The following is a 56,313-nucleotide window of genomic DNA, read 5'->3' on the forward strand; positions in this document are numbered from 1 at the left end:
AGCGAAACTCGCTGCGGAATACACCTTTTTCTTCCGTTTTGGTTTCACTCTGGCGTTCGCCGCTGATCGATACAGCATCAGCTGTAACCTCGACATTTAGATCTTTGGCTTCTAATCCAGGTACTTCTAGCTTCAGATGAATTGCGTCTTCCGTTTCCTTCATTTCTGCCGCAGGCATAAAGGCCATTCCGTTCTCGCGGCGACTGCTAGGAGCAAGCACATCGTCAAACAAACGGTTCATTTCGCGTTGTAGAGCATCGATTTCTTGAAATGGTTGCCAACGAATCAGAGCCATAGTTGTAACCTCCTAAATCCGATTCTGTGTTGGGTCTTGAGGTTCTTCCCTCCACATCCATTAGAATAGTTGGAATTCTAATTTAGGAGAGTTCGGTTTTGGGTACCTTGAGGTTGGCAGTTTCCGTACCTTTAACAGCAAAATCAAATCCGAATCAAGATGCCTTCAAAGTCATCTTCAGGCGTTTGCGATTCGGCTTGGTTTTTATCTCCAGTGTCGTTCAAGCTGATTTCAGAGCGATTGGAGCGATTGGCGGAATCAGAACTAGCAGTTTGAGATAGGGAATCCCGGTCTTCTGAGTGAGTTGAACGTGCGTCAGAGCGAGAAATGATTTCAATCGAAACATCAGCTGCTGCGGGCTTAACAGCAACTAACAGTGAGATGATACTCAGAGCTAAAGCGATGGTTAAAGAGGGCTTTTTCATAGTCGCAGTCGAGGGATAGGTGAGGACTGATTTTATGTAGGTCGGAAGGTTCCTCTCCTATGCACCTGCCCCTGATGCGCCCTGCTATTCTGTGAAACTTTCGTGAAGCAAATTTATAGAATTAAATCTATGTAATTGGGGCAGGTTTGAGAGAGTCCTCTACATAACTCAACACCGTGGCGATGCGATTTTCCCAAGAAAACCTTTGGCGGCGTTATCGCGATTGGTTTTATGTCGAGAACATGCACGGATTTGACTGGGCCGCCATACGCCGCGACTATGAAAAATGGCTGCCGCACGTCGCACATCGTGCAGATCTGAATTACATCATCGCCGAGATGAGCTCAGAGCTTACGGTTCAACATGCATATATTGACGGCGGAGATATGAATCTGCCTCCGCGGGTGCAGGTTGCACTTTCCGGTGCGAGATTCGAGGCAGACAAAGCATCGGGCAGATATAGGATCTCACGAATCTTTGCCGGGCATAATGAGGAAGATATCTACCGTTCACCGCTGACCGAGGTAGGCGTTGATGCCCGCGTTGGCGACTATCTGCTTGCTGTAAATGGCGAAGAGGTCAAGACAGACCGGGACGTTTACGCTTATTTCAGAGGGAAAGCAAACGCAGAAGTAATTCTTACGGTCAATTCGACCCCGTCAATGCAAGGCTCACGAAAAATAGCATTCCGGCCAATAACTAACGAATCCGATCTGATCTACCTGAACTGGATCGAAGCTAACCGAAAACGGGTAAGCGATGCCACTAATGGCCGTGTTGGATACATTCACATTCCGGATATGGGAGCGGCTGGAATTCGCGAGTTTATCAAATGGTATTATCCGCAGCTTGATAAGGAAGGGCTTGTGGTCGATGTGCGTGCGAATGGCGGCGGAAACGTTTCACGGATGCTGATCGAAAGGCTGCGGCGGCGCGTTCTCGGAGTGAACTTCCGACGCGGCGACGAAGATGCCACGACCTATCCCGATGGTGTTTTCCGAGGACCGATGGTCGCCTTGCTCAATGAGAATTCGGCTTCAGACGGCGATATATTCCCGTATATGTTCCGCGAAGCCGGGCTTGGACCGCTGATCGGGAAACGAAGCTGGGGAGGCGTTGTAGGCATAACAAATCGTGGGAACTTGATAGATGGCGGCGTGGTAAATGTGCCCGAATTTGCTCTCGCGAACACAAAGGGAGAATACATCATCGAAGGCTATGGCGTCGATCCGGACATCGAGGTCGATAACGACCCGCGTTCCGTGATCGCTGGCCGCGACCCGCAGCTCGAACGCGGAATCGCCGAAGTTATGAAGAAACTAACATCGCCGGTGCGTCTGCCCGGACGCCCGGCCGATCCTAATAGGAATAAGAATTAGATGGGCAATTTATTGCTGGAAGTCAGCAATCTTCAGACACATTTTCCAACGCGGGCTGGTTTGGTGCGGGCGGTTAATGATGTGAGCTTTCATATATGCGAGGGCGAATTGTTGGCGCTTGTCGGGGAATCGGGGTGTGGAAAATCGATCACGGCATTGTCGATAATGCGTTTGATCTACCCACCGGGAAAGATAGCGGGCGGTTCCATCAAGTTCAAAGGTGAAGAGTTGACGACAGCGACCGACGACCGTCTGCGTGAGATCCGCGGCAACGATATCGCGATGATCTTTCAGGACCCGATGACGTCGCTCAATCCTGTTTACACTGTCGGTGAACAGATCGCTGAAGCGTTGCGATTGCATCGAAAGCTTGATAAGAAAGCAGCGAAACAAGCGGCGATCGAAGCTATGCGGGAAGTTGCGATCCCCTCGCCCGAACGCCGAGTGGATGATTATCCGCATCAGCTTTCGGGCGGAATGCGTCAGCGTGTGATGATCGCAATGGCACTCGCCTGCGACCCGGAATTGCTTATAGCAGACGAGCCGACGACCGCACTCGATGTCACGATCCAGGCACAAATACTTGAATTGCTCGATGAGCTTAGGAAAACGCGAAAGCTTGCGGTTTTGTTGATCACACATGACCTGGGGGTGGTTGCCGATGTCGCTGACCGTGTTTGCGTAATGTACACCGGAAAGATCGTCGAGGAATCCGGCGTTGATGAATTATTTGATAAACCAAAGCACCCATATACGCAAGGGCTGCTGCGTTCAGTTCCGAAATTGACTGCCGCAAACATCGAACGCGACTTACGTTTGCAGACCATTGAGGGGACGGTGCCGAGCCCAACAGATCTCCCGCCGGGATGCCACTTCGAACCGCGTTGTGAGTTTCGAATGCCGCAATGCTCGATTGCACCGATCCCCCTTTATGATATTTCAGCCGGCATAAAGGTTCGATGTGTGCTTCACGAACCAGGGCGTGAGAAGAGAATGACCGCATAGTTTTAATGAAAACTGCCGCTACGATTCAAAAAACAGAGCTTGTTGAGGTCCAAGACCTTGTGAAGCACTTTCCCGTCGAGAACAGCGATGACGTTGTTAGGGCGGTGGACGGCGTGTCGTTTGACATTGTTGCTGGCGAAACGCTAGGGCTTGTTGGTGAGTCGGGGTGCGGGAAATCTACGGTCGGGCGATGTTTGCTGCGTTTGCACGAACCGACGAGCGGAGATGTTTTATTTGAAGGAAAAAACATTGTCGGGCTGCCGAACCGCGAGATGCAGATCCTGCGGCGGGAAATGCAGATCATTTTCCAGGACCCGTATTCGAGCCTTAATCCAAGGCTTTCGATCCGGTCGATCATTTCGGAACCATTAAAGATCCACGGAATAGGAAATAAAGCTGAACAGAAAGAACGCGTTGCCGATCTACTTTCAAAGGTCGGTCTCGATCCGAGATATATGGATCGTTATGCTCATGAATTCTCCGGCGGGCAAAGGCAGCGGATTGGCATCGCCCGGGCACTTGCACTCAACCCAAAGCTGATCATTTGTGATGAACCAGTTTCGGCTCTCGATGTTTCGGTTCAGGCACAGGTCGTGAATCTGCTGCAGGATCTGCAGCAGGAATTCGGACTTACATATCTTTTTATATCTCACGGGCTTGCAGTAGTAGAGCATATATCGAACCGCGTTGCCGTGATGTATCTCGGGAAGATCGTCGAAATAGCGAATTCAGCTGATCTTTACAGGAATCCGCTCCATCCATACACTCAGGCGCTCCTTTCTGCTATCCCGGTGCCCGATCCTAGAGCAAAACGCGAACGCATCGTTTTGAAAGGCGACGTGCCGACACCCATCGCCCCTCCGTCAGGCTGCAGATTTCGTACCCGCTGCCCGATCGCCATCGATGCGTGTTCGAAGATAGAACCAGAGCTGCGCGAATTGGCACCAGGTCACTTCGCGGCGTGCATCAGGGCTGAAGGTTACGACGGATCCGTCGAAAAGAAAAAGGAAACACCGAGCGCATGATCGGCGTATTGTAGGTCAGGAAAGCTCTATATATCCACATTTTTGGGAGATTGAAGGGAAATGAATCTGATCGCGGGAATTATAACTGCTGTCGTCGGACTATTGTTGGCGATCTTAAGCATTGTTGGCGTAATACCCGGTTTCACGCCTGCCGGCGTTGTGCTGATACTTTTAGGCGGACTTTTTATCGGGCTAAGTTTTATCGATAAACCATCGACGGAAGGTGTAGAGCGGATGTCAACGCCATCAACACTTTTGAACATCTTCGTATCTCCGACCGAGGTATTTCAGAATCTGCGGCGACATCCCAGATGGTTGGTTGCTGTGATAATAATGTCCGCGCTTTCGGCCACATATTCGAATCTATTCTTTTATCGCTTAACTCCGGAGAGGATCGCGAATTTTACCATTGATAAAACTCTTGAAATGCCGATGGTAACTGGCGATGCACGTGTTCAGGTAGAGGGCGGCCGACAGAAGGCGATCGAAGATGCGAAGAACCCCGTGCTTCGTGTCGCGCAGGCGATCAGCGGATTTGCGATGTCGATACTCGGCTACGCTTTTCTTGCAGCCCTGTTTTTGCTTATTGCTCTGGCTTTTGGCGGCACTATCAACTATTGGCAAGCCTTTTCAGCCGTGGTCTATGCGATGTTCCCGGTCGCCGTTCTCCGATTCATTCTCAACAGCATTGTGCTGTTCATAAAGGACCCTACGGATATTCATCCGATACTCGGTCAACAGTCGCTTATACAGGATAATCTAGGATTTTTGGTGCTGCCGGCCGAACACCCTGTTATCTATACCATACTGGCTAGCTTAAGTTTGCTGACATTCTATTGGATATGGTTACAGGCAACCGGATTAAAAAATGCGGGAGAAAGAATATCAGGTTCAACCGCTTGGACATCGGCATTGATCGTATTCGGAGGGATGCTTTTGCTGGGTATAGTCGCTGCGTTTCTTTTCCCAAGCTTTTTAAGTTAAGCGATCATTCGTATCGCAGGGCCTCGATCGGATCTAGCCGGGCCGCCTTCCATGCTGGGAAGAGCCCAAATATCAACCCGATGCCGACACTGGCAAAGAAACCGGCGATCGGGGCCCAATATGGAACGTAAGACGGAAAGACTAGGGCGATCAGAAGCGTCAGTGCCCATCCGATGGCGAGTCCCAACACCCCACCGAAGCCGGTCAATGTTCCTGCCTCAATCAGAAATTGGAGCATGATATCGCTTTGTTTTGCTCCGATCGCTTTTCTAATACCGATCTCGCGCGTGCGTTCCGTCACCGAAACAAGCATTATGTTCATAACGCCAATTCCGCCGATCAAAAGTCCGATAGATGAGATAACGACCATCGCCAATGCGACGCCGGCCGTGATCGATTGAAACTGATCGATGATGCTGTCAGCGGTAGCGGTCGAAAAATTGTTCTTCTTTCCAAACTCTACTTTGCGGCGAACGCGGAGCAGATCTTCGACCTGATCTCTTGCCTGCTGAAGGCGGCCCGGTTTCGCGACAGCAACGATGAAAATGTCATCAGCATTCGGCTTTATTCTCTGCGCTGATTCAAACGGCATATAGATCGTATTGCTTTCATCATTATTTCCGCCGCCGCCGCCCAGAAGCTGGGCCTTTTTCTCCAACGTACCTACGACAGTAAACTGCCGACCATTGATCTCCAGCGTTTGTCCGATAATGGGGAGATGACTACCACGATGTGGTCAAAGAAAGGCTTCGGTCATTGTTATCCCTGATCAAAGAAGAATTTCCCGAGGCAGATGGGAAGATCTGTGTTGATACGGCTCCGATGATGGAAAAGGCATGGGGGGTCAGGTCCGGTTTGGGTTGGATCGGCAAACACACGAACCTGATCACTCGCGAAATGGGATCGTGGGTATTTCTAGGTGAGATCCTATTGAACAAAGAAGTTTCGGGCTCACTTCCTCCAGTTGCAGACCACTGCGGAACGTGCACGGCGTGTCTCGATGCGTGTCCTACTGCCGCGATAGTCTCGCCGTATGTGGTCGATTCACGCAAATGTATCTCCTATGCGACCATCGAACTAAGGAGTGAGACATTGCCCAATGAGATCGCCAAAGATCTGAATGGTTGGCTTTACGGTTGCGACATATGTCAGGACGTTTGTCCGTGGAATAGGTTCGAAACGCCGTCCAATGAAACACGTTTTGAACCGCGGCATGGCGAAACCTCACTTGACCCCGAATCGGTACTTGAGATGGACCACCAGCAATATGTCGAACGATTTCGTCACAGCTCTATGAAACGGACCAAGTTGAGCGGGCTCAAGCGAAATGCGAAGCATTTAAAGGACAATTATTCGCGAGACGAGGCGAAGACTTATGAAACATAATTATCGCTGGCTTAAAAAGGTATGTCTTATTGTCTTTGTAATTTTTGCGGCAACCGATATGATGGCCCAGAGCAACGCGCAGAAACGCTCTGCACAGGCCCGGGCAGAGCTGCAAAGGCTGCTGAATTTGCAGCGGCAACTAGATAAATTGCCCATCGATGGACTGGATAAAGAGCCACAAAAGAGTTTTCTGATCGCGAATGAAAAGGATATCGTGTACAACGAACCTGGTGGCAACTATTATGTACGTTCCGCACGCTTCTGGGATCTTGAGACGAAGTATCGGGGACTGATGATCGCCGATCGAATAGCCTGGGAGGCGGCTAACAACCCTCTACCCGGTGAATGCGAAGGTTTTGTGAACTGTTACATTTATGCGATCCGCACAACGACAGGCAAATATTTGGAAAAGTATCCCCGTGGCGAGTACGCAGCGAAAGCAATGAATAGTATTGCTAAGTTTTTAGAGGCGCTGGCAGAGGATAAGAAAAGCGGAGGAGGATATGAATGGCCTAATGACAGAACAGACAAGGCTGAATTAGGTAAAATTTTGGATGACCTGCGCGGCATCGTTACCAAAACTTCCAACTCATCTACGCGGCCATTACTTTTGAAGATCAGAAAGATAAAACTGCTTGCAAGGTAGCAGTTACTCGAGGATTTACCACTCTAAATGCGAAGATTATCGCTGTAATTTTCGATAGAATCTGTTTTTTCTGATAGGGATCACTGTAAATGCGGCTGCGAAGTAATGCACACAGCATCGGATGATGCGAAGTTGCCGAATTGAATGTCTTTGATGTCAAACCTGTTCTTACCTAGGTTCTCTTTGAATTTCTCTGCAAATTCCTCTGCCTTGTGGCCTGGGGGAGGTTGGTGAAAAAGATAAAAAATGCCTCCTGGCTCGAGCAGCCTTCGGATAGCATTCAGTTCAGCGACCGGGTCCATCCAAAAGACATTGATATTGAACAGAAACACTTTATCAAAAGCGGCCTCGGGCAAGTCAGACGAGAGCAGATCTGCATGAAGGATCTCGGCCCGCCCTGCAATAATGTTTTGCACGTTCGCGTCTTTTGCAGCATTCGCCATTTTCGATGACCGATCAATGGCCGTGATCATTCCGGTAATAAGTTTTTCGCAAACGAGTGACACCGCTCGGCCGTATCCGCAGCCGATCTCAAGAATTCGATCATTGGGTTTAACGTTAATCAGCCCAACGGCCCACTCCAACCTATCCAACTTAGAACCATTCATTTCTGAAGAACCATGCCACAATTAGTGCCCGCCTGTGATCGATGAGCTTAACCCAGAATAATGAATAACATATAATCCAGATATGTCCGAAACTGTTGCCATTGAATCCGTTTTGACCGAAGATCGTGTCTTTTCTCCGCCTTCAGAGTTCGCTGCAAATGCACATATAAAGAGCTTCGCCGAGTACGAGAAACTCTATTCCGACGCGGCCGCCGATCCACAGACATTCTGGGCAAAACAGGCGGAAGAACTTCATTGGTTCAGGAAATGGGAGTCCGTGCTCGAATGGCACGAGCCTTTCGCAAAATGGTTCGTAGGCGGGAAACTTAATATCTCATACAACTGCATCGATCGTCATCTTTCCTCATGGCGCAAGAACAAAGCGGCATTTATCTGGGAAGGGGAACCCGGCGAACAGAGAACGCTGACCTACCTGCAGCTGCATAGCGAGGTTTGCAAGTTTGCCAATGTCTTGAAAAAGCTTGGAATCAAGACAGGCGATCGCGTTGCACTTTATATGCCGCTGGTACCGGAGTTGGCAATAGCGATGCTGGCTTGTGCTAGGATCGGTGCAACACACACCGTGATCTTTGGCGGCTTTTCGGCAGATGCGATCCGCGACCGCGTCAATGATGGACAATGTAAACTGATCGTAACAGCAGACGGCGGCTACAGACGCGGTGCAGAGATCCGATTAAAAGATACGGTCGATGAAGCCGCAGCACAAACGCCCAGTATCGAGAACGTTATAGTGTACAAACGCACCGGATCTCCTGTTTCGATAAAGGCAGGTCGTGACCATTGGTGGCACGAACTAATGCAAACCGTCGGCACGCAATGTCCGGCAGAAGAACTCGATTCGGAGCACCCGCTTTACATACTTTACACATCGGGGACGACCGGCAAGCCGAAAGGCATATTGCACACGACAGGCGGTTATCTTACTCAAGCCGCTTACACCACAAAGATGGTCTTCGATCTAAAGGATGAAGACGTCTATTGGTGTACTGCGGATATAGGGTGGGTGACGGGACATAGTTATGTTGTTTATGGCCCGCTCGCAAACGGTGCGACGGTTTTTATGTACGAGGGAGCTCCGAATTTCCCCGATCTCGATAGGTTTTGGGACATTATAGAACGCAATCGGATAACCATCTTTTACACTGCCCCGACTGCGATCCGTGCGTTCATAAAATGGGGTGAACAGTATCCTTTAAAACACGATCTTTCATCTTTGAGATTGCTCGGAACGGTTGGAGAACCGATAAACCCGGAGGCATGGATGTGGTATCACGAAGTGATCGGCAAAGGCCGCTGCCCGATCGTTGATACGTGGTGGCAGACCGAAACAGGTGCGATAATGATCGCACCGCTTCCAGGTGCCACCCCGCTTGTGCCCGGAACTGCAACACGCCCTTTACCCGGCATTCTGGTTGACGTGGTCACAAAATCGGGCAAACCGGTCGGACCCAATGAAGGCGGCTATTTGGTTGCAAAACATCCTTGGCCGTCAATGCTTAGGACGCTTTGGGGTGACGACGAACGTTACAAACAGGCCTATTGGTCGGAAATTCCCGGACATTATTTTGCCGGCGACGGCGCTCGACGTGATGATCGGGGTTATTTTTGGATAATGGGCCGCGTTGACGACGTAATAAACGTAAGCGGACACAGGCTTGGAACCGCGGAGATCGAATCTGCACTTGTTTCGCACGAGGCCGTCGCCGAAGCTGCCGTTGTCGGCAGACCTGATGAGTTAAAGGGCCAGGCGATCGCAGCCTTTGTTACACTTGAAGGCGGGCGAACCGGAGGAGACGAACTCAAAGAAACCCTGCGGGCACACGTTGCTAAAGAAATAGGTGCATTAGCAAAACCGGATGACATTCGCTTTACCGACGCACTTCCGAAAACACGTTCCGGTAAGATAATGCGAAGGCTTTTGCGCGAGATCGCTTCTGGTTCATCGGTTGCCGGAGATGTTACAACCTTGGAAGATCTATCAGTACTTGAAAAGCTTCGAGAGGATGAGGAATAGTTCCGATGTCAAAAACTGATAAACAATACAAACATCTCTCGATGGAGCTAGCATCTGCCGGGCGAGAGTTTTATCGTCGTGGCTGGGTCTTAGGCACCAGTGGCAACTTTAGTATGCTTCTAGCAAGGAAGCCGCTAAGGATGTGTGTAACAGCGAGCGGCGTTGAAAAAGGTGAACTCGATGAGACAAATTTCCTAGAGCTTGATGACAACGCAGATATCATTGACGGTTTTGGCAAGCCGTCTGCTGAAACGCTTTTGCATCTATGTATATATCGCCACGTTGCGCGGGCACGCTCGATACTTCACACCCATTCGGTCTGGGGAACGATCCTTTCCGATCGTTATTACGAACAAGGCGCGATCGAGATCGAAGGATATGAAATGCTGAAAGGGCTTTCAGGAGTTTCAACCCATGAGCATCTTGAACGTGTTCCGGTAGTTGACAATTCGCAGGATTACGTTGCGCTCTCACACGTGATCGAGAACGTGCTCCGGGAGAACCCGACATGCCATGGTATTTATTTGCGCAGGCATGGGCTTTACACTTGGGGTGAAACCGTCGCGGATGCCCGCAGGCATATCGAGATATTTGAGTTTTTGTTTGAAGTGCTGGGGAGGCAGATAAAATAGAGAAATATCATTTATTGCTCAAGAAGAGCTGAAGATCAAAATATGGCAATTGTGGATGTACCGAAAAAAGATCTGAGATTGACGGGAACTGATGAGGTCAAGGCGTTTCTGGGCGCAATAGGCATCGATTACGAACGCTGGAGCAACATTAATGAGATCGGGCCGGATGCCTCGGATGAGGAGATACTCGCGTTCTATTCTGATGAGATCGAAATGTTGAAAGCAAAGGGCGGCTATGTTACGGCGGACGTTATTAAATCCGGTCGTCTTGAAATCGGTCATCGGCTGCCCAGGTTTGCAATTGAGTGGCTCCGGGCGCTAAGTAGTGAATGCGAGCTAGGGTACTATCAGTGATGTAAACACCCCCCTCTGGATCAACAGCAAGATCATTGCTAAACCCCCCTTCTGGCATGGCAACCAAACGCAGCACTTCGCCGGTGCGAATGTCAATCGCAAAAACACGCGGGGGGCGACGCACCGTTTCACCATTGGGGGCACGAGTTCCCAGAAAATCAGGAGAACTGCCCCAGAGAATGCCGCGCGGCTCATCTAGTCGTAAACTGGTAGCAGCAAATACCTCATCATTGCCAGGGAATAAGGTTTCAATGTGACCGTTGGGAGAAATTCGTAGGATGCGACCACTGGTGATCGAACCAACATAGACTGTGCCATCGCTGGCATGAGCAATGCCGTTGGGGTATTGAAAGTTTGCAGGTAACTCAATGGGAGCGAGAGTGTTTGCAAGAGTGGTAGCTGCGAGTATATTTCCATTCTGAGATACGTTTAACATCTTAGGTGAGAATGACTGAGGAGATGTTGAAACTGATTGAGATACGCTGGCGATTGATAAGATTGGCAATACTGAGAGTAACAACACAGACACGGAAGAAGATAGTTTTCTCATGAGTTCATATCCCGTTATTTTCGATCGAGTACCAATCGGGAGACAGGATGCAGGCTCAAATCCAACGTTTTATGTGCCGCACCTAAAAACAAGTTTTGTAACCGACGCAGGAACGTCAAGGCAAAGCCTGGATCAACTTCGCTAGCAGCATTGAGACGAATGAATTGTTCCTCACTCAACCCGACCTGTAAACAACCCAAATTGTCTTTAAGATGCTCCAAAGTTCTCGCTCCGATGATGGGGATATGTCGAGGGGACTGCTGCCGAATCCAGGCGAGGGCAACTTGCGCAGCACTACAGCCGATCTCATTTGCGATCTCAACCACCGTTTGAGCAATTTGCATCGCTCGTTCGACTTTGTAGTGCTGAAAGTATTCTGCTTTGTTGAGCCGATCGTGTTCAGAATCCTGATTCAAATATTTTCCCGTTAGCACACCTCCCCCTAATGGCGACCAATCCAAAATGCTCAAATTCAAGTCTTCTGCCATTGGCAGCAAATCTCGCTCGACCGTGCGCTCTACCAGATTATATTCAAGCTGAATTGCGGCAAAGGGGGTCATGTCTTTCAATTCAGCGATCGTCTGAGCACGGCTGACAATCCAGGCAGGAGCATCGGAAATGCCGACATACATCACCTTGCCAGCCCGCACGACATCATCGAGTGCCCGCATTATCTCTTCCACAGGCGTGACCGTATCCCACATGTGAACCCAATAGAGATCGATGTAATCGGTGTTTAACCGCTTCAGGCTAGCATCCAGCGATCGCATTAGATTTTTGCGTTGATTACCGCTAGAGTTAGGATCAGTGGGATTCATCATCACCGTGTATTTGGTGGCAATGACGAAGCGATCGCGTTCTGCACTGACAAAATCACCGAGGAGTTTCTCACTGGTTCCATTGGTGTAAACATTAGCAGTATCGATGAAATTACCCCCCGCTTCTGCAAACGCGTCAAAGATAGCTTGGCTGGTTTCCCGACTTGCGCCCCAATCCCAATCGTCGCCAAAGGTCATTGCGCCCAGACACAGTTCAGATACTCTTAATCCAGTGTTGCCCAACAGTTTGTATTGCATAGTTTCCTTGTTTATTGCATAACTTAACTGATCGCATTCGCATCCCGTTCGGCAAAAACTTCTTTTGCTGCAAAAATCCCATTCAAAGTTGATGCCGATCGCTATTCATTGGCTGTAAGTGAGCTTGTATCATGATGTTTTCCTGTTATCAATCAGTTGTCGATTAACTGCGAAAACCCGGAATGGCAAAGCCACCATCGATTAAGATAGTTTGTCCGGTGATATACCTGGCGGCATCAGAGCAAAGCCAGACGACCGCTTCTGCAACTTCTTCGGAACTGCCTAATCGCTTCAGTGGAATATGATGCGTGAATACTGGAACGATTGCATCGTTTGGATCATCAGGATTACCAAAGCGACGAAACATTTCCGTGTCGATGATGCCAGGATTGACATTGTTGACCCGAATCCCATACTGGGCACATTCCAATGCTGCTGCCCGCACCATGCCGTCTAAGCCAGCTTTACTAGCAGAGTAGATCGTGGAACCGATCAGTGCGCCTTTTGCTAACCAGGACGAGGTATTGACGATCGCCCCTCCCGTTCCCTGTTTGATCATGTGCTCGATCTCGTACTTGAGGCAGAGCCAAACAGCTTTCAAGTTAGTATTCATTGTATGATCCCAATTTGCTTCAGTTAGTTGCGTTATCGGTGCAAACACCCCTTCGGTTCCGGCATTGTTGAAGGCATAATCGAGTTGACCGTAAAGCGCGATCGTGGTTTGAATCAGTGCCTCAATGGCTGCGGGTTGCGATACGTCTGTTTGGACAAAGCTGGCTTCTCCGCCCAACTGCCGAATCTGCTCAACGGTTTCATTGCCTGCGGCTTCGCGCCGTGCCGCTACCACGACTTTTGCCCCCTGCTTGGCAAATTGTAGGGCAGCGGCTCGACCCATGCCAGAACTTCCCCCAGTGACAAGGGCAACTGTATCGCGTTGCAAATTCATCATGTTTTCTCCCTTCAAGTTGTTGAAACAGCGCGATCGTTTGGACTGCTCCAATGTTGGACAGCCTTTGATCAAACTTGTATTCGGTGAAGTCGTGGTTATTTCACCTGATGAGGAATTTCATCAATTTCAGGCTCAGTGATCTCTGCTTGTTTTAGCGCTCGTTCTAGTAAAAATGCCTGCCCTGCCGCAATGCAGCTCTGCCGCTGCTGGTGTTGAGTGCCTGCTGTTGCGCCCATTTGCTGCTGTGCTTCTAGCTGCTTGTAGTAGCCAATCTTCCACTGAATCGCTTCCAGATTGTGCTGGAGTTCTTGGATGTGTGCCTGAACTTCGCGTTCATGGCGCTCCAGAATGGCACGGCGATCGGCAATGGCTTCTGGTCGCTCCCGAAACAAGCGAGCAAACTCCTGCATCTGGCGAATTGGCATCCCGGTTAAGCGGAGCCGAGTCAGAAATTCAATGCGGGCAATATCTTCCTCAGAGTAGCGCCGATGCCCACTGCTGGCGCGATCGACAGGTTCCAATAGCCCATTGCGCTCGTAGTATCGCAGGGTATGGACACTTAATCCCGTTTGTTGAGCCACTTGTTGAATCGTTAGAGTAGGCATCAGACTCACCTCCAGACGCTTGTTTCTACCATAAAACTTAGAGCGCACTCTAAGTCAAGCCTGCCTGGGCATTTTTAGAGCGATCGCGTCGCTGATGGCTAGAACAGGCATGGACAGGTGCATCTGATGGCTTTGTCAGCCACCATCTATTCAAATTCCATTCCCGGCTTCTGCTGAGCCGATTTCCCATCAGGAACGCTGCGTGAACGCCCCTGAGTCTTCTGCGTTCCCTGAGCTTTCTCTAATCTTTGCACCGCTTTCATCACGGTCGATCGCACGTACTGGCTCATCGGGGCTAGCGGCACTTTATTGACATGCACCTGATGCTGTAAATAGGGACTCTGATGCAGGATACCTACCACTTCCTTCGGTGAGTATCCGGCTTTCAGTGCTGCCAGCGCGACAGTGTCATCCAGCTTAATGGCAGCCCAATCATTCTGAGCAAAGCGTTGGTAGAGGGCAGAGTAATCAAGATTGGCTTCGCCAATGACACGCCTCGCCTGCTCCAGGTATTGCTGGCGCGCCTGTTTGCCTGCTTCGTTTTCCGGTTCTTTCGGTTTTGCTGCCATAGGAAGTTCATTTGACAGGAATAACAAGAGGAATCAGTTGGAGAACGGAATTAAGCAGCGATCGTAGCATCATCCAACAGCGTTCCTAGCAGCGCATCCTCATCAAAATCCACCCCTTCGGGTTCCTCAAACCCATCGCTAGAAGGTCGTTGCGTACTTGACTTTTGTGGCGAGGGAGCGAGTGGAAGATTCCCAGTCACCATTGGTGTTCCTCCGGTGACAACCATCTGCCGAAACGCTTCTGCCACAGCCTGGCGAATCTCTTGCTTCAAATCCACCGTTGAGGTCGATGCAGTTGGAGGCTCTAAACCAAAGGTGTCACAGATCAGCGTCATTTGTCGGTTTAACTGTTCAATGCACTCACGGGCGATCGTCTTCAGTTCTTCTTCGCTCAGATTCTCCTGCTCCTGATAAGCAAAGGGTTTCCAAAAGGCACTCATGGCATCAATGCCTTTGTGCTTGCCCTCCCGACTGCGAGCGCGTTCGTTCTTGATCAAATATTGGAAGAGGACACCTGTGGGAGAATCGACATCAGCATTGTAGGCAAACTGGATGCGTTGACGATGGTGCTCCGCACCGTCCAAAGGACGACCGCCTTTCGGGGGTTCACTTTTACGAGGCATGGATCATTGCTCCAGTTAGAGTGTTACATCTCCCATCCTACAATTGCTATTCAAACTTAGTTAATTATGGTTAATTAATTTAATCAGTGGTTATTTGAGGTTGTTAGACCCTATCAGAAAGACGATCGTCCCTTTCCACAAACGATCGCCCTCATCGAAATCCCTGATCACGGCATTCGACCTGTTAAGGCAGCAACGATTTCTTTGGCTAAGGCTTGACCGAGTGAAGGGCTGAATTGTCGTTCAAAAGGGCACTGTAGCGTAGTGGCATAAGTGAGGAATTCAAGTGCCTGCTCGAACTCGCGGATGGAATAGTTCTCGCCTTGAATGACAGCATTCAGAAGTTTGATGAGGAGAGTAACTTGCTCGTCTAAAGAACTGCACAAAATTCCAGAAGATGTGCCGGTTGTCGGAACGCTCGGCGAATTAAAGGAATTAAAGGGTCAGCGTGAATTCGTGATTGCCGCAGCTGAGGTCATTAGAGCCGTGCCCGATTGCCGTTTCGTAATTGTTGGCGTCGATAACACGGTTGACAAGCGCTTCCGTCGCGAATTGAAACGACTCGCAGGCGTGTCAGGACTCGGTGAAAAGATCTTATGGCTCGATTGGCTTGACGACACAGCAGGTTTTTATTCCGCGATTGATGTGTTCGTTTCTCCTTCTCGGTCTGAAAGTTTCGGCCTCGCGATCCTTGAGGCAATGGCCCACGGTAAGGCAATCGTCGCCACCGAGACAGACGGAGCCAAAGAGCTTATCGCAGATTGCGGCGTGATGGTACCTGTCAATGAACCAGTGACTTTGGCGAATGAGGTCTCGCGTTTGCTAGACGATCGAGATGAGATGGTGCGGATTGGACTCCATGCGAAACAGATCGCATCTATAGAGTATTCACTCGACCGAATGATAGATGAGACCGAGGCGTTGTATGGAAGGATAATTGGCGGGGACCCGGTCTAAAATATCAGCCTGGCTTCTTTTCATGGAATATTCATTCGGACTAGAGCAATTCGATCACCGATGATCACTATCGAAGAACCAATTTGCAACAGCTTTGAGAATGCCTCTACGCTCGAGTGGCTGGAGACGAACGGCATTGGCGGCTTCGCAATGGGCACTGTTTCGGGAGCTCTTACACGCCGCTATCATGGGCTTTTGACGGCCGCAACCCGAGAGCCGCTCGGTCGGGCAACGATGCTGTCCAAGTTCGAAGAAACGCTTATTATTGGCGACCAGCGTTTTGAGCTTTCTACGAACAGATTCCCCGATACTATATATCCAAAGGGTTTCGAGCACCTCGCCGGATTCCGTCTCGATCCGTTTCCGACTTGGATATATGAGGTCGGCGGGATATGTCTTCAGAAGTCTCTGTTTATGCCATCTGGAGAAAATGCGGTCGTTTGCCGATGGACTTTGCTCGATAAAGATCCGTGTCCTGAGAAGATAATGCTTGAGCTGCGACCGCTTGTTTCGTTCACGGACTATCATCATCTTCAGCATGAGGACGCAAGGTTCGACACAGGATACGTGGTTGGGCGGGGGCTTGTTTCACTTCGGCCGTACCCGGAATTGCCCGAAATATTCTTCACGCACAACGCTTTCGCGATTGAAGATAGCGGATATTGGTATCGCAATTTCGACTTAGCGATCGAGGCCGAGCGTGGGTTCGATCACTTTGAAGATCTCTTTCAACCATTCGTAATGCGATTCGATCTTGCAGAAACGGCAAATGTCATATGCTCGTCTGGCAAGCGGATAAGAAGGCTTGCCAATGTTCTTGAAAAAGCAGAGCGAAAGCGAAGGAGTGTGCTGATAACGGCAGCGAACGCGAAAGCAGAATTCAATAAGCAACTTGTCCTTGCCGCCGATCAGTTCATCGTAAAACGCGGTGATGGATATTCGATCATCGCTGGCTATCCGTGGTTCTCTGATTGGGGACGCGATGCGATGATCGCTTTGCCCGGATTAACTCTCGCAACAGGCAGACATCAGATAGCGAAAGAGATACTTCTCGAGTATTCCAAACACATCTCAGAGGGAATGCTGCCAAACCGATTCCCTGATGCCGGAGAAACTCCTGAGTACAACACTGTCGATGCAACGCTTTGGTATTTTGAGGCTATACGCGCATATACCGAAGCGACCGGCGATCACGCATTTGTTGACGCGGAGCTTTACGAAAAACTTGCCGATATAGTCGCCTGGCACCTTCGAGGAACACGATACAACATTCACGTTGATACCGACGGCTTGCTATACGCGGGTTCGCCCGATGTGCAGCTTACGTGGATGGATGCGAAGATCGGCGATCTTGTGATCACGCCGCGAACGGGCAAGCCGGTCGAGATACAAGCACTATGGTATAACGCTCTACGCATAATGGCAGACTTTGCCGAAAGATTCGGGCACGACGAAGATCGCCAACAGTTTGAAGCAATGGCTGATCTAGCAAAGCTCAGTTTTAACGGGTTGTTCTGGAACAGATCGGAACAATGCCTTTTTGACGTTGTAGAAAACGGCCACCGTGATGGCTCTGTGAGGCCAAATCAGATATTCGCGATCTCGCTAACTCATCCGATCCTTGTAGAAGATCGCTGGGTTGCGGTTGTCGAAAAGGTTCGTTCCGACCTGCTCACGCCCGTCGGCCTGCGTTCGTTGTCACCAAACGATCCTGCATACGTGGGGATATATACTGGTTCGCCCTTCGCTCGCGATTCGGCCTATCACCAGGGAACAGTATGGAGCTGGCTGCTCGGGCCGTTTGTCGATGCCTTCCGCAAAGTTTATCCGGATGACAAAACAGTCGTTGCTGAGATGATGTCCAGTTTCGAACGCCATCTTCTTGAAGCAGGTCTCGGCCAGATATCCGAGATCTTTGATGGTGATGCGCCGCACATTCCACGCGGCTGCCCAGCCCAAGCCTGGAGCGTCGGAGAGGTTCTACGAGCGTTCTCCCAACATTCCTGCTTGCCGTAAATTAATGACAAAGCCTATCTTAAAGCTATGAGATGCGAGTCCACGGCTGCCCTCGCGGTTATCATTCTGTTAATGCACACACATTCGCAAACACCCACGAAGATCAACAGCCTGTGAGAAAAGTACTGTTTATCAAATATATTTTCCTTGAAAAAGGAATAGCCAGACTGATGCAATATTGTTCACATCAAGTCTGGCTCTCCAGCTAGAGTGTTAAAAGGGAGACCTAAAGCCGTCTATTTTAAGGAAGTGCTCCTCTTGATTTAAAGCACTGCCTACGAAGAGGGTTGGCTAAATATTCAAACCCACTTTTCCGCCAAGTTGCCGACAAAAGGGAGTTTTACCATCTCACCCCCGTAGGATTTGATCGCACCGTAAACAAGCCCCCCGAAAAGTGCGAGAAATAGTCCAAGGTAAAGCAATGCTGTGATGCCCCAGACAATGGAACCTAGCGTTGAAGAAACCATAGAAACAATTATGCCCAAGATCATGCCGATTATTACAACGACAAAGAATCCGACACCGATGCCAACAGACCAAAGCACTGATTGTAGAGCATGAAAACGGACGAACTTGTTGTCCTTTTCAATGAAAATAAGTACCAAAGCTACAATGCCAACAATGTAGCCGATCAGTGCGGTAATGTTCCCATCCATACCGATGGCAGACTTTTGATTTTGCATTTTTCCGAATTCTCTCCTGTGAAGTAAGGGTTTGTGTATTCCTAGAGATTGCTGAGAAAAAACTTAACGTGAAACTTAACATAGGACGTTGAATAAAACAACGTTTTGCGTAACAATCTACAATTTATTTCAAAGGTTAATGTAGGTGTATTGATGAAAGCAAAGGTTTACGTAACACTGAAACCAAGTGTACTGGATCCGCAAGGAAAAGCCATACATCATTCGGTAGAACTTCTAGGGTTCGAGAATATTTCAGATATAAGGCAAGGAAAATTCTTTGAGATCGCACTGGCCGATTCAGTCTCTGAATCAGAAGCTAGGGCAGCAGTCGAAAAGATCGCGAAAGATGTATTGGCCAATCCAGTGATCGAAGATTATCGGGTGGAGTTCTAGAATCTATGAAATTCGGAGTGGTAGTATTTCCGGGCTCCAATTGTGATCACGATGCGTATCACGTGATCTCGAAACACGTTGGTCAACCGGTGGATTTTATTTGGCACAAGGAAACTAATCTTTCGGGATTTGATGCTCTGATCATACCCGGCGGTTTTTCTTACGGTGATTACTTGCGTGCTGGAGCCCTTGCAAGGTTTTCTCCGGTAATGCGTGCTGTAAAGGATTTTGCAGCGGCAGGGAAGTTCGTTTTTGGTATCTGCAATGGATTCCAGATACTTTGCGAAGCAGGTCTTTTGCCCGGTGCTTTGATGCGAAACTCGGGACTCCATTTTGTGTGCAGGCATGTAAATATACGGGTTGAAAATTCAAATACGCCATATACCACCGAAATGGAAAGCGGACGGGTTCTATCAATACCTATCGCGCACGCGGATGGAAACTATGCCTGCGACGATGAGACGTTTAATTCATTGGAAGAGAACGGCCAGATAGTCTTTCGGTATTGCGAGGCAGACGGTGCGATCACCGATGATTCTAATCCTAATGGTGCAAGATCCAACATTGCCGGTATCTGCAATCTTGATAGAAACGTCCTGGGAATGATGCCGCATCCTGAACGTGCGTGTGAGGAGGTTCTCGGATCGACCGATGGACGAGATATCTTTCGTTCTCTTACTGCGGCTATACAGAGATATTAAGAGCTCTCTGCGGCTCGTTTAGTTTTATCGAAACGCTCCCAAGTTAAATATCTTATGGCAATGATCGAAATAAGAATAGAGATCGTAGTAACTATGCCTCCCTCTAAGCCATAGCTACCGCCGCCGATCCATGCCGGCCCGGTTTCTATCTCTTTAAAGACAGGATGCGGTGAAATATCGGTAAGGCCGCTCACCTCTATCCCGTAAAGCGAACCCTGCAGCCAGTTCCAGGCGAAGTGGATGCCGCTGACAAACCAAAGCTCTTTTGTCTTTAAGTAGGCAATGCCGAACCAGATCCCGGCCAGAAAAGTATTTGCCCAGCCTATTATGTTTGCGCCCGGATTTCCCTGATGAACCATTGCAAAAAGCGTTGAGGTCAGAAGGAATGCCACGACCGTATGATTTGAACGGATAAGCGTCTGAAAGATGTAGCCGCGGAAAACAAGCTCTTCAGCGGCGGCCGCGAAGGACAACCGATAGCAGCAGAAATTGACGAAAGCTTTTCACATTCCTCCTTGATCGCGGCATAATCTTCATCCGAACGCCAGGTAATATGTTCAAGGGTATTGATAGAAAGCACGCCAACCCCTGTTTCCGCGAGCAACGCTTTCAGATCATCGATCGTCTTCTTTTCCAAATGATCGTAAAGCTTATTTGACCGCAATTCGACCAATTCAAAGCCCGCAGCCGCGGCCGCACGGATGTCGGTCTCAAGATCGGCAGTCATCGTAGTCGCACCGTTTATGGCAAGTTTCATCGAATTCACCTCAATCTATTGAACTTGTGATTTTAACACGCCAGATCACCGCTTAAAAACAGATGGATAAAGATCGATTGCTAAGCAAACCCTCTCCGCATTTTCTAGCTCTTGCTCGACTTAAACTGCTTGCAACGAAAAAGATTTCCGTTTCGTCATAGAATCGAGTAATCTTAAAATGTTACTCGCCCTCCTGAAGTATCAATATGAGAGCTTTTTTTGCTGCAATTCTTTTCATAACGATAGCTGTTTCAACCTTGTTGGCACAAACTTCGGATGTCGCACTACGTCGAGCTATAGAGGCCGATACTGCCGCCCGGGCATCTAATTCCGGTAAGCTGCCGATAATGCCGGTGGCCGAACATCTCTTACGTGCTGATGCGTATATGGCGAACCGTATGTTCCCGCAGGCCCGTGAACATTGGGCGATCGTTATAACCGAATATCCCAACGATGCGGGTATTCCAAAGGCTCTCTTTGGCACTGCTCGTTCCTATATGTGGGAACGTGAATACCTAACTGCCGTGGAATGGTTCGACAGGTTGATAAAAGATCATCTTTTCACGAAAGATGGTCGAGAGGGTCTCGCATTCAAAGGTGCAAGCTTTGTTCGTGCAGGTCGCAACATCGAGGCAGCAAAAACCTACGAGCAATATGTAGCAATGTTTCCCGCCGGGGAGCGGATTGAATCCGCACATCTTAATATAATTGACGCCTATCGCGAGGCCGGCGAATACAACAAGGTGGATGAATGGGTATTGCGAACGGTTGAAACGTTTAAGGGTAAGCCGGCCGAAGCGAATGCCCTTCAAGGTAAGCTGCGCATGGAGATCGCTCGCGGCCGGTGGGCAGAGGCAGCCGCGTCCGCTGACGTCCTTCTCGCCGCAAACGCATTCCGCGGATCAATGACTTCCTCAGATGAAGCACTATATTTGAAAGGTCTTTCGCTTGAAAAGGCGGGTAAGATAACAGAGGCCAAGACTGTTTATAAAAGCATTCCGAATACTCTCACGTCGTATTACGGAGGTTTGGCAGCCGACAAACTTGCGGGATCCAGGGTTCAGAGGATCGGCCAGGCAACGCCGCGCCTCTACACTGAATATCCTATTATGTTCAGTACACAGGTGTTACGCCACGCGAAAAAGAACAAGATCGATCCGCGTTTTGTCCTAGCAATAATGAAGCAAGAAAGCTCCTTCAAACCAAACGCAAAATCCCCTGCTGGGGCTCGAGGCCTTGTTCAGCTTGTTTTTGATACCGCGATCAAGTACAAGGACGAAGCCGGATACCGAAACCTTCATCCTGACGATCTATACCAGCCTGAGACCAATATCGCGATCGGGTCGATATACATACGAAAAATAAAAGACGAATTTGGCGGTCTTTACGAAGCCGTAGCTGCCAGTTACAATGCCGGCGAGGACAATGCAGCTCGCTGGTTAAAACGCACGTCACCAAAAGACCCGGGCCTATTCGCCGCGGAGGTTGGTTTCGCAGAGACCAAAAATTATGTCTTCAAGGTAATGAACAACTATCGTATCTACCGCGAACTCTACGATGAAAATCTAAACCGCTTATAGAAATATCGACCCAAACTGCGGTTTTAATTTTGCAATAGATCTAAAACAGCCGGCTCATAAAGTATAGATAGGCAGCATCCACTTTACGATCAACGTTTTGTTATGTAGTTAAGGGCCATTGAGGCGATGTCGTCCATTGCTGAACCGTCACGGTCACTATCGAGCATTGATGACGCCATGTCCATCATCATATTTCCTGACGACTGCGGAGCGGCGGCAGACTGCCCACTGAGCAAACCGCCGAGCAAACCGCCCAGGCCGTCCGCTCCGACATTCTGTTGCCGCTTCTGTTGTCCAAGATATCCCATTACCAGCGGTGCGATCATCATCAATATTTGAGCAACCTGGCCCATGTTAAGCCCGGTGTTCTGGCTGACCTGTTCGACGACCGGCCCTTGATTGGTGCCCAAGATATGTCCAAGGATCCCTCCGGCATTCAGTTGTGGAGGTGTCGGCTCCGGCGATTGAAGCTGTCCAAAGATCAGGCTGCCGAGGCCACCCAAATTGTCAAAAATACTTCCGTCATGGTCGCGTGCTAATGCCTGATCCAGGCTCTGGGCCCCCTGCGGGTCGGCAGCATTATTTGCCAACCCACCTATTATTGCCGGCAAAGCCATTTGAATGGCCGAACTAACGAGTGAAGGTTCGGCACCAACGGTATTGCTGATCTCGCTAAGAGCAGTATCGCCGCGATCCGGTCCTAAAAGGTCTTGAAGTGATAGCATGATCTAAAATCCTCCCATGGGTTCTTTGTGTAATGCCGAAAGCTGTATGATGATGTTAACAAACTTTTCTCAGCTGCGAAAAGATTTTTCTGCGGCAGATCCTAATTTGATATTTCTTCGTATATTTTTCGTCGTTTCGTTCCTACTCTTCGCGGGCTTTTTGGTCAGTTGCGAAAATGCTGAAAATTCTTACCGATTTAATAGCGTTTCTACTTACTACACGCTAGATAGCAGACTTTCTGAACCGTTTGGAATTGCGGTCCACGACGGTCATATCTATTTCACTGACGGCCATACTGGCGAACTGGTCCATTTTCGGCCAGGTGACGCGAACACTCGAGGAGTGAACGGACTCGACACACCTTCGGGAATCGTCGTCAGAAAAGATGGAGCGATACTCATATCGGAAACGGGAACGAACACGATCAAAATGATCTCCGATGATGGCCGCGAGATGTTTACCTTCGCAGGAATTCACAACGAACGCGGTTTTGCAGATGGCGATTCGAGATCTGCATTGTTCAACGGCCCGACCGGTTTAGCCCTTGCGGATGATGGAAAGCTTTTTGTTGCAGACACTTATAACGACAGGATTCGCGTCATCGAAAATGGCATGGTGCGAACTCTGGCAGGCAGCACAAAAGGATTTGCCGACGGGTTCGGTTCGGCGGCGATGTTCGATACGCCGCTGGGTATTGCGACCTGGGGTGACAAAGTGCTTGTCGCAGATTCCGGAAACCGACGTATCCGCGTCGTCGAGCCGGATGGAACAGTATGGACACTCGCGGGCGACGGCAGTGAAGAACTTCGCGATGGTTATCCGGCGTTTGCGTCCCTGGTCAGCCCAACCGCGGTCGCGGCCGATAAACGCGGAGTGATCTTTATTGCTGACGGACACACTATCAGAGCTATAGGACTTCGGTCATTTCCCTATTTAGAAACATTAGCTGGCGGCGAACGCGGCTTTTCAGACAGTCAGACCTCGCAGTCAAAGTTCAATCGGCCGTCGGGGTTGGCGATCCTCGGAAGAACGCTTTTAATAGCTGATAGCGACAATGGTGTCATACGTTCATTGCACGATGGGAAGTCCGGAATGAAAATTTCTGGCATTAGCAAACCTGACCTAGGACCGATGAAAGCAGATGAATTCCGCGGTCTTCAGCCAGGCCGTTGGCCGTATGACCCGCCGAACAAAGTTCGCGAGATCGCGGGCACTCTCGGTGAGATCCGAGGCGAGATCAAGGATGACAATTCACAGGCGTGGTTTCACAATGGTTTGGACATACCAGGCTCTTATGGTGAGTCCGCAACATTCATTCGGGATGAAAAGGTACTTGATCCAAATGCCGTGGCCAATTTCGGGACGCTTCGCGAGCTGCTTCGGATGCCGACAATTGGTTATGTGCACATAAATCTCGGACGCGATATAGCAAATAACAAGTATGCTGATCCGCGATTTCAGTTCTTCAATGATGCAAACGGTAAGTTAGCGGGTGTCAGGATCGCACGAGGAGAAAAATTCAAGGCGGGCGAAAAGATCGGAACTCTGAATGCTATGAACCACGTCCATCTAATCGCCGGTCGGCCGGGAAATGAGATGAATGCTTTGGACGCTCTCGATCTTCCAGGAATTTCGGACAGTATTCCGCCAGTGATCGAAAGCGTTTCGCTCTTTGATGAGAATTGGAAACCCCTCGAAACAAAAAATGCCGAAGGGCGTATTATCATAAAGGAACGAGCCCGTGTTGTCGTAAGCGCATATGATCGCAAAGACGGAAATGCGGAACGCCGGAGACTCGCTCCCTATAGGATCGGTTACCATCTTGCCCGACCCGAAAATATTGGGGCTTCTGATGGTGTTTCCCCTAAATTCTGGGCGATATCTTTCGATATGATGCCGCCGCAGTTCGGCGTTAGATATGCATATGCCGTCGGCAGCAGGTCAGGAGCAACTGGAATAACCGTCTTCAATTTCATCGTGACCAACCGCATTAATGGAAATGATGTCCGTGAGGGGTTCCTTGAATCGGGGGAATACCCTGCTGGAAATTATATACTGCGGGCATTCGCTGCCGATAAATTCGGTAACATCGCATCTAAGGATATTCAGATAGAGGTAGTTAAATGAAAAAAGTCATTATTTGGATCATCATCATTGCTTTTGTTCTCTCGGGGCTAACTGCGGCTGTATTCTCAAACACGATCGCTGACCCAAATTCGTCTGTAAAGGCCGGCATAAAGGCGGTGCTAAACGTAGCTCCGGTCCCGCTAACGGCCGCGGAAGACGTAAAGGTAAAATCGGTCGATCTCACGATCTCACTCGAAAGCCTTTCCTTCCACCTCTCCTCAGAGCCCGGCGTCGAACGCGAAATGAAACCAATATCGCGTACCGGACGTAAACTTTAGTAGTTCTTTCACGAGGTGTCTATGCATTACATTGGTATCATCAAACGAGTAGTTCCTTTCCTTTTCACGTTTACGGTAGGTCTTTTTATTGCGAGTTTCTTCATAAGTATTGCTGTCCCTAGCTTTGATAGGGTAGGGAAGAGCAGGTCGGATAGGTGGATGAAAAATCGTGAGCTGAGAGCTGAGAATGAGCAGCTCCGATCCGAGAACGAGCGTTTGATAGATCGTATAGCCGAATTGGAGCAGACGGCGAATAGACACCAAAAGGACTGCAAACGCGGTAAACGGAACCGAGGTGACGCCTTTATATCAGATCTTGATCGGATGGTGCCGCCGCCGGCTCCTTTGAAGGAGATGAAGATGATGGCCGCTCCGGCAAACTAGTTATTGTTTCATTTTAGAACCACAGGTTAACGCGATCCACGAGTTGTGTTAATCTGTGGTTTCGCATTGTATGGACGAACTGCAAGCCAGAAAATTGATCGTTGAGATCGGCAAGCTTCTTTATGAGCGCAGCTATGTTGTCTCATCAGATGGCAACGTGAGTATTCGGCTTGATGAGAACACTGTTTTGGCGACGCCGACAATGACATGTAAGGGCAGAATGACCGAAGATTCACTTGCGCTCACTGATATGGACGGCAAGCCTCTCTCAGACAAACGAGCTTCATCAGAACTCGCGATGCATCTGCTGATATACAAGATGCGACCTGATGTAAAGGCGGTTTGCCACGCTCATCCGCCGCACGGCACAGCATTTGCAGTCGCGGGATTGGCGATCGATAAGCCGATTCTATCTGAAGTGATCTTAACGCTCGGCTGTGTACCGCTTACAAGCTATGGCACACCGTCAACAAATGAGCTCACAGAGGCGATGAAGCCTTACGTTGAACATCACAACGCTCTTTTGATGGCGAATCATGGAGCCGTTGCATACGGAGACGATCTTTGGCAGGCATTTGACCGTCTGGAAACGCTCGAACACACAGCAAAGATCGCAATACTCGCAAAGGCTCTAGGTGGAGCGAATGATCTGCCTCCGGATGCCATCGAGAAACTCATAAATATTAGAGAGAAGGCCGGTTACCTTAAAGAGAATGCCCGATGTCAAGCGTGCGGTTATCTTCACGATTCCCAGATCTCGTGTAATCTGGACGTTACCTACCCGAACTTGCTTCAGGCAAACGGTGGTAAAGTTTCTTTCACTCGTGAAGAATTGATCGAGCTTTTGAGCCAAGCGGCAAACTTAAGTTAAACTACACGGGTCATTTCAAATTTCCACAGGAGATCAGGAGCAAAACTAAATGCAGGAAGCATTGGGAATGGTTGAGACCAAGGGTCTTGTAGCGATGATCGAGGCCGCCGACGCGATGGTAAAGGCAGCTAACGTTCAGCTTGTCGGGTATGAAAAGATCGGGGCCGGATTTGTTACCGCCATCGTTCGTGGCGACGTTGCAGCCGTAAAGGCCGCGACCGATGCCGGGGCCGCCGCCGCACGGCGTGTAGGTGAACTGGTCAGTGTTCACGTTATTCCGCGCCCGCACAATGCGGTAGATGAAACGCTGCCGGTAGTGATGAAATAACTAAATGATCATCGGACGCATATTAGGCACCGTTGTCTCCACACAAAAGGACGAACGGCTCCACGGAAAAAAGCTGCTCATCGTCAAGCCAGTCAATCTAGACGGGACTGACCAGAGCGGCTATGTTGTTGCAGTCGATACGGTCGGTGCTGGATTTCACGAAAAGGTCATCGTTGTAGGTGGATCTTCTGCCCGAATGGCTGAAGGCAACAAGGACTGTCCGGTCGATTCGGCGATAATTGGTGTCATCGATACGATCGACTTCACATCGTAACTGGTCATCGTCCCACAATGTCGGGTTAATATGAGCTCGGGAGACAAGCATTCAAACGCACTGATCATAATTCGTGTGCTGCTTGCGGCAGTGATGTTCATTCATGGAGCGGCTCGCATCTCAAATGGAACGGTCGGCGGTTTCGGAGAATATCTAGGTTCTCAGGGATTTCCGCTGGGATATTATCTGGCTTGGGGTATCACGCTATTTGAATTGGTCGGAAGTGTATTGCTTGCAGCGGGATTCTACACATGGGTCATAGCGTTGATCTTTGTGCTGCAGCTTTCGGCAGGTATTTATCTTATACATTGGAAAGAAGGCTGGTTTGTTGTTGGTGCTGGCCGCAATGGAATGGAACTTAGTGTGGTGCTGATAGTTTCGTTCCTCGCTATCGCGTATGCGACATACAAAAAGCCGGAACGATCATTCAGATCACGATAACGAATATGCAGATAGCAAGAGTGATAGGCAATGTGGTCTCTACAGTGAAGAATGCCTCGCTTAATGGTCGTAAGTTTTTGCTTGTTCAGACTCTTGATGCTGACCTAAAAGAGCGTGGGAAACCGATGGTTGCATTGGATGCTGTTGGTGCCGGAGTTGGTGAACTTGTCTTTTGGTGCCGAGGTAAGGAAGCCGCTTTCCCATTCAAACGTGACGAAACGCCAACGGACTGCACAATTGTTGGAATAATTGATTCGGACGAACATGTTTTGAATAGGTCTGGACGGTCGTAGGTCAGAATGCTAATTGCTCGCGTCATTGGAAATGTAGTTGCAACGCAAAAGAATCAGCGTTACGAAGGCTCGCGAATCATGCTCTGCCGCCAGATAACGCCTGAAGGCGAAGATATGGAATACACTTGTCTTGCCTTAGACGCGGTCGATGCGGGCGAAGGAGATGTTGTTATCATTGCACAGGAAGGATGGTCGGCCTCGACTGCCGCGACCGGGCGTCCGGGAGCCGCGATCGATTCGGCGATCGTGGGAGTGGTTGACTACATTGATCTACTGAAATGAACGAAACGCAACGACTCGCAAATGGGATCGCTAAATTGCTTGAGAATGAACAGCGCTCAAATGATGTTGCAGCATTATTCGCGAGTCTCGAAAAGCTCAACCATCGTATAGACAAGATCGAGGCAAGGCTAGAAGGCCAGGAAAGATCAATTGAAGCTAGAATCGCACATCCGAGTCTCGACAAGCTTTCGATCGCAGAAGCGATAGCCGATCGGGTTTTCGGTACGGATAAGGATGAAAGGGCTTGCGCCTTTGAACCGAACGGCAAGCCCTGTGATCATTGTTCGATGTGCAACACCCGCGGTTTTTAGAACCTTAATTCGAGTTTCCTACCGGTGCCGGATTTGCCGGCTGCGTTCGACGAAGTGAATTGGCATCACCGACCTGTGGGGCACTGCGGGCTCCTTCATCTGCCTGATAAAAAGGCTCCTCCTTGAAACCGAGCAATCCTGCGGTCAATACAGTCGGGAAGGAGTTGCGCAATGTGTTGTAATCCGTAACAGCAGCGTTGAAGTCGATGCGGGCGGTGTTGATCCTGTTCTCGGTCCCCGAAAGCTCGTCCTGAACCTTCATAAACGCCTCGCTGGAGCGAAGTTGAGGATACTGTTCCTGCAGCATCAGCAAACGCCCGATCGTTCCGCCAAAACTATTATTGGCATCTATTACAGCCTGACGCTGTTCGGGCGTTTTGTCCCCTCCCTCGCCTTGGCCGGGAGCCGAGGCCGCATTCAAAAGCCTAGAACGTGCATCGGCGATCTGTCCAAATACCTCTTGCTCCTGAACACCTGACATCTTTGCCGTTTCGACCAGGTTCGGTATCAGGTCGGCACGTCGCTGCATAGCGCTTTCAACGTTGGCCCATTTACCTTTAACGTTCTGCTGCTTTGCCGTTAGTTCGTTGTAGCTGCAGCCGCTAAATGTTAGCGATGCCGCAAAAACCATCATCAATATGATCATCCGTTTCATCTGAGTTTCTCCTTCCCTGGTGTAAAATTGGCCGCTCCGGCCATCGATCAACTAGTTTCGTTGACCTCTTATGTCCCGTTTAATTTATTCACAGAATCTATCACAGCTTCTATCTGGCGCATATAGTCTGCAAAAAGCTGATTTGCTGAGACCTCATCCAAATGCTCGCCAAAGTTATCCTCACGAATGTTGAAGATCTTCTCAAAGGGTTTTCCGTCAATGCCAAGCGAATGAACTGTCAATGCGACTATCTCATGTTTAATGACAGGCGGACGTTTGCCGTGAAGTATCAGGACGGCCCGAAAGACTGCAGCAAAGCTGGCCAGGCTTTCAGCCATCAATCGCTTCAATCCCTCGACTGATGCAGAAGCCGGAATATACTGTCGCCGTAGATGCAGTAACTTACTTCGCAGTTCGTATTCTGCCTGATGCCGTAAAAATCGGTCTGATATCTGTAAATCGGCGAGTACGTCTTTGCCGTAGAGAACTTTGTGAGCTTCCTGCATCTGGTGAAACTCTATAGGAAAAACGTCGGCGGCATTGCTCAGTTCAGATTCCGTAAAATACACGGGCACCGGATGCCCGAGTTTATGCCATTCGCGAACGCAGGCGTGGGCTTCACGCAGTTCTCTTGGCGTGATCTCTTGTAAAGCTATCAACAGATTGTAATCGGAGTGGCTCGGAATGAAATCACCGGCCGCGGCCGATCCATAAAGTGTGACCGAGACCAGATTTCCCCCGTGTGTGGACTTTAGATCATCAACCAATCCTGAGAAGTGATTAACCATTTACCTGTTTGCTCAGCATTAGATTTTGCTGAGTCGAAGCCATATCCCAATGAGCTATCCAGGTCAAGCCCTTGCAGCAACGTATCCTTCGATTGGTGCATGATGTCACCTAGGTAGGGGTTTTTACCAGAGAGGCTGCTGGCATCGACTGCACTGAGTTCTCCGTTTTCTCCGTGATGAAATAGTGCCATGATAGATTCCTTAAAGTGTAGTGAAGAGCGAAAAGCGCACTATCGTCAGCCATTCAGTCAGGTAATGGCTGTTTACGCAAATGAATCAATTGCAGGTGAATATGGATAAAGTCTATAAGACTGAAAAGCAGAGGGTGAATGTAGGCTGCTCATCAAAGAGTCAGCGTCAGTAACGTTGAGAATCAAACAGTCTCACGTCACATCTATAAAACTCTTGAAGCGGTTGAATGATTTGAATCTTTGCGAAAACGAACGATAGTCGCCTTCCTTTTCCCTAGAGTATAGCAACTTAATTTGGCTGGCAACAACTGCAATACTCATAATTTGTTGCTTGAGGAACGTAAAATCGTTGTTTCGCTCGTTTATTTTTGCTTTTCTGATATGTCTACAAAAAGCAAAAGAAAGCAGTGATAGCCTGTCTGACTCGTTATTTGACCCGTTGAACTGCACAAATTTGGCTGATAGGTTTTCTGTTTAATAAATTTTTTATGAAGTAGAGAATCCTGAGGATTGTTGATTATCTTTTGAGTCAGAAGCGCGGCTGAAGTTGAAGGTTTAACTGTAATTCACACTATCGAGTAGCTAATCTCATCGATCCTATGTGATCGCAGTCAATGACATTAACTAACAGCTCTGTATTTACGGTGACATAGCTATCTTTCTTTCCACTACGCTAACTCAACCGGCAGGTTAGCAGAATCTAGAGCTAATCCTGTAATATTAAATAAAACAAAAATATTGTTGCTGTTGGTGTATCTGTTTCTATAGTTGTTTTGACTTTATCCGGTGGGTCGCATCGCCATTTCATTAGGCAATACGCTAGGAATAAATCTAATTCACCGCTTCAGTATTAGCCTAGTTGCTGAAATAGGGGGTTGCAACCCCCTTCTTTGAGTGTTGATAACTCACTTATTTTTTTATAAGCGTTCTATGCACTATCTCATTTTGGACGAGAGAAGTTGCAGTTGATAAGTGACTGAAATTTATGCTGAAAAACCAGAGCGTTGCCAATTTGGAGGCTGAACTGTACCGGATAGAACCGGGACGTTTGCGATAGAGTGGCAAAACTTTTAACTTCAGCAAATGCCCTGCTTTGAGATGCTTCGCAGGGTGCTATATAGCTCTGTTGGCGGTAGGACAAGCATTAGACTCATTTCTTCAACCATCGACGTTGATAGGGGCTGATCACTTCGATTGCTTAGCTCGTACCCAACCCAATTAATCTGGTGAATTAGTAAATTTGCTGTTACTGAATTTAGGAATGAACTAATGGTTGAAAAACTCAAAGATCTGTTCAAAGCTCGACAAAATCATTCTGCTGTTCAGCGATCTCAAGAGCCGTTTGATCAGGAGGGTGATGCCGGTAATTCTACTTCAAGCTCTCAAGACCCTACAGCAGCTTGTTCTTCGACTTCCTCAACCATTAAACATGCATTAATTAAGCATTTTGGTCCCAGTGCGCTGGATCAGATTATGCTACATCTTGCCTTCAGTGCCATGCACACCAGCGGACACCGGCATGGAGCCTTCCTAGATGCCGCCGCCACCGCTGCTAAATGCGCCATCTACACCACCTACATTGAAGAAGGGCAGAATCTGCGCTTGACCGGCCAACTGCACCACATTGAACCGAAGCGGGTGAAGGTGATTGTGGAAGAGGTGGAGCGTGCCCTCAGCGAAGGCAAGCTGTTGAAGATGTTGGGGTCACACGAGCCACGCTACCTGATTCAGTTTCCTTATCTGTGGCTGGAACTGCATCCTTGGCAGCCCGGTCGGTCTCGTATTTCCGGCAACAGTTTAACCTTGTCCGAAAAGCGCTTGATTGAGGAAAAACTGCCGGACAATTTGCCGCCTGCCCAATTGATCAACGGCATCCAGTTTATGGATCTGCTAGAGCTACTGCACAGCCGCTCTCAAGAGGATTTGCCGTCTGACCATCAAGTGCCTCTGAGTGAAGCAATGGCCGACCATATCAAGCGCCGCTTGATTCATTCTGGAACCGTCACTCGAATTGATTCCTCTTGGGGAGTGCCCTATTTTGCCCTAATGCGCACTTTCTATGCCCCTCTGGATGATCAGGAACGAGCTTACACTGCCGTAGAAGATACGGCGCAGTATTTTAGCCTGATGAGAAGCTGGGCTAGCCGGCAGCCACAAGTCATTCGTATTTTGGAGGAATTGAACATTCCAACCGAGCAGATTGATCAGGCCCTAGAAGAGCTAGATCAGCTGATCAGCACTTGGGCAAATCGCTATCATCGCCCCAACGGAAGGCCGGTTGTTTTGCAATCGGTAGCTGGGGTACGACCTGATGTTATTGTTTAGCGGTCAAAGTTTAGTAGTTAAAGTTTAGCGGTCGAGAAGCGCTTGGTAGATGGGCTGGAACTACCCCTTACGAGTGGGTTGTCTAATATCATGACTTCAGTCAATGGGTAAATTCAGGGCAACTATTTTGCCTGTTAACGAGTGACTGCCACTGTGCAATCTGGCTAATTATTCAAGCGCGCTACTTCGGTGTTGGTCGCAGGTGAAGAATCTGGTTGATCAATTTCTAGCTTAAATAGCTACTCTGACTTTGTCGGCTCGAAAAAGTGTGGAAAAGTCAGAAAAAGTCAGATATCAGGAATGATTTAATCCAGCTGTGAAGATAGTAGGAAACCCTCAGATGGCACGATCTCAAAATTCACTTTTTAATAGTTCTAAAATAGGGGGCTGGAACCCCCTTCTTGAACTCCTGTCAATTCAATTATGGTTTTAGTAGGTGCTCAGCATACTTGTTAAATCAGTAGATGTAGCATCACTTGTATGAGCTTAGTTCAGGAAACTTCTGCTCATTCTTCGATGATAGTTATGTAGATCAAATGTTGTGCGCGTATTTCTTGGTTTGTTGCAGTAAAGGTCAATTGGTTTGAATTACTGCATGTACGAAACTAACCCGCTTTTGTAGATTATGAATGCAGTAGAGACAGGATTTACCCTGCCAGAGATGGATAAGTTTGCTCATTTTTCTCATTCTTAAGACTGTCTGATTTGTTCGATCCAATTAGGCTACAACAGGATGTTTACTGCCCTCACAGTTGAATTTCAGTTAATTGAAAAACAAAGGAGCTATCTTCAGATGTTGGCAAAAAAGATTTCTTGGAGTTTTACTATGACTTCTTCTGCTTTTCGTTGTTGTGAAGCATTAGCGCTGAGCACTGAACTCCTCCAAAATCTGGCTTGTTTGGTTGCCTTTGGCGGTGATGAAGATGATAGAGGCAGCGGTAGAATCATAGCGGCTACAGGTGTACTTGGTTAGAAAAGACAGACCTTCCGGAAGGGGTTTTCTCAGCTCACTGTTCTGGGTGCTGTTCTGGGTGCCGTTCCTGAATGCCCGTAGAGCTATAGTCCCCCTTCCTCAAGCTGTATGGCTATTACTGGGGGACTTTGAGGAACTGCAATGCATCAGCACTCTGGTTCCTAGGGCAACGTGAACCGCTAGAGATGAGGCTGTTTTGATTGTGAGTCTGATGGTCTAGAAGGATGAGATTTTTAATGTGTAACGCGAGGGTGTATGGGAGAGTGTATAGCACAAGTATGTTATGTAATTGGATCTTACCTTTTACCTGAAAATTTGAACTGCAACATTGAACGTTATTGTAACGTTATTGAACATTGTTGGACATTTCTGCAGGAGTAGTTTATTTATGCCAAAATCAAGAACTAATCTAAATTCGCAGAATGCTGGCTCAATAACTTCTGAATCATCAACTTCTGAATCATCTCTTTTAGCAGCTGCCTGTTCTATCTACCGTGCCTATCACAATTCTTGTTCAGATCAGACACGGTATCCCTGTGGTGTTGCAGTTGATCGGTTGAGCTTGCGAGGTAAGTTGATTTTTGCAGCCAAGCCAATTCTACTGCCCAAAGAAGCATTTGTTCCCTTCAGCCAAATCGAACGAGTAATAGGGCAACAGTTACTTTTGAGCTGACTAAGATGAACTGAGACGAATGGGGATCAACTAACCGCAACAGCAGAATTAATTGGAGGTCGTATGAAACCAGAAAAAGTGATCGTTCTGCTTTCTGGAGGGCTAAATAGTGCTGTTACTACAGCGCTTGCCCTGAAACAAAACTATGAAGTGATTGCGCTTTCGATCTACTACGGTCAGGGCCATGCTCGCGAACTGCGTGCGGCTCAGCTCCTGGTTGATCATTATGCAATTGAGCAATACTTTATTAGTTCAGTTGACATGCACCTGTGGACTGGCTCAACCTTAGCTCACTCTAACCATGCATCATCCATTTCTGCAATGGCTATGGACCAGCAGGCTTCGCCGCTCTATGTTCCCAACCGCAATATGATCTTTCTGTCGATTGCTCTATCTCTAGCAGAAGCGAAGGGCGCTAAGCGAATCTACATTGGTCTGGATCAACGCGGTAACGCAGTGCATGATTGTTACTATACGGCCCGCAGAGCTTTAGATAAAATGCTGGAATTATCAACCGGTTCGTGGTTTACGCAAGACTTCACGCCGTTGGTAGAGACTCCTCTGCTCAACCACAGCAAGTTGGACATCGTCAAGCTGGCCGTTAACCTGGATGTGCCCATCGATCTAACCTGTACCGGCCAGGTCATCCAGCCTGACGGCGGATTGGCGATGTAATTGAATAGAGGTAATTTTGTCTTTCGAAGTAGTTGAGGAACAACAAAACGATCAGGAGCAGCCGCCGGAACGCGAACGGTTCGGTGTGCCGTCCTACACATGCATTTTGATCGCTTGCTTCATAGCTGTGACGGCTGCACAATTCTATGCCGGGCTTGGCCCATCGATCGAATCGGCCGGTTTCGTTAAGCCTCTTTTCTTGCGCGGCGAATATTGGCGCATATTGACCGGAGCTGCGCTGCACGGCGGCCTTTTGCATATCTTCTTCAATTCATATGCCTTCTACAGTTTCGGGAGACTTTTTGAGTTCCTTTCGAATCGCGCTCATCTTGCCATCGTATTTCTTCTGGCTGCTATTGGCGGCGGTATCTTGAGTCTCATCTTTATGCCTGATGGCATCTCGGTCGGTGCATCAGGAGGGATTCTTGGTGTTGTAAGTTACCTAGCAGTTTACGCATTCAAACGGAGGCAGTTCGTCTCTCCGGAATTCCGTAAAAATCTGTTGATAAACATCGGCTTCATTTTGATCTTTGGATTCATACTCTATGAAGTGATCGATAACTATGGGCATATCGGCGGTCTGCTCGTTGGCGGAATTTATGGGCTCATACAGATCCCTTCCGATCCGTACGTCGATCCGCGAGAGGCCAACACCTCTGCGGCTACCGCCGGCTTGATCGCGCTCGGCACATTTATCGCAGTTTCAGCGTTCAGTATTTACCTGATACTATCGCCCGCTTTATAGCCTAGACCTATTGCAATGCCCCGCGTAAGAGTCCACCAACATGTAAACCCACTCGCTCCCTATTTTAGGCAAGCCCCAAAACCCATAGACATTGATGCGGTCTTTGCTGAACCGAGGAAACCACTGCTTCTCGATATTGGGTGCGCACGTGGAAGATTTTTATTGCGAATGGCGGAGCTCGAACCTGAATGGAATTACCTCGGCGTTGAGATCCGGGAACCGCTTGTTAAAGAAGCAGATCGACTTGCATCCGCAGCGGGGCTAACGAATCTGCATTACGTCTTCTGCAACGCGATGCTTTGGATGGACCGATTACTTGAGAATATCCCGGCGAAAACCCTTCAGGCTGTGACCATTCAATTTCCCGATCCGTGGTTCAAGAAAAAACATGCAAAACGCCGAATGGTCAATAAAGAAATGGTTGACGCGATCGCAAAACATTTGGCACCACAGGGTAAGGTCTTCATCCAAACCGATATAGAATTCCTCGCTGAGGAGATGTTCGCTCTTTTCCGCGGCGATTCCCGGTTTAGTGAATCTTCGATCACAATAAATCCGTTCCCGGTCAAGACCGAACGCGAAAAAGCCGTTGAGGACAAAAATATGCCGATATTTAGAGGAATGTTCTCAATGCAGGAAGATCCTCTGGGCTGAAGTAGAAGCAAAGTCGTGATCACTTCCAATTCTTTTCTTTATTGAACCGTTTGATCACCATTTCTCGGCGGAGTTTTGGCAGGTGGTCAATAAAAAGTTTGCCGTCGCAGTGGTCAGTTTCGTGCAGGAAGCAGCGCGCGGCATAGCCTTCGGCATCTCTTTCAAACCATTCGCCCTTTTCATTCTGTGCTCGGAGACGGGCTTTCATCGGGCGTGAAACTACTGCCGGCACCTTGCCAACCGAAAGACAGCCTTCCTGTCCCGATTGTTCGCCCTCGGTTTGAATTATTTCAGGGTTTGCGGCAATAAGCTTTATTCCATCGCAATCCATAACGAACAGCCGCAAATTCAAACCTATCTGAGGAGCCGCTAGCCCCACACCGCCATCATCGTACATGGTGTCGAACATATCTTCGCAAAGTTCAGCGAGGTGCTCATCGAACTTTTCAACCGGTTTTCCCATCTGACGAAGCACCGGGGCAGGATATTCAGTTATTTTTCTGATGGCCATCTAACGAGGGATAACACCGCTTCGGGCACCACGGCGGAATGATCGATGTGCAAAAAAGCCTTTTTCTTCACGTGCAAGACATTCCCAGCAAACATTCTCACGCTGATTAGTTGGTGAGAAAAAAGTGTTGTAATGTGCCGTTTCCCGATCGCATCGGTTACATCTGGCCAACGGTTTTTGTGGGATCGCGGGATCAATAGATTCGATCATCGTGGTCCTGACCTCACTTGATAAATGTTTATCTGCTGCCGACACATTCTAATGGTTATCGGCGCGAAAAATGGATCTGTATCAGGTAAAGTGTATAGTCGTAAGCTAAAAGTTCCAAGAGCTCTGATCCGCACTGCGGCTGCTTCCGTACCAGAAATGTTGGGTTCAATATTGAAAAGCCTTCTTTTGCTTGCTTTAGTGGGCGCAGTGTCAGCGCAGCCTCGCGATCTGGGCATATCAGTAGTTGATGCGAACGCCGATCATGTTCCCAACGCCTCAGTATTTCTTATTGAGAAAGACGGGCGGCGAACGCGATGCCTCGAGAAAAACCAAAACTATGTTTGTCTCGGTCTTCCCGATATTGGCTCGATCATCGAGGTGTTTGCGGCTGGTTTCGCAGTGTCTAGGAACACCCTAACCGAAAAAGACCTTCTTTTGCCCGGTCTGCGGATCGTGCTCGAATTGCCCCAGAGCGCTTCGCTGGGGTCGGTTGTTATAAATATAACCCGAGCTCCCACAAAGATCGGTGAATCCCCAGAGAGCGTAGTAGCACTGGGCCGTGAAGGAATTGAAACTTCCGCTGCGGCTACATTGGATGACATATTAAGGCAGATCCCGGGGTTTTCACTTTTCCGTCGGACAAGCGGCCAAAATGCGAATCCGACTGCTCAGGGTGTTTCGCTGCGCGGGACCGGAGCTAGCGGAGCAAGTCGCTCTCTGGTGATGCTGGATGGAGTTCCCTTGAATGATCCATTTGGCGGTTGGGTCCAATGGAACCGGGTGGCTCCTATCTCGGTTGAAACAGTGGAAGTGCTCCGCGGCGGGGCTTCAAACCTTTATCCTAGTTCTGCTTTGAGTGGAGCGATCGACCTACGTACTCGAAAACCTGCAAATGGCCCAACGATCTCAGGAGAGATATTCGGTGGCTCCTCCAAAACCTTTGGTGTCTCGGTTTTTTCCGGCGCCAAGATACGTCAATGGATCCTCACGGCCTCAGGCGGACATTTTCAAACTCGCGGATATATTCCGGTCGCCGCAGCCGATCGCGGACCAGTCGATTCATTCGCCGGTGTTCGGAGCTCCAACCTCACGGCGCTGTTTCAACGGTCATTCGATCGCTCATTCACTCTGTTTTTCAGACCGGTATATTTTCAGGAAGCACGGACTAACGGCACTTCGGCTCAAGTCAACCGGACAACATCGCGAAATTTTGTCTTAGGAGGTGATGCTGAACTCTTCCCCGTTAATACGGTGAAAAATGGGAGGATCTCCTGGCGAATTTATGGTGGAACCCAGGTTTATGATCAATCATTCTCGGCGGTTAATTCTAACAGGACATCTGAAGCACTGACACGGATCCAGCGTTCACCGTCTCAGAACATCGGGATTTCCGCCAGTGTTGCCGGATCGATCCGGCAACATTTCATCACTACAGGTGTTGATCTTCGTGAAGTACGTGGAGCGAGCGACGAACTTGGTATTGTAAATGGAACTGCTACCTCTCGGTCTGGATCTGGCGGGCGGGAACGCACGTTCGGAATCTCTGTGAAGGACGTGTTCACGCTTTCAGATCGTCTGATACTTTCCGGATCGATCCGAGTTGATCGGTGGAATAATTTCCGCGCACTTTCTGCGACGCTAAACACAATAAGCGGCATCGGCTCGTCAACAGTTTTCCCAGATCGAGGCGAAGAAGCTCTGAGTCCACAGTTTTCCGTCCGGTGGCAGGCTACCGACCGGATCGCCGTTCACGGAGTAGCATCGCGCAGTTTTCGTTCACCGACGCTGAATGAACTTTATCGCGGGTTCCGGCTAGGGAACGTGGTGACGAATGCAAATGAGAACCTGCGGGCCGAACGTGCTGCAAACTTTGAAACCGGAGCGAGTTTCTTTGGTAAAACCTTCGGTATTCGCTCAAGTTATTTCCATTCGATAATCGATCGTGGCATTGCAAATATTTCTGTTTCATCTACACCGAACCTGATAACTCGCCAGCGGCAGAATGCGGGTAGGATAAACGTATGCGGGATCGAGGTCGATCTTAGCTTCACCCGCGGTAATCTCTCTCTGAATTCCGGTTATCTTCTTTTGGATTCTCGGATCACAACTGTAGGAACGGATACGCAGCCGTCAGGCAAATTTGTTCCGCAGATCCCGCGCCATCAATTTACTTTTCAAGCACGTTATTCTAAAGAACGTTGGCAGGCTGCGGCGCAATTTCGCTCTTCCGGAAAGCAGTTTGACGATGACCTGAATCTATTTCGGCTCGAACCTTATGCACAACTCGATCTTTTCTACTCACGACGAATAAAGTATAAGGCGGCTTTTTTTGCGGCGATCGAGAATGCATTCGATTCCAGATACTCGACAGGCCGCACTCCGCTCCGGACCATCACAGCCCCCCTCACCATTCGCGCGGGCTTACGATGGAATTGAAATTATAAATTTAGGTATGGCCAATAAACTCATCAAAACAGCTCAATCTAGTTAGAAGATCCCTCTCGATTCGCCAAAATAACGATTTCGCGTTAACCTATCGCTTTTGAACTTCTGACCCAATTGCGATGGTGCGAAAGACAATACTTCCCGGTTCGACGATTGGCGTGTTCGGTTGTAGTGTTCATCGTTTGCGATACCGGTGAGCATTACCTGACGAAGTTTCATTCTGATGAATGGATGAAGGAAAAGCTCTTGCTAGAGCCGCAGCGGATCACGGCGGGATTGATAAGCGAAACGAAGGATCAAGGGGCTCCGGCGGAATTGATCTTCTGTGCGCCGGATGAACTCGTCAGTGAGGCACTACGAAAAATGGACGAAGCGGGCGTAACGCAAATACCGGTCCTTGAAGGCCATACGTCAGTCGGAAGCCTTAGGGAAAGCCACATACTTGCGAAGCTGCTTCAAAATCGCGAACTTTTGGACGGAAAGGTTTCCGACATAATGGACAAAAGCTTTCCGGTAGTGGAGGTAGATACAAGCCTTTCAGAGATCAAGGCAAAATTGCAAAAGCATCCCGCCGTTTTGATAGAAGATTTCAAACGCATCACTGGGATAATCACACGTTCAGATGTACTTGAACTTGACGTTTAATTAGATCGAGGAGGCTCATTTACGAGTATGAGCAGCGAGGATATGCAGCCAATAGCATCGGACGAAACGAACGAGCTTGATACTACCCCTCCGCAGCCTGATCGACCTGAGGGATCGACAAGTTCGGAATGGAAGATGCCCGAGCCTGTGTTCAAAAAGACAAGCGGCTACTTGCCGAAAGGCTACGTGCAGCAGTCAGATGTTCCGGTTCAGACCCAGATAGTGAAGGACGGTGCAGGTGCTGAGAATGAAACGCGGAATGAAGCAATCGAAACGATAGAAAGCTCGGAAATTAACGTTGAGCCACAGCCAGATATTCTTGAAGAGGTTCTCGAGGTATCGGAGCCGCTCGAGCAGCAGCCGACACAAAAAAAAGGTTCGATAGGCAAATTATTGACCCTACTCTTGCTTTTGATCGTGTTTTTCGTATTGGCCGCCATGTTCGTGGCAGTGGTTTGGTATTTGCTGGCATCGACGCCTGAAGCGACGATCAACTAGCCGCAAATCGAGATGTTCCATTTCGTCCTTTCTTTGTTGCCGCGGTTCGATAATGGCCGCGGCTTATTGAGCTTTAAGAGGATCCGATCGAAGTGAGATTGCATTACGGAGACAATGAATTCGAGATCGGAGATGCCGTCGTTACGCTTGGGCGCGCATCGGATAATGATGTTGCTTTTCCTGAAGATCCCAACGTTTCCAGATACCATGCCGAGATCGAGCCGCGAGGGAATGAATACTGTCTGATCGATCTTGACAGCAGCAACGGAACTGCTCTCAATGGAGTGCCGGTAAAGGGAGAGGCGTTTTTGAAGGCCGGAGATGAGATACTTTTAGGCGGCTCAACAAAGGTGGTATTTGGTGAGGCTTTGAAGGATGCCTCGTCGGCCGATAACGCAATATCCGAGGCAGCCATTGCCGAGGGTGATGGTCCCGAGCAGATAGAAACTCTGGGCGGAAATGATCTGAATATTCCTGTACCCGCCACGCAGAAAAGCGGTTCGGGGATGATGTTTTTGATAGCCGGAGCGATCTGTTGTGTTGCAGTGCTTTTTGTTGCGGTGGCCGCTGCGGTTTACTTTTTCCGCGGAGCATCGTGTTCCGCAACGGCCCGAATAGTCAATCCCGAATTCGGTGAGACGATCGATAAACCCGGCGAGATAGAGATAGATCTGAAGGATGGGTCGTGTGTGGTGCAGGCGGTTTACACGATCGACGGACAGCCGATCGCCACATCAACAGATCCGCCATTCACGGTTCAATTAGACCCCAAGAATTTCCCTGACCTTGCTGATGGCGGCGACCATGTACTCAGTCTTGTTCTGATAGATCGAGACGGTAATCAATTGCCGCAACAAAGTTCGGTGCTTATTGCCTTTGAAACGCGGAAACTTACAAAGCCGGAACCGGAACCAGTCGTAGTTACCGGACAAAAAGAACCAGGACAAATCGGATCAAAGACAAAGGAACTTTCTCCGATAGAGTTTCAACAAATTGTCATCGCTTTTGCTACCCAGATCGCCGGAGGCAGGAAATATAACGTTTCCGACCCTCAGTTCCTGCAAGAGGTTAGACGCCGAACTGCCGAATACTCCAAAGGCGGCCATTTCGAAAGAGCTTCAAAGTTCAAGGATGTCATAAATGTTGCATACGTGACCGAACAGAACCTGGATCCACGCATTGGTTATTTCCTTGCAATGAGCCGGAGCGGGTTTGATCCGGCCAAAAAGGGAAGTGAGGAAGGGCTCTGGCGGATGACCAACGAATTCGTAACATCGAACCGCTATAACGGGCTTTGCGGAAACGAAAAGCTTTCAGATCCGTCACAGAATTGTGCCGCGAAAGCTTCAGCCATCTATATGAAGGAGGTCGTCATCGGTATATTTGAAGGCGATATCATTTACGGAATTGCGGCATTTGGGAAATCGACCGCTGATGCAGCGGCATGGAAAAGCACGTTGCCGCAAGACCGTACCGATGTTTGGAAGTCTATAAAAGGTACTCAGGAGCGTGAACAGTTAGTGCGGTTTTTTGCCGCGGGGCTTGTGGCTGAGAATCCTGACAAATTCGGACTCAAGAACGATAGGCCTTTGTCTGAGTTATATAAATTGGCTCTGTGATATTGTCGTGTCTTCAAGAAGATGGAAGTCGTCCTAACATATCCGACCCCCGAAGGTTCGCGTGAGATAGTGATCGATGGCGGGAAGGCGACCTTTGGGCGGGGGAGTGAGGCAGAATACCGTTTTGTTGATGACGGTCTGTCGCGGCTTCACGCCACGATCTACAAGGACGGCGAGAGGGTTTGGATCGTTGATGAGAATTCCTCCAATGGCACTTTTGTTAATGGCGTTGAGGTCCAGGGAGCCGGCATTCCGCTAAAGGATGGCGATTCAATTAAGATCGGCCATCAAACCGTTCTTCGAGTTCAGATAAGGCATCTTGGAAAAGTGGTTGCGGCGAATGCGTCAATTCCTAGCGAATCATCCGCCGTGAAAACGAGCACGAGCGAGCCAACAGGTCCTATCAGCATCATCCCGATCGCGTTGATCGCCATCGCGCTGCTTATTGTTAGCACTTCAGGTGTTTTCATTGCTTTTCAGGTCTTTGGCAGCAAAGGTAACTCTGCCGCACGGGATGTACGCGATACTGACGTTGAAGATGACCCAACGCCCGCAAAGGACGATCGCCCGACGACGAAAACATCGCCAATCTCGATCCCCTCCAACGGCGATGACAAGCCCATCGTAATGCCAACGACCGGCACAGTGGGAGGTACCGAAAAGCCTCCTTACGTGATGCCTGCCGGCAAGACCTATATGCAGCTTTCCGAAAGCGAGAAACGCGAGTATCTTCGCGATAGGTCAATGCGCATCGCGCAGATCATTGGCAACAATAAAAGCGACGCTATTCCGGATAACGCGCTCGACAAGATCAAATCCTTTACAGAGGGTTTTGCGTCACGGGTTAACTCAAAAAGTATGAATGGATGTCCCTCGCGCCGTCCTTGGGGCGACAATCTGCAGGCAACATACGAACGAGCCAGCAAGAACGCCCCATTTATTATAAGGGCGTTCAACGAAAAGGGTGTCGATCCGCGCATAGGGCTTTATCTGGCAATGATCGAATCAGAACATTGCGTTTGTCTTCAAAGCCATACAGGCCCGCTTGGAATGTTTCAGTTCACAAAAGCGACCGGCGAATTGCACGGGCTGAAGACGCGTTCCGGGGCGACGCCGGACAACCCTGATGAACGGTGCGAACCTGAGCCTGCCGCCCGTGCCGCGGCTTCCTATATGAAAGCTTTGACCGCCCGCTACGGAACTGGGCCGGCAAGCGTGCCCTTGGCGATCGGCAGCTATAACAGCGGTGAAGGCGGACTTAGTTCCAACCTGGTCAAAGCGCTTGAGTCCGGAAAAGGACTTCCGCGTGATTTTTGGACGCTGATCGCGAATGGAGAAAAGCTCTCAGCTCAGTTCCAATCGGAGAATTTCAAGTATGTCCCAAAGTTTTTTGCCGCAGCTATAATCGGCGAGCATCCGCAAGAGTTCGGACTTAAACTCAAGCCGCTTTCCAGCTATTCGAATTAATACCCATGGCGCAACTTTGTCTTAAATTCCATAACGAGGTCGGAGACGAACAGCAGGTCAATATTGACCGGGATCGTTTTGTCATCGGGCGCCATTCGGATTGCGATCTTTGTATTCGAGACAGTCGCCTTTCGCGCCAACATTGCGTCATCGAAAAACGGAACGACTCGCATTTTCTTACTGATCTTGGCTCCGCGAATGGAACTCTTCTAAACGGTGAGGATATTCTTGTTGAAACAGAGATTCGAGATGGAGATACGCTTGATCTCGGCGGCGTGGTCATCGAATTGGGATCTGCCGAAGTGGAAAACGAAGAAGTTCTCAAAGAAGATCTTCCGGAGTCCGCCTCCGCTGAACAAGAGCACGGAAGTCAATCACCGCCGGCTTCGGCAGCCCAACCGCAAGGTAAAGCAAAGAAGAAAGGCATTCCAACGGGCGTGCTTTTGATGCTCTCGATGTTCGCTATCGTGATATTGTTGTTCGCCGGCGTGATCATATATCTTGCGGCTTCACGTAGCGGAAAAGTTCAACCGAAGTTGGTAACGATCGAAGACCGCGACCCCGATATAGAGGATACGGACGATAAGCCTACTGACGCCAATTTACCTAAAGGGCCCGGAACTCAGCAGACCGCCCCGACCACAACCGGCCCGGTCGTGGATGATCCGTCGCAAGTGAGCTTGAAAGCCTAAAAGCGAGGTCGCTGGTAGGACTTCGCCAACAGAGAGCGAATCCCAATGCGATCAGCAATGTTGTTTACAACAAGGTGCTTTATGGGGAACACCCTTACGGACGTGATAACAATGAAGCCACGATCCGTGCGATCACCCGAGATGACGTGATCAAGCAATTTGAATCTACCTATCGTCCCAATAATGCCGTTTTGATCATAGTGGGCGACTTTGACAAAGGTGCTTTACGTTCAAAGATGGAGAAAGCTTTTGCAGAATGGAAGCCCGGCACTGTCCGAAACGGTGAATTGGCCGCGGCCAAGCCGCTCGAAAAGACCTCGATCTATCTTGTTGATCGACCGAATTCGGCACAATCGGTAGTATCGATCGGGCACGTTGGCATTAGCCGTATGCATCCTGATTACTTTCCGGTTTTGGTGATGAATTCGGTGCTCGGCGGTGCTTTTACTTCGCGCGTTAACCTTAATCTCCGTGAAGATAAGGGTTATACCTATGGGGCACGGAGCAGCTTTGCATTCCGGCGCGGCCCTGGGCCGTTCTCCGCGGGCGGCGATATCCAGACCGCGGTTACGAAGGAAGCAATTGTTGAGTTTATGAAAGAATTAAACGGTATCCGTGATGGAAACCCGATAACCCAACGTGAACTTGATTACAACAAGCAAAGCCTAATTCGGCGGTATCCGGCGGGATTTGAGACTGTAGGAGCGATCTCCAATCAGATCGCCAACCTCGTAACTTATGGTCTGCCAGACAATTACTTCAACGATTACATCGCTCGGGTCAATGCCGTAACGTTGGCTGACGTAAATCGCGTGGCGAAAAGCTATCTTGATCCCTCGCGTATGGCGATCGTTATCGTCGGAGACAGAAAGGTAATTGAACCCGGTCTAAAGGAACTTGGATATTCGATCCAGATCCTTGATGCTGACGGTAAACCGGTCTCTGAATAGGCATTCTTGGCTGACAAACAAAGGGAGGCAGCAATTTGGTTGGTGTCTCCCTATTTTCTAATTAGTTGATCATTTTCTGAGCAATACGACCGGGCTCTGTTCGATAGAAAGTATACGACCAAAGAACCTCTCGACCGAATCGTATTTCTCAGGTGCGATGCGAGCTCGCTTTAGCTCAAGCGAGCGAATGAAGTGGAGATGACCATCTTCGATCTTGTAAAAAACGTCATACCTTCCGAATTCTGATTCAAACTTGGCCGACTCCGGGATCTCGTCCACCTCGAAATTCTCCGGTAATTTTATCTTCGCTTTTTCGGTGTAGCGAGAAGCATCGATCATGTAGGGCGTCATCCGACGACCATCACCGAAGGTCAATCGGTCAAGTCTGCCAATGATCGCCGGACGAAATACCATTAGGCGGTCCTGCATCAATTGAGCATAACTCCTTGCCGAAAAATCCACCTTAAGATCGAAACGCCCATCATCATGATTGTCTGCGGTAACAATATTTGAAGTGGTCGCCCCGGCGGCTCCGCGCGATATCCAACGGTCAATGACGCGGGTGTAATCTTCACGCGAAAGATTCTTCATTTGGGAACGTTCCTGTCGGGCCGGTTGTCCCGTCGTTCGCTCGGTTACTGAACCTTTGATCGAGCCATCTGGCATCAAAGTGGCCTCTATCACGCGCTCCATACGATTTGCATCAGCAGAAAGCACGGGCATTCGCGTCAGCTCTTGTGTGTCCTTATGATCGATTAAAGCTAGACTGCCCTGTTGATCCTCTGGCAAGTCGCCGATCGGTGTGTACGGATCGGTCGGGTCAAAGATCAGGAGCCGTCCGAGCGTCGGATGTGTTACTACGGATTCGACCAAGGTCTGGTCGCCGATCTTTATAGCAATGATGCAGTGATTGAATTGATGGGGCGAGGCCCACTCTGCCCTGACGTAATCCGGATCGTCAGCGGTAATACTAACCAGATATGAATCGATCCCAACAGCCCGAAGCATCGCGCGCATCAGATTTGCTTTGTCTTTGCAATCGCCATACGACCGAGCAAACACCTCCGCCGAGGATCTGGGTGTATAACCACCGCCTCGGCCCGTGCCTATCTGGATCGAGATATACTGTATATTTTGGACGTAACGGGAGATAGCCCTGATCTTTTCAAATTCATTTGAGGCATTCTCGGTCAGTTCTTTCGCTTTAGCCGTCAACTGCGGACTCATTATCACCTGAGGGTCCTCGATCGAGGCCATCCAAGTTGCCACATCATTCCAGTTAGAGAACGTCCTCAAACGCGTCGCCGTTGGCGTTTCGGGAAAGATGCTTACTGCGATCCGCGGAACCATACTTGAAAGCCTAGGGCTTCGCGGCTCGGGCCGAATGGGTTTAAGATCTGCCATCTGCCAAACGTGTGAACCGGCTGTTATGGTCGGCTCGATCCTCTTTGTATTAAAGGTAACGCTTTCCGCACGCCAACCGCTTGGCATATTCAAGGTGAATCGAGATGAGAGAACCGGCAGGTTGTATTGAAAACTAAAATGGAACTGGCTGAAGATGGACTTCTCCTCAAGCACGGACTCAAATCCGAATACATCGCCGACATCCGCATCATCTCGGGCCACAATCATTGATTGGCGGGCCTCATTGTAAAGATCGTTATCAACAAGGGCCAAGTCAACCATCTCTTTCTTGCCGTACGCCTTAACTTGTCCATTGCGTCTGATCAGCCAGGATTCAAGACCCTTTACCTTATCAGTGTCGGTCTGATATATGACACGGCCTACGGCCTCGCGTCGCCCCTCGCGCTCAAGTATTCGCACGGCGTGTCGAACAGTGCGAACAATTGTTCCGTCGGAACTGATGTTCACTGATTCTTCATTTAGAAGAACCACTGCCGGAACATTGCGTATGTCATAGGCAGGCGTCTGTTGGGTAGCCGCCTGTGTTAGCCACTGGGGGACCTTTTGAGCAGCGACGGAAAATGTGAACAGTACGATCGAAAGAGCAACAAAGATTGATCTGGAGATCGGGTAGGAAAGAAGAAGCATGTTACCTCCGTGGAAGATGCGGCCGGAAGCCTTTCAACTTCCGGCCAGCCTGCGATCAATATGATCAATTATTGGGACCGGCAGAAGCGGTCTCGTTCGAACGAAGCGTTAGTTGATGTACAGCGGCTTTATTGAATTCTTCAAATAGACTTTTAATAGCAGAATAGCTTCCCACGGGGAACCTTATATAGCCTCCGTTCCCGAAGCTGAATTTGCGCTCGTATCGAAGCATCTTGCCGCCGTTGATAGAGAATGCCTTCACCTCGTGCGTGGCAATTCCTTGTGCATCCTTGATGTCGCTTGGCGTTTCCGCATTCTCAAGACTGTACCCTTTAGGAAGTTCTATCTCGATCTGATCGGATTCAGAAAAAGGATACGTAAAGTAAATATCGTGAACACGCGTGTTGGATGTAAATCGTGGCTGCGAGTTCCGTTCAAATACATTCGGCTGGAAGAAAAGCCTTCGGCCTGTCCGAACGGCATAACCGGGGACACGGATTTTGAAGGTATAAACAAATGGCTTTTCCGGATCGTTCACATTCTCAATAGTAAAGCTATCAATTTCGGCCGTGCCGAACACTCGCGAGCGAATATAGGTCTTAAGCCGGTCTTCCTGCACGCTGGCGGAATCGCCTCTATTAAGCATTTTGCGTGTAAAGGCTTGGTGTCCTGTGAACTCGATCCGGCCTTCTCCAGTAAGCGTGCCATCTTCACTTAACTTAAACTTGCCGGTACGTTTCTCCATCGAAACTTCGGGGCCGGAAAGCGGTATGTCTTTCCAAATAAGTTCTTTAGGGTCGGGGATCAGAGCCACAAGATCCTCTTCTATCCAACTCATCATCCCGAATGGAGTGAAATAACTTGCCGGGCTGAAGAATCGCCAGTCGTTGCCGAGCTTGACGGCAATACTTGATGAACCGAGCATCAAGCTAAAGCTCGGCACTCGCGGATTAAAGAAAAGGTCGCTGCGGTTTCCCGAAAATGCAACGCGAGCATCGTACCCGGCGGCTCGCGCCATTGCGCCAAAAAGCTGATCTATGTCGCCTGCCGTACCAACTTTGTTCTTAAGGGTATCGCCTGCGCTCTTGTTTTTTGCAGCCTGCTTCTTTTGTTCTTCGGTAACATTCTCAGCATACGAGGTATTCACGATCTGGGTCTTAGCGAATTCGTAGATCCTCCGGAGTTTCTCTTCATCGGTTGATGCACCTGCAAGGAGAGTCTCTGTTGCTTGTTTCACTTCACTATTTGGCTTCAAATTCTTATCTTGAAGGTCGTAGGTGCTTTTGCTAACCGAACGCCAATATTCATCGACGGTCTTGAACTGCCCGCTTGTGTAATAAATGAATACCCAAGATTTAACCTCGTCTTCGGGAAGCATCGATGGCTCTTCTTTGAAGGCCTTGACGTTCTTCATCGCAGCCTTGTAAAAGCCATCCTTATCCTTCTCAAATTTCACCTCGCGTATATTGAACGGGTGATAGGCCATTGCGCGAGTTCCGGAAAAGGGTTTTACATAATAGGCGATCTCACGAATCGGTATTTCCCGCTGGAAGATCAGCCGCATATTGGCCGCGGCATCATCAATAACCTCCTTGTACCGATATTCGACCACGGAACCGACATCTAACCCTGGAAATGCGATCGTCTTTGCCTTTACCTTAAATCCGTTTGCCTTTACGATATCGCGTTCGAAAACCTGTTCTTCACAGAGATGTGGGAACGCTTTTCGTTTTACGGTTTGAGACCGCTTTTGACGCTATTTATGGTCGCTGCGGTTACGCAAGGCGGCTGGGGCTGGGACAGGAGTGAGGTCGGTGCAATTGTAGGTATCTATGCTTCGTGCGTATATCTGGCATCGCTTCCCGGCGGGTGGATCGCTGACAAGCTTTTGGGCCTGCGAAGGGCGGTTCTTTATGGCGGTGCGCTGATATCCCTAGGCCACCTGACCATAGGCATCTCAGGCCTTGTCGAACACAAATTGCCGTTCTTCCTTGGGCTGATATTTATCGTGCTAGGCACCGGCCTTCTGAAGCCCAACATCTCTGCAATGGTCGGTGACCTATATCCCGAAGGCGGAGCACGACAGGACGCCGGATTTTCGATCTTCTATATGGGCATCAATATCGGTGCATTGATCGGTCAGTTCATCACGGGGTTCCTTGGAGAAAAGATCGGTTGGCACTGGGGCTTTAGTGCAGCGGGCATAGCGATGTTCCTCGGCCTTATACAGTTTTGGCTAATGTCACCGAAAACGCTTGCTAACATTGGTTCCGAGCCCTCACGCCATCCCGACCCGGCAATCCAGGCAAAACAGCAGGCACAAGTTAAACTTTTTACGGGCATCGGACTCGCTTTACTTGCCCTCGTCGTCATCCTTGTAGCTACGGGCGTTCTGACGATCAATGCTCCGATTGTCGGCACCTATCTTGCCTATGCACTGATCGCCATCGCGTTCGCTTATTTCGCATATCTTTTCATCTTCGGCGGACTTTCGACTGATGAGAAAAAGCGTGTCGTCGTTATTGCCGTGCTGTTCATCTTTGCAGCCATTTTCTGGTCGGCATTCGAGCAAACACCAACGGCGTTGAACCTTTTCGCCTATGACTTTACTGACCGAATGGTCGGAGGGTTTGAGATACCGGCAACTTGGTTCCAGATAATAAATTCAGCGTTCATAATACTCCTTGCTCCCGTGATCGCGGGCTTCTGGACTTTCCTCGGGAGAAGAAATGTCAATCTTTCAAGCCCGGTCAAGTTTGCCATTGGGTTGGGTTTCGCTGCTCTCAGCTTCTTGATAATGATCTTTGCGGCGAATGTTGTGATCGGCGGCGGCGGTATCAGGGTCTCGCCGATGTGGCTAATAACGTTTTATTTCTTCATCACGCTCGGTGAGCTTTTCATCAGCCCCGTCGGGCTATCATCAATGACAACACTCTCCCCGAAACGTTTTGTCGGCCAGATAATGGGCATCTGGTTCATCGCATCGGCACTCGGTAACCTTATCGGCGGCCTGGTTGCAGGAAATGTCGACCCCGAAAAGCTAGAGTTAATGCCGAAACTGTTCACGACAACCACGTTGTTCCTCGGCGGTGCAGCCGTTTTGCTTGTGATCCTGGCGGTCCCGATCGCGCGAATGATGAAGGAAAGAAAAGGGGCCGATCAGCCTATCGATCCGACGCAGGAAGTTCCTGATCTTCCTAAAGAGTGATGATGTGTCTAGAAACCTTTTATCATCGGGCACATTCATCATAAGTGCCCGACTTTTTATTCATTGTTGCGAGACCGGTACGCCAAGGCTGCTTCGGCGGCGCCAGCGTGTATTATCTCAGGTTTATGGTATTTCCAGTATTTTTCAAATTCTTCATCTGAAAGCTCCGGCATCTCGGCACGAGTTTTTTCTTTGAGGTATGTTTCAGCCCACTCGCGCATCTCGGGGATTGTATTCAACGCAGTACGTGCTCCGTGCATCATATTGTCTCGTTCCATTTATCTGATCTCCGTATGGTAGATTAGTTTTAGTTTATCTTTAAAGGTTAATTGTCCTTATACAGAATATTCAAGGGGAGCTCACCCATAGTGAAAAAACCATTCCTTGCTTTTACAATCTCGCTGTTTTTGGCTTTAGCTCCGATAGTTGGACAAACTGCGGCAAACAGACCGGTCCCGGCCCCAACTCCGACAAATGCTGAGTTCACGGTCCCGTTTGTTAATAAAACACTTCCGAACGGGCTTGAGGTGATCGTCCTTCAGGATCAGAGCGTGCCGCTGGTAACAGTCGAACTTGCCGTCCGCAACGGCTCGTTTACAGAGCCGCCGGAGTTGAATGGCCTCTCGCATCTTTACGAGCATATGTTCTTCAAAACGAACAACGCGGTTTTGCTTGCACAATGCGAACCATTCATTCTTCGCGGAGGGCGAAATCCTATCTGTGACGAGCCGATGAGACTGCGGTCGCAGATCGGCAGCGTTGCATACGTTCGGGATCTTGACAAGGCAGGCTATGTCCGTAATGGCACAACTCACGAAGAGTACGTCAATTACTTTTTCAGCACAACAAGCGAACACCTTGAGATGATAATGCGGTATATGCGTGATGCCACGCTGTTCCCCTCATTCATCGAAGAAGAACTTCGTCAGGAGATCCAGGTCGTCTTGGGTGAACTCGATCGAAATCTTTCTGAGCCATTTTATTACCTTGACCGCACCTTGATGGACAATCTTTTCTATAAGTATCCGACACGTAAAAGTCCGGGTGGAACTCGTGAGACCGTGGCTGCAGCTACTACAGAAAAGATGCGCCTTATTCAGTCTAGGTACTACATCCCTAACAATTCGGCACTCATAGTAACCGGTGATGTTCAGCCAGAACGCGTGTTCAAATTGGCCGAAGAGCTTTTTGGGATTTGGCAGAAAGGAGAGGATCCTTTCATCAAATTCCCGATGGTCGAACATCCGCCACTCGAAAAAAGCAAAGGCATCATCGTCGAACAAGATGTTGAGAACGTGGTTGTGCAGATCGGCTGGCATGGCCCTTCGATCGGAAAGGACGATGCCGGAACATATGCTGCCGACGTATTCTCATTCATAATGGAGCAGCCTAACTCCAAGCTGCAGCGCGCGCTTATTGACAGCGGACTCGCCGTCGGGCTTAGTGTCCACTATTACACACAGCGAAACACAGGTCCGATACGCATCACCCTTGTTACATCGCCCGACCGGGCAAAGGCCGCTCTTGCTGAACTTTACAAACAGATAGCACTTTTTGACTCCCCGGGTTACTATTCCGACGAAGAGCTGTCGAACGCAAAGAATCTGCTTGAGGCCGAAGACCTCTATCGCCGCGAAAAGCTTAGCGAATACACTCACGCGCTCGGCTTTTGGTGGTCTTCCACGGGTGTCGACTACTATCGTGGGTACCACAGAGCACTTAGGGCAGTTTCACGTGCAGATGTCAGCAAGTATCTGAATACCTATATCATCGGAAAACCGCACGTTTCAGTTGCGATGCTCTCTCCCGACGCGAAAGCAGCAGCAAAGCTGACCGAAGCCGATCTGATCGGCAAGTAAAAATAGAATTTCAACGCGACCAATATGCTAAAACGAGTCTCTGTCTTTATCCTTTTTGCTGCGTTTGCCATCCCGACTGCCGCGCAGAACAGCATACCTAACCTCTCAAATCCAGCGATCTCTGAGTTTGAGATCAACGGTCTGAAGGTGATAGTAAAGCGTCGAGCCGCCGCGCCTACGATCTCTGCCGGACTTTTCGTTCGCGGTGGAGTCCGCAACCAGAAACCCGAACAAGCAGGGATCGAATCACTCGCTCTGAACGTTGCCGCAGAAGGAAGCCGAAAGTTTCCCCGTGAGGCACTTCGGCGAGAACTTTCCCGTACGGGAAGCATCATCGGGGCATCTTCCGGTTATGATTACGGTGTTATATCTATGTCTTCTACGCGTCCGAATTTTGACCGCACGTGGGAGATATTTACGGATATCGTTCTAAATCCGGCATTTGCTCAGGCAGATTTTGACCAGGTTCGCGACCGGGCTATTACTGGCTTGCGGAATCGCGGGATCAGCCCAGATGATGCACTTGTAATGCTTGAGACACGAACGCTTTATGCCGGGCATCCATACGGAGCAGACCCAACGGGAACAGTAGAAACTATCGGTAAATTGACATTGAACGATCTCAAAAGCTATCACCGGTCTCTGTTGCAAACCTCACGGCTATTGCTTGTTATCGTTGGCGACATCGATCCCGCCGAATTTCGCAAACAAGCAACTGCCTCGTTTGGCTCACTGCCTCGAGGTACATACCGTGACACGCCGATAGAAAAGCTAGCCTTTGCTATCCCGACGGTAGATGTAACTCAGCGTCCGGTGCAAACAAACTATGTTAAAGGTGTATTCGCTGCTCCTTCGCTTGCTGACCCGGACTATTACGCAATGCGCGTCGCAATAACGATACTACAAAGCAGAGTCTATCAAGAGGTTCGGGGACGACTGAACCTTTCCTACGCACCCAATGCCGAGATGGACGACAACGCTGCAAATACCGCAAATATATATGTAACCTCGGTCGAACCAAATAGGGCAGTTACCGCTATGATCGGGGAGATAAATGCGATGAGGACCGAATTGATCGATCCGGATCAATATGACGGAATAGCGGGTTATTTTCTCACGACCTACTATCTTCAGCACGAAACAAACGCGGCACAAGTAAGAGAATTGGCTCGCTATGAGCTGCTCGGCGGCGGCTGGAGAAGATCATTAAATTTTATTGATGAAATACAGAAAGTAACGCCTGAAGATGTCAGGCGTGTTTCGGTAAAGTATATGAAGAATCTAAGGTTCTTCGTGATCGGTGACCCGAGGTGAGTACTGGTTTCTGAGCCACTGCCGCCAATAGGAGTAGCCCACTCATCCCCGCAGGCTTCTGATAGGGAGCCACGACCACATCAGCTAGTTTGAAGTAGAGCGGTACTTCTGCCTCCGGCAAATAGCCAAAACGAGTCACAATCTGCACCGGCAGCTGACGCAAAGGCATTAACCACTCTTCTAAGGTGGCTTGTCCTGCCTCAAAAGGTTCTCCTGCCAGGAGGATGCAGAGCTTGTGCTGAACCTGAGATGTCAACAAAGAGACGGCCTCTAGAAGTTGCCGTGTTCCCTTTCGACCGTCTGCTAACACTCCAAACGCCAGAAAAACTTTGCGGTCAGATTCAATTCCCAATCTCTGCCTCAGTTGGCTGGCTGCGACCTCAGAAGCAGTGATCAATTCAACCGGATCGGGTAAATAAACAGCCTCAGCCTTTCGGTTGCGATATCGATTCAGCAGAGGCACTGCCAACGGATCCAAACAAAATAGCACCCTGAACTGAGGATGGGCCAACAACCGATCCAGGAAAACCTGCTCTCGAAACTGCTGAATGCGCTCCTTCCAGGTTGGGGTGTAATTCGAGAAATATTTGTAATGAAAAGTCAGCCGGAAGCAGACTGCCGAGAATGAGCAAGGAAGCCGCAGTCCTAACATGAAAGGCATCTGACAAGAATCAAAGTGCATCAAAACCCCATGAGTAGCCCGCAGCCGCTTGGCGTAATGAGCAATCAGTTGGTACTGTACAAATGCCTTACCAAGACTGGAGGGAGTGGATTCTAGGCGCGCTTGCTCTTCGGGCGTAATCGCTATAAAACGGATGTTCGGCTGCTCCTCTGCTAATGCCACTACATCGCCATGCTTGTCTACAAAGCTTGGCATGACAACAATGTCCAGACGTCCTGACAGCTGGCGTTGTATCCAGTAGAGAATCAGGTGGCGCAAGTAGGAAGGATGGTGACCGTAATACCAGGGGGAGAAAAGCATCACGTGTTCGCCACTGCCCTGGCCTTCATCAAGCCCTGCAGGCAAATTTTGGTTGGATAATAACATGCTTCAGCAGTTCTCCATCATACCTAACCTAAGTAGCCCTAAGTAGCTCAAACTCAACGATCCAGGACCTCAAACTCTCCAGTAATTCCCAAGAGCCAGTCGCAATAAAACATTTACCATCAGTTCAACAGACCCTAAAGCAGCCGCACCTTTTACCCCCAGAGTAAGCATCAATTGTTTGAAATCGTGTTTAAGATGTCTGTTTAACTTGAATTACTTGTGTATCAATTGCTTGATAACTGATGAGTTCACAAACACTTTATCAACCTGACATTGCTAGAGATGAGTCAACAGACTTGCATGGCTTTATTTTGTTAATAAAAATATCTGTAAAGATAGTGTAAAGTGGTTCTGCAAACTGCTTTGTCCTAATAGCTTTTCGGTTTTACTACAGGTAAGTGCTTACCTAGATAGGTAGTCACGAATACTGCGAATACTCCATAGATTTCGAGACATAAAACATTGCTATTCTGAGTTTGAAACTACTCTGATTTGAGAAGATCTGGCAGAGATCCATAATGGCTAAATCAATGGCTAAATCAATGGCTAAATCAGCGAACTACGAGCCAGATTGCTTTGTGGGCTGGAGTGTTTAGAACGGATAGGCTCCATTGGGTAGCATGGTTGCTCATGACCTGGCTATATTGGCTATGGGCCATACAGTATTATAAGTTTATTTGTAAACTAAAAATTTGGTGGGGTAGGCATAGATTTAAGTAGACTTCAGGTAGGTCAAGTGGAAAGTGGGAGTTGGCTAGAAGTAGGGTTACAAATGGGATCAAAGGTAAGACTGGGAGTTTAAACATGGAGCTGTCCTTGTATGGCTTGCTTTACCTGGCGAGGGATCAGTCAAGCTCAATCATGGATATTTATGCAGAAACTTATGAACAAAAGCGAAAATTTTACTTAAAAAGTGCTGTCAATTTGTCACGATCACTGCAAAAAAGGGGAGTCAGTTTTACACTAGTAACTAACAATCGGCAAGAGATCGAGGACGATTTAGATCAATTAGGATACAGTGACTTTCTCAAAGTTGAATGTATTGATTTTCAGACAACGGTCCCAGACGGACTGTTCTACTATTCTACGCACTTTAAGTTAGATGTATTCCACTACTTCGCCTCCCTCAAGAATGAGCAATATGTGGGGCTGGTTGACCTGGATATGATTGCAGTTAATGATGTCCCAACCTGCTTGAGAAATTTGGCACAGGCAGGAATTCCGCTCTGTTACGATGTGTCCGATCAGCTGATTCCTGCTTTTGGGCATGATCTGATCTTGCGAGATATGCAGCGCCTATCTCCAGACATTTGTGCAGGCAGATGGTATGGCGGAGAGTTGATTTTTGGCCCTCCTAGTTTCTTCGCAGCGCTTAGTGATAGAGCCGTTCCTATTTATGAGCGCTATGTACAGCTAGTGGATGAATTGTTCCATAAGGGTGATGAGATGATTACTTCGGTTGCGTTGGAACAACTTCAACGCGATGGTATTTACGTTGCTGACGCAGGCTCCTTAGGCATTGTTGGTCGTTTTTTTAGCGTGCCTACAGTTAAGCATCCTCAAAAGTC

The 56,313-nt window shown here is 49.1% G+C and carries 61 protein-coding genes and 1 pseudogene (2 of these 62 only partly in view); 39 read left to right on the top strand and 23 right to left on the bottom strand.

From position 1 onward, the window contains the following. Both JVX88_RS10770 and JVX88_RS10775 read right to left on the bottom strand, forming a co-directional pair. Window positions 1-295 carry the 5' portion of an Hsp20/alpha crystallin family protein gene (locus JVX88_RS10770; RefSeq protein ID WP_211627307.1) on the bottom strand. The gene continues 146 nt to the left of window position 1, outside the view, so 295 of the gene's 441 nt are visible here — the first part of the coding sequence; it begins with the start codon at window positions 293-295; its stop codon lies beyond the left edge, outside the window. A gap of 143 nt (window positions 296-438) precedes the next feature. Then, window positions 439-720: a hypothetical protein gene (locus tag JVX88_RS10775; protein ID WP_211627308.1), complete on the bottom strand. Its 282-nt coding sequence runs from the start codon at window positions 718-720 to the stop codon at window positions 439-441. Between the two features lie 182 nt (window positions 721-902). On the opposite strand from JVX88_RS10775, the gene JVX88_RS10780 reads away from it, so the two are divergent. The 4 genes from JVX88_RS10780 to JVX88_RS10795 are packed head-to-tail and all read left to right on the top strand — an operon-like array spanning window position 903 to window position 5,113. Further along, complete coding sequence (locus tag JVX88_RS10780) at window positions 903-2,099, top strand: S41 family peptidase (protein WP_211627309.1); 1,197 nt, start codon at window positions 903-905, stop codon at window positions 2,097-2,099. Further along, window positions 2,100-3,104: an ABC transporter ATP-binding protein gene (locus JVX88_RS10785; protein ID WP_211627310.1), complete on the top strand. Its 1,005-nt coding sequence runs from the start codon at window positions 2,100-2,102 to the stop codon at window positions 3,102-3,104. Between the two features lie 23 nt (window positions 3,105-3,127). After that, window positions 3,128-4,129 carry an ABC transporter ATP-binding protein gene (locus tag JVX88_RS10790; protein ID WP_410503781.1) on the top strand — a complete coding sequence of 334 codons (1,002 nt, stop codon included), beginning with the start codon at window positions 3,128-3,130 and terminating at the stop codon, window positions 4,127-4,129. 60 nt (window positions 4,130-4,189) lie between these two features. Further along, the gene (locus tag JVX88_RS10795; RefSeq protein ID WP_211627312.1) at window positions 4,190-5,113 is read left to right on the top strand and encodes a YIP1 family protein; all 924 of its coding nucleotides are present in this window, start codon (window positions 4,190-4,192) and stop codon (window positions 5,111-5,113) included. A gap of 4 nt (window positions 5,114-5,117) precedes the next feature. Here JVX88_RS10795 and JVX88_RS10800 read toward each other — a convergent pair whose 3' ends face one another. Further along, entirely contained in the window at window positions 5,118-5,825 is a 708-nt protein-coding gene (locus JVX88_RS10800; RefSeq protein ID WP_315875338.1) for an ABC transporter permease, read from the bottom strand. 11 nt (window positions 5,826-5,836) lie between these two features. On the opposite strand from JVX88_RS10800, the pseudogene queG reads away from it, so the two are divergent. Beyond that, window positions 5,837-6,499: pseudogene (gene queG / locus JVX88_RS10805) on the top strand (tRNA epoxyqueuosine(34) reductase QueG); the annotation flags it as partial. Next, complete coding sequence (locus JVX88_RS10810; RefSeq protein ID WP_211627315.1) at window positions 6,489-7,145, top strand: hypothetical protein; 657 nt, start codon at window positions 6,489-6,491, stop codon at window positions 7,143-7,145. The pseudogene queG and the gene JVX88_RS10810, both read left to right, overlap by 11 nt. Window positions 7,146-7,225: 80 nt before the next feature. On the opposite strand, the gene JVX88_RS10815 is transcribed toward JVX88_RS10810, so the two are convergent. Next, window positions 7,226-7,753, bottom strand: a complete 528-nt coding sequence (locus JVX88_RS10815; protein WP_211627316.1) for a class I SAM-dependent methyltransferase — start codon at window positions 7,751-7,753, stop codon at window positions 7,226-7,228. 82 nt (window positions 7,754-7,835) lie between these two features. Between JVX88_RS10815 and acs the strand changes: the two genes are divergently transcribed. Together acs and mtnB are read left to right on the top strand one after the other, a co-directional pair. After that, entirely contained in the window at window positions 7,836-9,788 is a 1,953-nt protein-coding gene (gene acs, locus JVX88_RS10820) for an acetate--CoA ligase (RefSeq protein ID WP_211627317.1), read from the top strand. 5 nt (window positions 9,789-9,793) lie between these two features. Further along, window positions 9,794-10,420 carry a methylthioribulose 1-phosphate dehydratase gene (gene mtnB, locus JVX88_RS10825; RefSeq protein ID WP_211627318.1) on the top strand — a complete coding sequence of 209 codons (627 nt, stop codon included), beginning with the start codon at window positions 9,794-9,796 and terminating at the stop codon, window positions 10,418-10,420. Between the two features lie 253 nt (window positions 10,421-10,673). Here mtnB and JVX88_RS10830 read toward each other — a convergent pair whose 3' ends face one another. The 6 genes from JVX88_RS10830 to JVX88_RS10855 form a co-directional block, all read right to left on the bottom strand. Continuing rightward, window positions 10,674-11,210 (bottom strand): SMP-30/gluconolactonase/LRE family protein, encoded by a 537-nt coding sequence (locus tag JVX88_RS10830; RefSeq protein WP_211627319.1) that lies wholly within the window; start codon window positions 11,208-11,210, stop codon window positions 10,674-10,676. 128 nt (window positions 11,211-11,338) lie between these two features. Further along, window positions 11,339-12,400, bottom strand: coding sequence for an aldo/keto reductase (locus JVX88_RS10835; protein WP_211627320.1), 1,062 nt, complete (start codon window positions 12,398-12,400; stop codon window positions 11,339-11,341). A gap of 163 nt (window positions 12,401-12,563) precedes the next feature. Then, window positions 12,564-13,349 (bottom strand): glucose 1-dehydrogenase, encoded by a 786-nt coding sequence (locus JVX88_RS10840; RefSeq protein WP_211627321.1) that lies wholly within the window; start codon window positions 13,347-13,349, stop codon window positions 12,564-12,566. A 95-nt stretch (window positions 13,350-13,444) separates the two neighbouring features. Then, window positions 13,445-13,954 (bottom strand): MerR family transcriptional regulator, encoded by a 510-nt coding sequence (locus JVX88_RS10845; protein WP_225931384.1) that lies wholly within the window; start codon window positions 13,952-13,954, stop codon window positions 13,445-13,447. A 146-nt stretch (window positions 13,955-14,100) separates the two neighbouring features. Next, complete coding sequence (locus JVX88_RS10850; protein ID WP_211627322.1) at window positions 14,101-14,523, bottom strand: hypothetical protein; 423 nt, start codon at window positions 14,521-14,523, stop codon at window positions 14,101-14,103. Between the two features lie 50 nt (window positions 14,524-14,573). Then, complete coding sequence (locus JVX88_RS10855) at window positions 14,574-15,146, bottom strand: hypothetical protein (RefSeq protein ID WP_211627323.1); 573 nt, start codon at window positions 15,144-15,146, stop codon at window positions 14,574-14,576. 348 nt (window positions 15,147-15,494) lie between these two features. On the opposite strand from JVX88_RS10855, the gene JVX88_RS10860 reads away from it, so the two are divergent. After that, entirely contained in the window at window positions 15,495-16,103 is a 609-nt protein-coding gene (locus JVX88_RS10860; RefSeq protein WP_211627324.1) for a glycosyltransferase family 4 protein, read from the top strand. A gap of 60 nt (window positions 16,104-16,163) precedes the next feature. After that, on the top strand, window positions 16,164-18,119 hold the full coding sequence (locus tag JVX88_RS10865; protein WP_211627325.1) for an amylo-alpha-1,6-glucosidase: 1,956 nt from the start codon (window positions 16,164-16,166) through the stop codon (window positions 18,117-18,119). 299 nt (window positions 18,120-18,418) lie between these two features. On the opposite strand, the gene JVX88_RS10870 is transcribed toward JVX88_RS10865, so the two are convergent. Next, on the bottom strand, window positions 18,419-18,802 hold the full coding sequence (locus tag JVX88_RS10870; protein ID WP_211627326.1) for a DUF4870 domain-containing protein: 384 nt from the start codon (window positions 18,800-18,802) through the stop codon (window positions 18,419-18,421). 153 nt (window positions 18,803-18,955) lie between these two features. Here JVX88_RS10870 and purS point away from each other — a divergent pair, with 153 nt between their 5' ends. Together purS and purQ are read left to right on the top strand one after the other, a co-directional pair. Continuing rightward, entirely contained in the window at window positions 18,956-19,195 is a 240-nt protein-coding gene (purS, locus tag JVX88_RS10875; RefSeq protein ID WP_211627327.1) for a phosphoribosylformylglycinamidine synthase subunit PurS, read from the top strand. 5 nt (window positions 19,196-19,200) lie between these two features. Next, a complete protein-coding gene (gene purQ / locus JVX88_RS10880; protein ID WP_211627328.1) occupies window positions 19,201-19,896 on the top strand; it encodes a phosphoribosylformylglycinamidine synthase subunit PurQ in 696 nt (231 codons plus the stop codon). Here purQ and JVX88_RS10885 read toward each other — a convergent pair. After that, the gene (locus JVX88_RS10885; protein ID WP_211627329.1) at window positions 19,893-20,369 is read right to left on the bottom strand and encodes a CPBP family intramembrane glutamic endopeptidase; all 477 of its coding nucleotides are present in this window, start codon (window positions 20,367-20,369) and stop codon (window positions 19,893-19,895) included. The two genes, purQ and JVX88_RS10885, sit on opposite strands and share 4 nt — an antisense overlap. After that, on the bottom strand, window positions 20,273-20,653 hold the full coding sequence (locus tag JVX88_RS10890) for a sugar phosphate isomerase/epimerase family protein (RefSeq protein WP_211627330.1): 381 nt from the start codon (window positions 20,651-20,653) through the stop codon (window positions 20,273-20,275). The genes JVX88_RS10885 and JVX88_RS10890 overlap by 97 nt, the downstream gene beginning before the upstream one ends. A 206-nt stretch (window positions 20,654-20,859) precedes the next feature. On the opposite strand from JVX88_RS10890, the gene JVX88_RS10895 reads away from it, so the two are divergent. Beyond that, window positions 20,860-22,233 carry a transglycosylase SLT domain-containing protein gene (locus JVX88_RS10895; RefSeq protein ID WP_211627331.1) on the top strand — a complete coding sequence of 458 codons (1,374 nt, stop codon included), beginning with the start codon at window positions 20,860-20,862 and terminating at the stop codon, window positions 22,231-22,233. A gap of 89 nt (window positions 22,234-22,322) precedes the next feature. Here JVX88_RS10895 and JVX88_RS10900 read toward each other — a convergent pair whose 3' ends face one another. Then, entirely contained in the window at window positions 22,323-22,958 is a 636-nt protein-coding gene (locus JVX88_RS10900; protein ID WP_211627332.1) for a DUF937 domain-containing protein, read from the bottom strand. Window positions 22,959-23,004: 46 nt separating this feature from the next. Here JVX88_RS10900 and JVX88_RS10905 point away from each other — a divergent pair, with 46 nt between their 5' ends. The 10 genes from JVX88_RS10905 to JVX88_RS10950 all read left to right on the top strand — a co-directional run bounded on the left by JVX88_RS10905 (window position 23,005) and on the right by JVX88_RS10950 (window position 28,548). Then, entirely contained in the window at window positions 23,005-25,086 is a 2,082-nt protein-coding gene (locus JVX88_RS10905; protein WP_211627333.1) for a hypothetical protein, read from the top strand. After that, window positions 25,083-25,364, top strand: a complete 282-nt coding sequence (locus JVX88_RS10910; RefSeq protein WP_211627334.1) for a hypothetical protein — start codon at window positions 25,083-25,085, stop codon at window positions 25,362-25,364. Before JVX88_RS10905 ends, JVX88_RS10910 begins: the two co-directional genes overlap by 4 nt. A gap of 159 nt (window positions 25,365-25,523) precedes the next feature. Then, the gene (locus tag JVX88_RS10915; RefSeq protein WP_211627335.1) at window positions 25,524-25,748 is read left to right on the top strand and encodes a hypothetical protein; all 225 of its coding nucleotides are present in this window, start codon (window positions 25,524-25,526) and stop codon (window positions 25,746-25,748) included. Window positions 25,749-25,818: 70 nt separating this feature from the next. Further along, window positions 25,819-26,619, top strand: coding sequence for a class II aldolase/adducin family protein (locus tag JVX88_RS10920; RefSeq protein ID WP_211627336.1), 801 nt, complete (start codon window positions 25,819-25,821; stop codon window positions 26,617-26,619). Window positions 26,620-26,668: 49 nt separating this feature from the next. Continuing rightward, window positions 26,669-26,947, top strand: a complete 279-nt coding sequence (gene eutM / locus JVX88_RS10925) for an ethanolamine utilization microcompartment protein EutM (RefSeq protein WP_211627337.1) — start codon at window positions 26,669-26,671, stop codon at window positions 26,945-26,947. Window positions 26,948-26,951: 4 nt separating this feature from the next. After that, entirely contained in the window at window positions 26,952-27,221 is a 270-nt protein-coding gene (locus JVX88_RS10930; RefSeq protein WP_211627338.1) for a EutN/CcmL family microcompartment protein, read from the top strand. Window positions 27,222-27,251: 30 nt separating this feature from the next. After that, a complete protein-coding gene (locus JVX88_RS10935) occupies window positions 27,252-27,662 on the top strand; it encodes a DoxX family protein (RefSeq protein ID WP_211627339.1) in 411 nt (136 codons plus the stop codon). Window positions 27,663-27,667: 5 nt separating this feature from the next. Further along, window positions 27,668-27,955, top strand: a complete 288-nt coding sequence (locus tag JVX88_RS10940) for a EutN/CcmL family microcompartment protein (protein WP_211627340.1) — start codon at window positions 27,668-27,670, stop codon at window positions 27,953-27,955. Between the two features lie 6 nt (window positions 27,956-27,961). After that, window positions 27,962-28,237, top strand: coding sequence for a EutN/CcmL family microcompartment protein (locus JVX88_RS10945; RefSeq protein WP_211627341.1), 276 nt, complete (start codon window positions 27,962-27,964; stop codon window positions 28,235-28,237). Further along, entirely contained in the window at window positions 28,234-28,548 is a 315-nt protein-coding gene (locus JVX88_RS10950; protein WP_211627342.1) for a hypothetical protein, read from the top strand. Before JVX88_RS10945 ends, JVX88_RS10950 begins: the two co-directional genes overlap by 4 nt. 4 nt (window positions 28,549-28,552) lie before the next feature. On the opposite strand, the gene JVX88_RS10955 is transcribed toward JVX88_RS10950, so the two are convergent. From JVX88_RS10955 to JVX88_RS10965, 3 genes are all read right to left on the bottom strand, one after another. Then, entirely contained in the window at window positions 28,553-29,203 is a 651-nt protein-coding gene (locus tag JVX88_RS10955) for a LemA family protein (RefSeq protein WP_211627343.1), read from the bottom strand. 68 nt (window positions 29,204-29,271) lie between these two features. After that, window positions 29,272-29,991 carry a hypothetical protein gene (locus JVX88_RS10960; RefSeq protein WP_211627344.1) on the bottom strand — a complete coding sequence of 240 codons (720 nt, stop codon included), beginning with the start codon at window positions 29,989-29,991 and terminating at the stop codon, window positions 29,272-29,274. Then, window positions 29,955-30,182, bottom strand: a complete 228-nt coding sequence (locus tag JVX88_RS10965) for a hypothetical protein (protein ID WP_211627345.1) — start codon at window positions 30,180-30,182, stop codon at window positions 29,955-29,957. Before JVX88_RS10965 ends, JVX88_RS10960 begins: the two co-directional genes overlap by 37 nt. 1,269 nt (window positions 30,183-31,451) lie before the next feature. Between JVX88_RS10965 and hetR the strand changes: the two genes are divergently transcribed. From hetR to trmB, 5 genes are all read left to right on the top strand, one after another. After that, entirely contained in the window at window positions 31,452-32,507 is a 1,056-nt protein-coding gene (gene hetR / locus JVX88_RS10970) for a heterocyst differentiation control protein (RefSeq protein ID WP_317134621.1), read from the top strand. A gap of 733 nt (window positions 32,508-33,240) precedes the next feature. Further along, entirely contained in the window at window positions 33,241-33,480 is a 240-nt protein-coding gene (locus tag JVX88_RS10975; RefSeq protein ID WP_211627346.1) for a hypothetical protein, read from the top strand. A gap of 736 nt (window positions 33,481-34,216) precedes the next feature. Beyond that, the gene (locus tag JVX88_RS10980) at window positions 34,217-34,828 is read left to right on the top strand and encodes a 7-cyano-7-deazaguanine synthase (protein WP_211627347.1); all 612 of its coding nucleotides are present in this window, start codon (window positions 34,217-34,219) and stop codon (window positions 34,826-34,828) included. 16 nt (window positions 34,829-34,844) lie between these two features. After that, window positions 34,845-35,573, top strand: a complete 729-nt coding sequence (locus tag JVX88_RS10985; protein ID WP_211627348.1) for a rhomboid family intramembrane serine protease — start codon at window positions 34,845-34,847, stop codon at window positions 35,571-35,573. A 15-nt stretch (window positions 35,574-35,588) separates the two neighbouring features. Further along, window positions 35,589-36,227, top strand: a complete 639-nt coding sequence (trmB, locus tag JVX88_RS10990) for a tRNA (guanosine(46)-N7)-methyltransferase TrmB (RefSeq protein WP_211627349.1) — start codon at window positions 35,589-35,591, stop codon at window positions 36,225-36,227. A 19-nt stretch (window positions 36,228-36,246) separates the two neighbouring features. On the opposite strand, the gene def is transcribed toward trmB, so the two are convergent. Together def and JVX88_RS11000 are read right to left on the bottom strand one after the other, a co-directional pair. Continuing rightward, complete coding sequence (gene def / locus JVX88_RS10995) at window positions 36,247-36,738, bottom strand: peptide deformylase (RefSeq protein WP_211627350.1); 492 nt, start codon at window positions 36,736-36,738, stop codon at window positions 36,247-36,249. After that, the gene (locus tag JVX88_RS11000; protein WP_211627351.1) at window positions 36,739-36,948 is read right to left on the bottom strand and encodes a hypothetical protein; all 210 of its coding nucleotides are present in this window, start codon (window positions 36,946-36,948) and stop codon (window positions 36,739-36,741) included. A 207-nt stretch (window positions 36,949-37,155) separates the two neighbouring features. On the opposite strand from JVX88_RS11000, the gene JVX88_RS11005 reads away from it, so the two are divergent. The 7 genes from JVX88_RS11005 to JVX88_RS11035 all read left to right on the top strand — a co-directional run bounded on the left by JVX88_RS11005 (window position 37,156) and on the right by JVX88_RS11035 (window position 45,264). Further along, on the top strand, window positions 37,156-39,384 hold the full coding sequence (locus JVX88_RS11005; protein ID WP_211627352.1) for a TonB-dependent receptor: 2,229 nt from the start codon (window positions 37,156-37,158) through the stop codon (window positions 39,382-39,384). A gap of 123 nt (window positions 39,385-39,507) precedes the next feature. Beyond that, window positions 39,508-40,038, top strand: coding sequence for a CBS domain-containing protein (locus tag JVX88_RS11010; protein ID WP_211627353.1), 531 nt, complete (start codon window positions 39,508-39,510; stop codon window positions 40,036-40,038). A gap of 27 nt (window positions 40,039-40,065) precedes the next feature. Then, window positions 40,066-40,536, top strand: a complete 471-nt coding sequence (locus JVX88_RS11015; RefSeq protein WP_211627354.1) for a hypothetical protein — start codon at window positions 40,066-40,068, stop codon at window positions 40,534-40,536. A 92-nt stretch (window positions 40,537-40,628) separates the two neighbouring features. Further along, complete coding sequence (locus JVX88_RS11020) at window positions 40,629-42,155, top strand: FHA domain-containing protein (protein WP_225931385.1); 1,527 nt, start codon at window positions 40,629-40,631, stop codon at window positions 42,153-42,155. 21 nt (window positions 42,156-42,176) lie between these two features. Continuing rightward, window positions 42,177-43,622 carry an FHA domain-containing protein gene (locus JVX88_RS11025; protein ID WP_211627355.1) on the top strand — a complete coding sequence of 482 codons (1,446 nt, stop codon included), beginning with the start codon at window positions 42,177-42,179 and terminating at the stop codon, window positions 43,620-43,622. Window positions 43,623-43,627: 5 nt separating this feature from the next. Beyond that, window positions 43,628-44,314 carry an FHA domain-containing protein gene (locus JVX88_RS11030; protein WP_211627356.1) on the top strand — a complete coding sequence of 229 codons (687 nt, stop codon included), beginning with the start codon at window positions 43,628-43,630 and terminating at the stop codon, window positions 44,312-44,314. Between the two features lie 74 nt (window positions 44,315-44,388). Beyond that, window positions 44,389-45,264: a M16 family metallopeptidase gene (locus JVX88_RS11035; RefSeq protein ID WP_211627357.1), complete on the top strand. Its 876-nt coding sequence runs from the start codon at window positions 44,389-44,391 to the stop codon at window positions 45,262-45,264. Between the two features lie 69 nt (window positions 45,265-45,333). Here the strand turns inward: JVX88_RS11035 and JVX88_RS11040 are convergent, their stop codons facing one another. Next, window positions 45,334-47,316, bottom strand: a complete 1,983-nt coding sequence (locus JVX88_RS11040) for a DUF3857 domain-containing protein (protein ID WP_211627358.1) — start codon at window positions 47,314-47,316, stop codon at window positions 45,334-45,336. A gap of 64 nt (window positions 47,317-47,380) precedes the next feature. Then, a complete protein-coding gene (locus JVX88_RS11045) occupies window positions 47,381-48,928 on the bottom strand; it encodes a transglutaminase domain-containing protein (protein ID WP_211627359.1) in 1,548 nt (515 codons plus the stop codon). 84 nt (window positions 48,929-49,012) lie between these two features. On the opposite strand from JVX88_RS11045, the gene JVX88_RS11050 reads away from it, so the two are divergent. Next, window positions 49,013-50,524, top strand: a complete 1,512-nt coding sequence (locus JVX88_RS11050) for a peptide MFS transporter (RefSeq protein WP_225931534.1) — start codon at window positions 49,013-49,015, stop codon at window positions 50,522-50,524. A gap of 56 nt (window positions 50,525-50,580) precedes the next feature. Here JVX88_RS11050 and JVX88_RS11055 read toward each other — a convergent pair whose 3' ends face one another. Then, complete coding sequence (locus tag JVX88_RS11055) at window positions 50,581-50,802, bottom strand: hypothetical protein (protein ID WP_211627361.1); 222 nt, start codon at window positions 50,800-50,802, stop codon at window positions 50,581-50,583. 90 nt (window positions 50,803-50,892) lie between these two features. On the opposite strand from JVX88_RS11055, the gene JVX88_RS11060 reads away from it, so the two are divergent. Both JVX88_RS11060 and JVX88_RS11065 read left to right on the top strand, forming a co-directional pair. Further along, window positions 50,893-52,383, top strand: coding sequence for a M16 family metallopeptidase (locus tag JVX88_RS11060; RefSeq protein ID WP_211627362.1), 1,491 nt, complete (start codon window positions 50,893-50,895; stop codon window positions 52,381-52,383). A gap of 24 nt (window positions 52,384-52,407) precedes the next feature. Continuing rightward, complete coding sequence (locus tag JVX88_RS11065; RefSeq protein ID WP_211627363.1) at window positions 52,408-53,697, top strand: M16 family metallopeptidase; 1,290 nt, start codon at window positions 52,408-52,410, stop codon at window positions 53,695-53,697. Here JVX88_RS11065 and JVX88_RS11070 read toward each other — a convergent pair. Further along, a complete protein-coding gene (locus JVX88_RS11070; protein WP_211627364.1) occupies window positions 53,633-54,745 on the bottom strand; it encodes a glycosyltransferase in 1,113 nt (370 codons plus the stop codon). The genes JVX88_RS11065 and JVX88_RS11070 overlap by 65 nt on opposite strands. Before the next feature lie 804 nt (window positions 54,746-55,549). On the opposite strand from JVX88_RS11070, the gene JVX88_RS11075 reads away from it, so the two are divergent. Continuing rightward, window positions 55,550-56,313, top strand: partial view of a hypothetical protein gene (locus JVX88_RS11075; protein WP_211627365.1) — the 5' portion only. It continues 238 nt past the right edge of the window; the window shows 764 of its 1,002 coding nt (coding positions 1-764); the start codon lies at window positions 55,550-55,552; the stop codon falls past the right edge of the window.

The sequence above is a fragment of the Leptolyngbya sp. 7M genome (assembly GCF_018128485.1).

What these genes read in the sequence shown, in the direction of transcription:
- JVX88_RS10775 (WP_211627308.1), bottom strand. Translation starts at nt 720, where the DNA reads ATGAAAAAGCCCTCTTTAACCATCGCTTTAGCTCTGAGTATCATCTCA.
- JVX88_RS10780 (WP_211627309.1), top strand. Translation starts at nt 903, where the DNA reads ATGCGATTTTCCCAAGAAAACCTTTGGCGGCGTTATCGCGATTGGTTT.
- JVX88_RS10785 (WP_211627310.1), top strand. Translation starts at nt 2,100, where the DNA reads ATGGGCAATTTATTGCTGGAAGTCAGCAATCTTCAGACACATTTTCCA.
- JVX88_RS10795 (WP_211627312.1), top strand. Translation starts at nt 4,190, where the DNA reads ATGAATCTGATCGCGGGAATTATAACTGCTGTCGTCGGACTATTGTTG.
- JVX88_RS10810 (WP_211627315.1), top strand. Translation starts at nt 6,489, where the DNA reads ATGAAACATAATTATCGCTGGCTTAAAAAGGTATGTCTTATTGTCTTT.
- JVX88_RS10815 (WP_211627316.1), bottom strand. Translation starts at nt 7,753, where the DNA reads ATGAATGGTTCTAAGTTGGATAGGTTGGAGTGGGCCGTTGGGCTGATT.
- acs (WP_211627317.1), top strand. Translation starts at nt 7,836, where the DNA reads ATGTCCGAAACTGTTGCCATTGAATCCGTTTTGACCGAAGATCGTGTC.
- mtnB (WP_211627318.1), top strand. Translation starts at nt 9,794, where the DNA reads ATGTCAAAAACTGATAAACAATACAAACATCTCTCGATGGAGCTAGCA.
- JVX88_RS10830 (WP_211627319.1), bottom strand. Translation starts at nt 11,210, where the DNA reads ATGTTAAACGTATCTCAGAATGGAAATATACTCGCAGCTACCACTCTT.
- JVX88_RS10835 (WP_211627320.1), bottom strand. Translation starts at nt 12,400, where the DNA reads ATGCAATACAAACTGTTGGGCAACACTGGATTAAGAGTATCTGAACTG.
- JVX88_RS10840 (WP_211627321.1), bottom strand. Translation starts at nt 13,349, where the DNA reads ATGATGAATTTGCAACGCGATACAGTTGCCCTTGTCACTGGGGGAAGT.
- JVX88_RS10845 (WP_225931384.1), bottom strand. Translation starts at nt 13,954, where the DNA reads ATGCCTACTCTAACGATTCAACAAGTGGCTCAACAAACGGGATTAAGT.
- JVX88_RS10850 (WP_211627322.1), bottom strand. Translation starts at nt 14,523, where the DNA reads ATGGCAGCAAAACCGAAAGAACCGGAAAACGAAGCAGGCAAACAGGCG.
- JVX88_RS10855 (WP_211627323.1), bottom strand. Translation starts at nt 15,146, where the DNA reads ATGCCTCGTAAAAGTGAACCCCCGAAAGGCGGTCGTCCTTTGGACGGT.
- JVX88_RS10860 (WP_211627324.1), top strand. Translation starts at nt 15,495, where the DNA reads ATGAGGAGAGTAACTTGCTCGTCTAAAGAACTGCACAAAATTCCAGAA.
- JVX88_RS10865 (WP_211627325.1), top strand. Translation starts at nt 16,164, where the DNA reads ATGATCACTATCGAAGAACCAATTTGCAACAGCTTTGAGAATGCCTCT.
- JVX88_RS10870 (WP_211627326.1), bottom strand. Translation starts at nt 18,802, where the DNA reads ATGCAAAATCAAAAGTCTGCCATCGGTATGGATGGGAACATTACCGCA.
- purS (WP_211627327.1), top strand. Translation starts at nt 18,956, where the DNA reads ATGAAAGCAAAGGTTTACGTAACACTGAAACCAAGTGTACTGGATCCG.
- purQ (WP_211627328.1), top strand. Translation starts at nt 19,201, where the DNA reads ATGAAATTCGGAGTGGTAGTATTTCCGGGCTCCAATTGTGATCACGAT.
- JVX88_RS10890 (WP_211627330.1), bottom strand. Translation starts at nt 20,653, where the DNA reads ATGAAACTTGCCATAAACGGTGCGACTACGATGACTGCCGATCTTGAG.
- JVX88_RS10895 (WP_211627331.1), top strand. Translation starts at nt 20,860, where the DNA reads ATGAGAGCTTTTTTTGCTGCAATTCTTTTCATAACGATAGCTGTTTCA.
- JVX88_RS10900 (WP_211627332.1), bottom strand. Translation starts at nt 22,958, where the DNA reads ATGCTATCACTTCAAGACCTTTTAGGACCGGATCGCGGCGATACTGCT.
- JVX88_RS10905 (WP_211627333.1), top strand. Translation starts at nt 23,005, where the DNA reads ATGATGATGTTAACAAACTTTTCTCAGCTGCGAAAAGATTTTTCTGCG.
- JVX88_RS10910 (WP_211627334.1), top strand. Translation starts at nt 25,083, where the DNA reads ATGAAAAAAGTCATTATTTGGATCATCATCATTGCTTTTGTTCTCTCG.
- JVX88_RS10915 (WP_211627335.1), top strand. Translation starts at nt 25,524, where the DNA reads ATGAAAAATCGTGAGCTGAGAGCTGAGAATGAGCAGCTCCGATCCGAG.
- JVX88_RS10920 (WP_211627336.1), top strand. Translation starts at nt 25,819, where the DNA reads ATGGACGAACTGCAAGCCAGAAAATTGATCGTTGAGATCGGCAAGCTT.
- eutM (WP_211627337.1), top strand. Translation starts at nt 26,669, where the DNA reads ATGCAGGAAGCATTGGGAATGGTTGAGACCAAGGGTCTTGTAGCGATG.
- JVX88_RS10930 (WP_211627338.1), top strand. Translation starts at nt 26,952, where the DNA reads ATGATCATCGGACGCATATTAGGCACCGTTGTCTCCACACAAAAGGAC.
- JVX88_RS10935 (WP_211627339.1), top strand. Translation starts at nt 27,252, where the DNA reads ATGAGCTCGGGAGACAAGCATTCAAACGCACTGATCATAATTCGTGTG.
- JVX88_RS10940 (WP_211627340.1), top strand. Translation starts at nt 27,668, where the DNA reads ATGCAGATAGCAAGAGTGATAGGCAATGTGGTCTCTACAGTGAAGAAT.
- JVX88_RS10945 (WP_211627341.1), top strand. Translation starts at nt 27,962, where the DNA reads ATGCTAATTGCTCGCGTCATTGGAAATGTAGTTGCAACGCAAAAGAAT.
- JVX88_RS10950 (WP_211627342.1), top strand. Translation starts at nt 28,234, where the DNA reads ATGAACGAAACGCAACGACTCGCAAATGGGATCGCTAAATTGCTTGAG.
- JVX88_RS10955 (WP_211627343.1), bottom strand. Translation starts at nt 29,203, where the DNA reads ATGAAACGGATGATCATATTGATGATGGTTTTTGCGGCATCGCTAACA.
- JVX88_RS10960 (WP_211627344.1), bottom strand. Translation starts at nt 29,991, where the DNA reads ATGGTTAATCACTTCTCAGGATTGGTTGATGATCTAAAGTCCACACAC.
- JVX88_RS10965 (WP_211627345.1), bottom strand. Translation starts at nt 30,182, where the DNA reads ATGGCACTATTTCATCACGGAGAAAACGGAGAACTCAGTGCAGTCGAT.
- hetR (WP_317134621.1), top strand. Translation starts at nt 31,452, where the DNA reads ATGGTTGAAAAACTCAAAGATCTGTTCAAAGCTCGACAAAATCATTCT.
- JVX88_RS10975 (WP_211627346.1), top strand. Translation starts at nt 33,241, where the DNA reads ATGTTTACTGCCCTCACAGTTGAATTTCAGTTAATTGAAAAACAAAGG.
- JVX88_RS10980 (WP_211627347.1), top strand. Translation starts at nt 34,217, where the DNA reads ATGAAACCAGAAAAAGTGATCGTTCTGCTTTCTGGAGGGCTAAATAGT.
- trmB (WP_211627349.1), top strand. Translation starts at nt 35,589, where the DNA reads ATGCCCCGCGTAAGAGTCCACCAACATGTAAACCCACTCGCTCCCTAT.
- def (WP_211627350.1), bottom strand. Translation starts at nt 36,738, where the DNA reads ATGGCCATCAGAAAAATAACTGAATATCCTGCCCCGGTGCTTCGTCAG.
- JVX88_RS11000 (WP_211627351.1), bottom strand. Translation starts at nt 36,948, where the DNA reads ATGATCGAATCTATTGATCCCGCGATCCCACAAAAACCGTTGGCCAGA.
- JVX88_RS11015 (WP_211627354.1), top strand. Translation starts at nt 40,066, where the DNA reads ATGAGCAGCGAGGATATGCAGCCAATAGCATCGGACGAAACGAACGAG.
- JVX88_RS11025 (WP_211627355.1), top strand. Translation starts at nt 42,177, where the DNA reads ATGGAAGTCGTCCTAACATATCCGACCCCCGAAGGTTCGCGTGAGATA.
- JVX88_RS11030 (WP_211627356.1), top strand. Translation starts at nt 43,628, where the DNA reads ATGGCGCAACTTTGTCTTAAATTCCATAACGAGGTCGGAGACGAACAG.
- JVX88_RS11040 (WP_211627358.1), bottom strand. Translation starts at nt 47,316, where the DNA reads ATGCTTCTTCTTTCCTACCCGATCTCCAGATCAATCTTTGTTGCTCTT.
- JVX88_RS11055 (WP_211627361.1), bottom strand. Translation starts at nt 50,802, where the DNA reads ATGGAACGAGACAATATGATGCACGGAGCACGTACTGCGTTGAATACA.
- JVX88_RS11065 (WP_211627363.1), top strand. Translation starts at nt 52,408, where the DNA reads ATGCTAAAACGAGTCTCTGTCTTTATCCTTTTTGCTGCGTTTGCCATC.
- JVX88_RS11070 (WP_211627364.1), bottom strand. Translation starts at nt 54,745, where the DNA reads ATGTTATTATCCAACCAAAATTTGCCTGCAGGGCTTGATGAAGGCCAG.